Source organism: Roseovarius azorensis (genome assembly GCF_900109455.1).
Taxonomy (GTDB): domain Bacteria; phylum Pseudomonadota; class Alphaproteobacteria; order Rhodobacterales; family Rhodobacteraceae; genus Roseovarius; species Roseovarius azorensis.
Genome location: NZ_FOAG01000010.1, coordinates 1 through 54685, shown reverse-complemented (window position 1 = coordinate 54685; position 54685 = coordinate 1). Strand labels below are relative to the sequence as shown.

At 63.6% G+C, this 54685-nt stretch carries 60 protein-coding genes (1 of these 60 cut by a window edge); 44 read left to right on the top strand and 16 right to left on the bottom strand.

Annotated elements, in window-relative coordinates; translation table 11 throughout:
• The 12 genes from folK to recO all read left to right on the top strand — a co-directional run.
• A protein-coding gene (folK, locus tag BSG08_RS14440; RefSeq protein WP_093038395.1) for a 2-amino-4-hydroxy-6-hydroxymethyldihydropteridine diphosphokinase crosses the window boundary here: on the top strand, nucleotides 1-102 show its end. It extends 465 nt beyond the left edge of the window; the window shows 102 of its 567 coding nt (coding positions 466-567); the start codon falls outside the window, past its left edge; the stop codon is at nucleotides 100-102.
• A gap of 78 nt (nucleotides 103-180) precedes the next feature.
• Nucleotides 181-534 (top strand): DNA-directed RNA polymerase subunit omega, encoded by a 354-nt coding sequence (gene rpoZ, locus BSG08_RS14435; RefSeq protein ID WP_093038393.1) that lies wholly within the window; start codon nucleotides 181-183, stop codon nucleotides 532-534.
• Nucleotides 535-567: 33 nt separating this feature from the next.
• Entirely contained in the window at nucleotides 568-2709 is a 2142-nt protein-coding gene (locus BSG08_RS14430; protein ID WP_093038391.1) for a RelA/SpoT family protein, read from the top strand.
• Between the two features lie 11 nt (nucleotides 2710-2720).
• Entirely contained in the window at nucleotides 2721-3401 is a 681-nt protein-coding gene (locus BSG08_RS14425; protein ID WP_093038389.1) for a DUF2062 domain-containing protein, read from the top strand.
• A 39-nt stretch (nucleotides 3402-3440) separates the two neighbouring features.
• Complete coding sequence (locus BSG08_RS14420) at nucleotides 3441-4193, top strand: pyridoxine 5'-phosphate synthase (RefSeq protein WP_093038387.1); 753 nt, start codon at nucleotides 3441-3443, stop codon at nucleotides 4191-4193.
• Nucleotides 4186-4800: a LysE family translocator gene (locus BSG08_RS14415; RefSeq protein WP_175544797.1), complete on the top strand. Its 615-nt coding sequence runs from the start codon at nucleotides 4186-4188 to the stop codon at nucleotides 4798-4800. Before BSG08_RS14420 ends, BSG08_RS14415 begins: the two co-directional genes overlap by 8 nt.
• Nucleotides 4797-5210: a holo-ACP synthase gene (gene acpS / locus BSG08_RS14410; protein ID WP_093038383.1), complete on the top strand. Its 414-nt coding sequence runs from the start codon at nucleotides 4797-4799 to the stop codon at nucleotides 5208-5210. Before BSG08_RS14415 ends, acpS begins: the two co-directional genes overlap by 4 nt.
• A gap of 64 nt (nucleotides 5211-5274) precedes the next feature.
• Nucleotides 5275-6105 (top strand): signal peptidase I, encoded by an 831-nt coding sequence (lepB, locus tag BSG08_RS14405; protein WP_093038381.1) that lies wholly within the window; start codon nucleotides 5275-5277, stop codon nucleotides 6103-6105.
• Entirely contained in the window at nucleotides 6069-6788 is a 720-nt protein-coding gene (gene rnc / locus BSG08_RS14400; protein WP_425439297.1) for a ribonuclease III, read from the top strand. Before lepB ends, rnc begins: the two co-directional genes overlap by 37 nt.
• Nucleotides 6785-7690, top strand: a complete 906-nt coding sequence (gene era / locus BSG08_RS14395; protein ID WP_093038377.1) for a GTPase Era — start codon at nucleotides 6785-6787, stop codon at nucleotides 7688-7690. The genes rnc and era overlap by 4 nt, the downstream gene beginning before the upstream one ends.
• 60 nt (nucleotides 7691-7750) lie before the next feature.
• Complete coding sequence (locus BSG08_RS14390) at nucleotides 7751-8083, top strand: DUF1491 family protein (protein ID WP_093038374.1); 333 nt, start codon at nucleotides 7751-7753, stop codon at nucleotides 8081-8083.
• A 6-nt stretch (nucleotides 8084-8089) separates the two neighbouring features.
• The gene (recO, locus tag BSG08_RS14385; protein WP_093038372.1) at nucleotides 8090-8824 is read left to right on the top strand and encodes a DNA repair protein RecO; all 735 of its coding nucleotides are present in this window, start codon (nucleotides 8090-8092) and stop codon (nucleotides 8822-8824) included.
• A gap of 31 nt (nucleotides 8825-8855) precedes the next feature.
• Here recO and BSG08_RS14380 read toward each other — a convergent pair whose 3' ends face one another.
• From BSG08_RS14380 to BSG08_RS14360, 5 genes are all read right to left on the bottom strand, one after another.
• Entirely contained in the window at nucleotides 8856-10742 is a 1887-nt protein-coding gene (locus tag BSG08_RS14380; protein ID WP_093038370.1) for a bifunctional sugar phosphate isomerase/epimerase/4-hydroxyphenylpyruvate dioxygenase family protein, read from the bottom strand.
• Entirely contained in the window at nucleotides 10739-11590 is an 852-nt protein-coding gene (locus BSG08_RS14375) for a shikimate dehydrogenase family protein (protein WP_093038368.1), read from the bottom strand. Before BSG08_RS14375 ends, BSG08_RS14380 begins: the two co-directional genes overlap by 4 nt.
• Nucleotides 11587-13095, bottom strand: coding sequence for a tripartite tricarboxylate transporter permease (locus tag BSG08_RS14370; protein WP_093038366.1), 1509 nt, complete (start codon nucleotides 13093-13095; stop codon nucleotides 11587-11589). The genes BSG08_RS14375 and BSG08_RS14370 overlap by 4 nt, the downstream gene beginning before the upstream one ends.
• A 4-nt stretch (nucleotides 13096-13099) precedes the next feature.
• Nucleotides 13100-13669, bottom strand: coding sequence for a tripartite tricarboxylate transporter TctB family protein (locus BSG08_RS14365; RefSeq protein ID WP_093038364.1), 570 nt, complete (start codon nucleotides 13667-13669; stop codon nucleotides 13100-13102).
• Nucleotides 13670-13795: 126 nt separating this feature from the next.
• Nucleotides 13796-14800, bottom strand: coding sequence for a Bug family tripartite tricarboxylate transporter substrate binding protein (locus tag BSG08_RS14360; RefSeq protein ID WP_093038362.1), 1005 nt, complete (start codon nucleotides 14798-14800; stop codon nucleotides 13796-13798).
• Between the two features lie 163 nt (nucleotides 14801-14963).
• On the opposite strand from BSG08_RS14360, the gene BSG08_RS14355 reads away from it, so the two are divergent.
• On the top strand, nucleotides 14964-15659 hold the full coding sequence (locus BSG08_RS14355; protein ID WP_093038360.1) for a TetR/AcrR family transcriptional regulator: 696 nt from the start codon (nucleotides 14964-14966) through the stop codon (nucleotides 15657-15659).
• 106 nt (nucleotides 15660-15765) lie between these two features.
• Here BSG08_RS14355 and BSG08_RS14350 read toward each other — a convergent pair whose 3' ends face one another.
• A complete protein-coding gene (locus tag BSG08_RS14350; RefSeq protein ID WP_093038358.1) occupies nucleotides 15766-16164 on the bottom strand; it encodes an META domain-containing protein in 399 nt (132 codons plus the stop codon).
• A gap of 4 nt (nucleotides 16165-16168) precedes the next feature.
• Nucleotides 16169-16726: a TetR/AcrR family transcriptional regulator gene (locus BSG08_RS14345; RefSeq protein WP_093038356.1), complete on the bottom strand. Its 558-nt coding sequence runs from the start codon at nucleotides 16724-16726 to the stop codon at nucleotides 16169-16171.
• A gap of 151 nt (nucleotides 16727-16877) precedes the next feature.
• Here BSG08_RS14345 and phnC point away from each other — a divergent pair, with 151 nt between their 5' ends.
• From phnC to BSG08_RS14320, 5 genes are all read left to right on the top strand, one after another.
• On the top strand, nucleotides 16878-17702 hold the full coding sequence (gene phnC / locus BSG08_RS14340) for a phosphonate ABC transporter ATP-binding protein (protein WP_093038354.1): 825 nt from the start codon (nucleotides 16878-16880) through the stop codon (nucleotides 17700-17702).
• Nucleotides 17703-17755: 53 nt separating this feature from the next.
• Nucleotides 17756-18658 carry a phosphonate ABC transporter substrate-binding protein gene (gene phnD / locus BSG08_RS14335; RefSeq protein WP_093038353.1) on the top strand — a complete coding sequence of 301 codons (903 nt, stop codon included), beginning with the start codon at nucleotides 17756-17758 and terminating at the stop codon, nucleotides 18656-18658.
• Between the two features lie 69 nt (nucleotides 18659-18727).
• The gene (gene phnE / locus BSG08_RS14330; RefSeq protein WP_093038351.1) at nucleotides 18728-19591 is read left to right on the top strand and encodes a phosphonate ABC transporter, permease protein PhnE; all 864 of its coding nucleotides are present in this window, start codon (nucleotides 18728-18730) and stop codon (nucleotides 19589-19591) included.
• 3 nt (nucleotides 19592-19594) lie between these two features.
• Nucleotides 19595-20938 (top strand): phosphonate ABC transporter, permease protein PhnE, encoded by a 1344-nt coding sequence (gene phnE, locus BSG08_RS14325; protein ID WP_093038349.1) that lies wholly within the window; start codon nucleotides 19595-19597, stop codon nucleotides 20936-20938.
• A 99-nt stretch (nucleotides 20939-21037) separates the two neighbouring features.
• Entirely contained in the window at nucleotides 21038-21655 is a 618-nt protein-coding gene (locus BSG08_RS14320; RefSeq protein ID WP_093038347.1) for an LbetaH domain-containing protein, read from the top strand.
• 128 nt (nucleotides 21656-21783) lie between these two features.
• Here the strand turns inward: BSG08_RS14320 and phnF are convergent, their stop codons facing one another.
• A complete protein-coding gene (gene phnF / locus BSG08_RS14315; RefSeq protein WP_093038345.1) occupies nucleotides 21784-22503 on the bottom strand; it encodes a phosphonate metabolism transcriptional regulator PhnF in 720 nt (239 codons plus the stop codon).
• A 102-nt stretch (nucleotides 22504-22605) separates the two neighbouring features.
• Here phnF and phnG point away from each other — a divergent pair, with 102 nt between their 5' ends.
• The 7 genes from phnG to phnN are packed head-to-tail and all read left to right on the top strand — an operon-like array spanning nucleotide 22606 to nucleotide 27665.
• Nucleotides 22606-23049 carry a phosphonate C-P lyase system protein PhnG gene (gene phnG / locus BSG08_RS14310; RefSeq protein WP_093038342.1) on the top strand — a complete coding sequence of 148 codons (444 nt, stop codon included), beginning with the start codon at nucleotides 22606-22608 and terminating at the stop codon, nucleotides 23047-23049.
• Nucleotides 23049-23618, top strand: coding sequence for a phosphonate C-P lyase system protein PhnH (phnH, locus tag BSG08_RS14305; protein WP_093038339.1), 570 nt, complete (start codon nucleotides 23049-23051; stop codon nucleotides 23616-23618). The genes phnG and phnH overlap by 1 nt, the downstream gene beginning before the upstream one ends.
• Nucleotides 23618-24706 carry a carbon-phosphorus lyase complex subunit gene (locus tag BSG08_RS14300; RefSeq protein WP_093038337.1) on the top strand — a complete coding sequence of 363 codons (1089 nt, stop codon included), beginning with the start codon at nucleotides 23618-23620 and terminating at the stop codon, nucleotides 24704-24706. The genes phnH and BSG08_RS14300 overlap by 1 nt, the downstream gene beginning before the upstream one ends.
• 34 nt (nucleotides 24707-24740) lie before the next feature.
• On the top strand, nucleotides 24741-25610 hold the full coding sequence (locus BSG08_RS14295; protein ID WP_093038335.1) for an alpha-D-ribose 1-methylphosphonate 5-phosphate C-P-lyase PhnJ: 870 nt from the start codon (nucleotides 24741-24743) through the stop codon (nucleotides 25608-25610).
• Nucleotides 25607-26377: a phosphonate C-P lyase system protein PhnK gene (phnK, locus tag BSG08_RS14290; RefSeq protein ID WP_093038333.1), complete on the top strand. Its 771-nt coding sequence runs from the start codon at nucleotides 25607-25609 to the stop codon at nucleotides 26375-26377. The genes BSG08_RS14295 and phnK overlap by 4 nt, the downstream gene beginning before the upstream one ends.
• A gap of 59 nt (nucleotides 26378-26436) precedes the next feature.
• On the top strand, nucleotides 26437-27120 hold the full coding sequence (gene phnL, locus BSG08_RS14285; protein ID WP_093038522.1) for a phosphonate C-P lyase system protein PhnL: 684 nt from the start codon (nucleotides 26437-26439) through the stop codon (nucleotides 27118-27120).
• Nucleotides 27117-27665, top strand: coding sequence for a phosphonate metabolism protein/1,5-bisphosphokinase (PRPP-forming) PhnN (phnN, locus tag BSG08_RS14280; protein WP_093038331.1), 549 nt, complete (start codon nucleotides 27117-27119; stop codon nucleotides 27663-27665). The genes phnL and phnN overlap by 4 nt, the downstream gene beginning before the upstream one ends.
• On the opposite strand, the gene BSG08_RS14275 is transcribed toward phnN, so the two are convergent.
• A complete protein-coding gene (locus BSG08_RS14275; protein WP_093038329.1) occupies nucleotides 27647-28333 on the bottom strand; it encodes a DUF1045 domain-containing protein in 687 nt (228 codons plus the stop codon). The genes phnN and BSG08_RS14275 overlap by 19 nt on opposite strands.
• Before the next feature lie 50 nt (nucleotides 28334-28383).
• Here BSG08_RS14275 and BSG08_RS14270 point away from each other — a divergent pair, with 50 nt between their 5' ends.
• From BSG08_RS14270 to BSG08_RS14260, 3 genes are all read left to right on the top strand, one after another.
• Complete coding sequence (locus tag BSG08_RS14270) at nucleotides 28384-29526, top strand: alpha-D-ribose 1-methylphosphonate 5-triphosphate diphosphatase (RefSeq protein ID WP_093038327.1); 1143 nt, start codon at nucleotides 28384-28386, stop codon at nucleotides 29524-29526.
• Between the two features lie 72 nt (nucleotides 29527-29598).
• Complete coding sequence (locus tag BSG08_RS14265) at nucleotides 29599-30297, top strand: fumarylacetoacetate hydrolase family protein (protein ID WP_093038325.1); 699 nt, start codon at nucleotides 29599-29601, stop codon at nucleotides 30295-30297.
• Nucleotides 30298-30302: 5 nt separating this feature from the next.
• Nucleotides 30303-31265, top strand: coding sequence for an SLAC1 anion channel family protein (locus BSG08_RS14260; protein WP_093038323.1), 963 nt, complete (start codon nucleotides 30303-30305; stop codon nucleotides 31263-31265).
• 9 nt (nucleotides 31266-31274) lie between these two features.
• On the opposite strand, the gene BSG08_RS14255 is transcribed toward BSG08_RS14260, so the two are convergent.
• Together BSG08_RS14255 and BSG08_RS14250 are read right to left on the bottom strand one after the other, a co-directional pair.
• Nucleotides 31275-32399 (bottom strand): ATP-binding protein, encoded by a 1125-nt coding sequence (locus BSG08_RS14255; protein ID WP_093038321.1) that lies wholly within the window; start codon nucleotides 32397-32399, stop codon nucleotides 31275-31277.
• A 190-nt stretch (nucleotides 32400-32589) separates the two neighbouring features.
• Nucleotides 32590-34278, bottom strand: a complete 1689-nt coding sequence (locus BSG08_RS14250) for an acyl-CoA dehydrogenase family protein (protein ID WP_093038319.1) — start codon at nucleotides 34276-34278, stop codon at nucleotides 32590-32592.
• Nucleotides 34279-34422: 144 nt separating this feature from the next.
• Here BSG08_RS14250 and BSG08_RS14245 point away from each other — a divergent pair, with 144 nt between their 5' ends.
• Nucleotides 34423-35196, top strand: coding sequence for a sulfite exporter TauE/SafE family protein (locus BSG08_RS14245; protein ID WP_093038317.1), 774 nt, complete (start codon nucleotides 34423-34425; stop codon nucleotides 35194-35196).
• 84 nt (nucleotides 35197-35280) lie between these two features.
• Here the strand turns inward: BSG08_RS14245 and BSG08_RS14240 are convergent, their stop codons facing one another.
• Nucleotides 35281-36879: a phosphoenolpyruvate carboxykinase gene (locus tag BSG08_RS14240; RefSeq protein ID WP_093038315.1), complete on the bottom strand. Its 1599-nt coding sequence runs from the start codon at nucleotides 36877-36879 to the stop codon at nucleotides 35281-35283.
• A gap of 372 nt (nucleotides 36880-37251) precedes the next feature.
• On the opposite strand from BSG08_RS14240, the gene BSG08_RS14235 reads away from it, so the two are divergent.
• Genes BSG08_RS14235 through BSG08_RS14205 form a run of 7 tightly spaced genes read left to right on the top strand, consistent with a single transcriptional unit; the run spans nucleotide 37252 to nucleotide 42682 of the window.
• On the top strand, nucleotides 37252-37953 hold the full coding sequence (locus tag BSG08_RS14235; protein ID WP_093038520.1) for a response regulator transcription factor: 702 nt from the start codon (nucleotides 37252-37254) through the stop codon (nucleotides 37951-37953).
• Complete coding sequence (locus tag BSG08_RS14230) at nucleotides 37953-39665, top strand: sensor histidine kinase (protein WP_093038313.1); 1713 nt, start codon at nucleotides 37953-37955, stop codon at nucleotides 39663-39665. The genes BSG08_RS14235 and BSG08_RS14230 overlap by 1 nt, the downstream gene beginning before the upstream one ends.
• Nucleotides 39607-40107: an HPr kinase/phosphorylase gene (locus BSG08_RS14225; protein ID WP_245770714.1), complete on the top strand. Its 501-nt coding sequence runs from the start codon at nucleotides 39607-39609 to the stop codon at nucleotides 40105-40107. Before BSG08_RS14230 ends, BSG08_RS14225 begins: the two co-directional genes overlap by 59 nt.
• A gap of 12 nt (nucleotides 40108-40119) precedes the next feature.
• Nucleotides 40120-41067: an RNase adapter RapZ gene (gene rapZ, locus BSG08_RS14220; protein WP_093038311.1), complete on the top strand. Its 948-nt coding sequence runs from the start codon at nucleotides 40120-40122 to the stop codon at nucleotides 41065-41067.
• Nucleotides 41064-41456, top strand: a complete 393-nt coding sequence (locus tag BSG08_RS14215; RefSeq protein WP_093038309.1) for a PTS sugar transporter subunit IIA — start codon at nucleotides 41064-41066, stop codon at nucleotides 41454-41456. The genes rapZ and BSG08_RS14215 overlap by 4 nt, the downstream gene beginning before the upstream one ends.
• A gap of 12 nt (nucleotides 41457-41468) precedes the next feature.
• On the top strand, nucleotides 41469-41747 hold the full coding sequence (locus BSG08_RS14210) for an HPr family phosphocarrier protein (protein ID WP_093038307.1): 279 nt from the start codon (nucleotides 41469-41471) through the stop codon (nucleotides 41745-41747).
• 47 nt (nucleotides 41748-41794) lie between these two features.
• Complete coding sequence (locus BSG08_RS14205) at nucleotides 41795-42682, top strand: lysophospholipid acyltransferase family protein (RefSeq protein ID WP_093038515.1); 888 nt, start codon at nucleotides 41795-41797, stop codon at nucleotides 42680-42682.
• 73 nt (nucleotides 42683-42755) lie between these two features.
• On the opposite strand, the gene BSG08_RS14200 is transcribed toward BSG08_RS14205, so the two are convergent.
• Nucleotides 42756-45062 carry a DNA topoisomerase IV subunit A gene (locus tag BSG08_RS14200; RefSeq protein ID WP_093038305.1) on the bottom strand — a complete coding sequence of 769 codons (2307 nt, stop codon included), beginning with the start codon at nucleotides 45060-45062 and terminating at the stop codon, nucleotides 42756-42758.
• A 225-nt stretch (nucleotides 45063-45287) separates the two neighbouring features.
• On the opposite strand from BSG08_RS14200, the gene BSG08_RS14195 reads away from it, so the two are divergent.
• The 5 genes from BSG08_RS14195 (at nucleotide 45288) to BSG08_RS14175 (ending at nucleotide 48845) form a co-directional block, all read left to right on the top strand.
• Entirely contained in the window at nucleotides 45288-46118 is an 831-nt protein-coding gene (locus BSG08_RS14195) for an SDR family NAD(P)-dependent oxidoreductase (protein WP_093038303.1), read from the top strand.
• 89 nt (nucleotides 46119-46207) lie between these two features.
• Nucleotides 46208-46405 carry a twin transmembrane helix small protein gene (locus BSG08_RS14190; RefSeq protein ID WP_093038301.1) on the top strand — a complete coding sequence of 66 codons (198 nt, stop codon included), beginning with the start codon at nucleotides 46208-46210 and terminating at the stop codon, nucleotides 46403-46405.
• A gap of 13 nt (nucleotides 46406-46418) precedes the next feature.
• On the top strand, nucleotides 46419-46991 hold the full coding sequence (locus BSG08_RS14185; protein WP_093038299.1) for a cob(I)yrinic acid a,c-diamide adenosyltransferase: 573 nt from the start codon (nucleotides 46419-46421) through the stop codon (nucleotides 46989-46991).
• 169 nt (nucleotides 46992-47160) lie between these two features.
• Nucleotides 47161-47919, top strand: a complete 759-nt coding sequence (locus BSG08_RS14180) for an electron transfer flavoprotein subunit beta/FixA family protein (protein WP_093038297.1) — start codon at nucleotides 47161-47163, stop codon at nucleotides 47917-47919.
• Nucleotides 47919-48845 (top strand): electron transfer flavoprotein subunit alpha/FixB family protein, encoded by a 927-nt coding sequence (locus BSG08_RS14175; protein ID WP_093038513.1) that lies wholly within the window; start codon nucleotides 47919-47921, stop codon nucleotides 48843-48845. The genes BSG08_RS14180 and BSG08_RS14175 overlap by 1 nt, the downstream gene beginning before the upstream one ends.
• Before the next feature lie 51 nt (nucleotides 48846-48896).
• On the opposite strand, the gene BSG08_RS14170 is transcribed toward BSG08_RS14175, so the two are convergent.
• Nucleotides 48897-49730: a DUF6473 family protein gene (locus BSG08_RS14170; RefSeq protein WP_093038295.1), complete on the bottom strand. Its 834-nt coding sequence runs from the start codon at nucleotides 49728-49730 to the stop codon at nucleotides 48897-48899.
• 183 nt (nucleotides 49731-49913) lie between these two features.
• Here BSG08_RS14170 and BSG08_RS14165 point away from each other — a divergent pair, with 183 nt between their 5' ends.
• Nucleotides 49914-50789 (top strand): 3-hydroxybutyryl-CoA dehydrogenase, encoded by an 876-nt coding sequence (locus tag BSG08_RS14165; protein WP_093038293.1) that lies wholly within the window; start codon nucleotides 49914-49916, stop codon nucleotides 50787-50789.
• 66 nt (nucleotides 50790-50855) lie between these two features.
• Here BSG08_RS14165 and BSG08_RS14160 read toward each other — a convergent pair whose 3' ends face one another.
• Both BSG08_RS14160 and BSG08_RS14155 read right to left on the bottom strand, forming a co-directional pair.
• Nucleotides 50856-52250 carry a multicopper oxidase family protein gene (locus tag BSG08_RS14160; RefSeq protein WP_093038291.1) on the bottom strand — a complete coding sequence of 465 codons (1395 nt, stop codon included), beginning with the start codon at nucleotides 52248-52250 and terminating at the stop codon, nucleotides 50856-50858.
• Complete coding sequence (locus BSG08_RS14155) at nucleotides 52247-53647, bottom strand: cytochrome P450 (protein ID WP_093038288.1); 1401 nt, start codon at nucleotides 53645-53647, stop codon at nucleotides 52247-52249. Before BSG08_RS14155 ends, BSG08_RS14160 begins: the two co-directional genes overlap by 4 nt.
• Nucleotides 53648-53766: 119 nt before the next feature.
• Between BSG08_RS14155 and BSG08_RS14150 the strand changes: the two genes are divergently transcribed.
• Nucleotides 53767-54459 carry a hypothetical protein gene (locus BSG08_RS14150; RefSeq protein WP_093038286.1) on the top strand — a complete coding sequence of 231 codons (693 nt, stop codon included), beginning with the start codon at nucleotides 53767-53769 and terminating at the stop codon, nucleotides 54457-54459.
• Between the two features lie 132 nt (nucleotides 54460-54591).
• Nucleotides 54592-54685: GTP-binding protein (locus tag BSG08_RS14145; RefSeq protein WP_217649904.1), on the top strand; the 94-nt coding region annotated here is incomplete at its 3' end.

Genomic DNA, 54685 nt, shown 5'->3' with positions numbered 1-54685 from the left:
GATGTGGCGCCCGATTGGGTGCATCCGGTGCTGGGACGCTCTGTCGCCGAACTGCTGGCAGCTTTGCCGGAAGAGGAGCGGATGGCGGTGGCGCTCCTCTGATTCTCTGCTTGTAAATCCCGTGTTGACGGCCTAGATACAGGGCTTCTGAAAATCCGCCCCTTATTTGCCGGAGGTCGCATGGCCCGCGTTACCACAGAAGATTGCGTTGACAAGGTTCCAAACCGTTTCGAGCTTGTGATGCTCGCCGCACACCGGGCGCGCGAGATTGCCGCCGGGGCGCCGCTGACAGTGGATCGCGACAACGACAAGAACCCGGTTGTGGCGTTGCGCGAGATCGCCGAGGAAACACAGTCGGCGGACGAATTGCGCGAGCGGCTGATCGAATCAAACCAGACCCAGATCGAGGTGGACGAACCCGAAGAGGATTCGATGGCTCTGCTGATGGGCGGAGAGGCGGACAAGCCGGATCAGGACGATATGTCCGAAGAGCGGCTGCTGCGCGCCCTGATGGAAGCACAGGGGCAGGGCTGAGCCCGACCCGGAGACCGCAAGGCGCAGAGTGCGATGATCGCTGTTGACGACCTGATCACGCTGGTGCGCCACTATAACCCAAAGACCGACGAGGCATTGATACGCGCGGCCTATGATTTCGGACGCGCGATGCATGAGGGGCAGCTGCGTCATTCCGGCGAGCCCTATTTTACCCATCCCGTTGCCGTGGCCGCGATCCTGACCGAGCAGCGGCTGGATGATGCGACCATCGTGACCGCACTCCTGCATGACACGATCGAGGACACCAAGGCGTCCTATCATGTGGTCGAACAGAAATTCGGTCGTGAGATCGCGGATCTGGTGGATGGGGTCACAAAACTGACCAATCTGCAGCTTTCGAGTTCCGAGACCAAGCAGGCCGAGAATTTCCGCAAGCTCTTCATGGCGATGTCCAAGGACTTGCGCGTGATCCTCGTGAAACTCGCCGACCGGCTGCACAACATGCGCACGATCAAGGCGATGCGCCAGGAAAAGCAGGCGCAGAAGGCGCGCGAGACGATGGATATCTATGCGCCGCTTGCCGGGCGCATGGGCATGCAATGGATGCGCGAGGAACTGGAGGATCTGGCGTTCCGGGTGCTCAACCCGGAGGCGCGTGCCAGCATCATCCGCCGTTTCATCACGCTCCAACGCGAGACCGGCGATGTGATCGAGCGGATCACCGGCGACATGCGGCACGAGCTGGAAAAGGCCGGGATCGAGGCGGATGTCTTTGGTCGCGCCAAAAAGCCCTATTCGATCTGGCGCAAGATGCAGGAAAAGGAGATGGGGTTTTCGCGTCTCTCCGACATCTACGGTTTTCGTGTCATCACTCGGTCCGAGAATGACTGCTACGGGGCTTTGGGCGCGATCCATCAGCGCTGGCGTGCCGTACCGGGTCGGTTTAAGGATTACATCAGTCAGCCGAAATCGAACGGCTACCGCAGCATTCACACCACCGTCTCTGGCCGCGACGGCAAGCGCGTCGAGGTGCAGATTCGCACGCAGGCCATGCATGACGTGGCCGAAACCGGCGTCGCGGCGCATTGGTCCTATCGCGACGGTGTACGCAGCGAGAACCCGTTTGCCGTCGACCCGGCGCGCTGGATTTCCAGCGTGACCGAACAGTTCGACGCCGAGGAGGATCACACCGAGTTCATGGAAGCGGTGAAGCTGGAGATGTATGCCGATCAGGTGTTCTGCTTTACCCCAAAGGGCGATGTGATCAAGCTGCCGCGCGGAGCCACGCCGATCGATTTCGCCTATGCGATTCACACGCGGATCGGGCATGCCTGTGTCGGGGCGAAGGTGGACGGAATGCGCGTCCCGCTCTGGACGCGGGTCAAGAACGGACAGTCGGTCGAGGTGATCACCGCCGACGGGCAGACGCCGCAGGCCACCTGGCTCGACATCGCCACCACCGGCAAGGCGCGCGCCGCCATCCGGCGTGCGCTGCGCGAACTGGATCGCGACCGCTATATCAAGCTGGGCCGCGAACTGGCGCGCTCGGCCTTCGAGCATGTCGGCAAGAAGGCCACCGACAAGGCGCTGGAGTCCGCGGCGCGCACGCTGCGCCTGAAGAACGCGGATGAGGTGCGCGCAAGGCTGGGCAGCGCCGAGTTGACGGCGCATCAGGTGCTGAACGCGGTCTATCCCGATCTGGTGCCGGATGTGGGCAATGAGGTGGCGCGCGACCGGGCCGTGATCGGGCTGCGCGCCGACCAGAGCTTCGACCGCGCGCGCTGTTGTCAGCCCCTGCCGGGTGAGCGGATCGTGGGAATCACCTATCGCGGGCGCGGCGTGGTCATCCACGCCATCGACTGCGAGACGCTCTCGCAATACGATCAGCAACCCGAGCGCTGGATGGATCTGCATTGGCATACCGGCACGCACCCGGCGGTTTATGATGTGACGATGGATCTCACGATTGGCAATGATGCCGGGGTGCTGGGACGGATTTGCACCTTGATCGGCGAACAGAAGGCCAATATCTCGGACCTTACATTCGTTGACCGGAAACCGGATTTCTATCGCCTGCTTATTGATGTCGAACTGCGAGATGCCGAGCATTTGCATGGCGTTCTCTCGGCACTAGATGCTGAAAGCGATGTCGCCGCCGTTGAACGTTATCGCGATCCGTCCCGGTCGGGGGCGGGGCTGAGCCATGAACCCTAGGAGCCGCAGAGGTGGTTTTCAAACGCCGAGACAGACGCCCGCTGTGGAAAGTCGTCACTGACTTTTTCTGGCCCAAGGGCGGCTGGGGCCGGGCGTTTACTTATGTCAAACATCGTCTGCACCGGCTACCCGATCCGCCGCACCGGATCGCACGGGGGATTTTTGCAGGCGTGTTTACCACGTTCACGCCGTTCTACGGGCTGCATTTCGTGGTGGCTGGTACCATCGCCTGGCTGCTCAGAGGCAATATACCGGCGGCTCTGCTGGGCACGTTTTTCGGCAATCCGCTGACCTATGTGCCGATCGGTGTTATCTCGCTTCAGACCGGGCACGCACTACTCGGACGCCGGGCGCTGGCCGAAGATGAGATCAGCCGCTCGCTGGGGGGCAAGTTTCTCGATGCGGGCGAGGATCTAAAGGACAATTTCCTGACGATCTTTACCGAAGACAGGGCGGATTGGCACAATCTCCATGTATTCTACGACGAGGTGTTCCTGCCCTATCTGATCGGCGGTATCGTTCCGGGCATCGTCACCGGGTTGGCGGCCTATTACATCAGCCTGCCGGTGATCACCGCCTATCAGCACCGCCGCAAGGGTGTACTCAAGGCGAAATGGGCGGCGCTGAAGGAAAAGAAGGTGCTACGGGAAAAACAGGCGCGCGAGGCTGACGAGAGCCGGAAACCGGATTAGGTTGCCGATGAGTCGTCTTGAGAATGAGGGATGAGGTCCATGTCGGCAGAGCAGAAACTGCGCCTTGGCGTGAATATTGACCACGTGGCGACGGTGCGCAACGCGCGCGGCGGGGCCTATCCCGATCCGCTGCGCGCGGCGAAAATGGCCGAAGAGGCAGGTGCCGACGGGATCACCGCGCACCTGCGCGAGGACCGGCGCCACATCAGCGACGCCGACATCGAGGGGCTGATGCAGGTGCTCTCGGTGCCCTTGAACTTCGAGATGGCCGCGACCGAGGAAATGCAGAAGATCGCGCTGCGCCACAAGCCGCATGCCGTCTGCATCGTGCCGGAAAAGCGCGAGGAACGCACCACCGAGGGCGGTCTGGAAGTGGCGCGCGAGGAGAACCGGCTGGCGCATTACATCGCCCCCCTGCGCGAGGCGGGCTGCCGGGTGTCGATCTTTATCGCCGCCGACAAACGCCAGATCGACGCCGCGCATCGCATCGGGGCCGAGGTGATCGAGTTGCACACCGGGGCCTATTGCGACGCCCATGCCGAGGGGGATGTTGATGCGCGCGACCGCGAACTGGCGGCCCTGCGCGAGATGTCTGCCTATGCTCATTCGCTGGGGCTGGAGGTGCATGCCGGCCATGGGTTGAATTACGAGACGGTGCAGCCGATCGCGGCCTTTCCCGAGGTGCGCGAGTTGAACATCGGTCATTTCATCATCGGCGAGGCGATCTTTCGTGGGCTGACGCCGGCGATTACCGAAATGCGGCGGTTGATGGATGAGGCACGGGATGGCTGAACCACTTGGCATGCTCTCTGCCGCGCTGGCTTTCGCGGTGGTTGCCGCCTCGCCAGGGCCTGCCAATCTGGCGGCGGCGAGCGTCGCCATGGCCGCCGGGCGGACCAGGGGCCTGCGGTTCGCGCTTGGTCTGGGGCTCGGCCTGTTCTTCTGGGGCGTTCTGGCGGCGATGGGCCAGGGGGCTGTGCTGCGCTCGACCGGCTGGGCGTTGACGGCGCTCAAGATCGCGGGGGCGGCCTATCTGCTGTGGCTGGCGCTGCAATCGCTGCGCGCGGCACGGCGCTCGGGCAGTACGATGGTCGCCCGCGCCGCGCCGCGCCGATTGTTTCTGGCAGGGCTGATGCTGAATCTCTCCAACCCCAAGGCGGTGTTCGCCTGGATGGCGACACTGTCGCTGGGGCTTGGCGGTGGTAGTCAGAACTACGTGCCGCTGATGCTGCTCTGCGGTCTGATCGGGCTGGTCAACTACATCGGCTGGGTCACATTCTTTTCAACCGGCGTGATGATGCGCGCCTATCTGCGCGCGCGCCGCTGGATCGAGGCGGGCACCGGGTTTCTGCTGGGAGCGGCGGGAGTGTCGCTCCTGCGATCGTCGGCCAGCCAATGATCCTGGGCGTCGGTACCGATCTCGCGAATATCGAGCGGATCGCCGCAACGCTCGAGCGGTTCGGCGACCGCTTTCGCAATCGTGTTTTTACCGAAATAGAGCAGGCCAAGGCGGAACGTCGCCGCGACGTGGCGGGCACCTATGCCAAGCGATGGGCGGCCAAGGAAGCCTGTTCCAAGGCGCTGGGTACCGGGCTGCGCATGGGGATCGCCTGGAAGGATATGGCGGTCAGCAATCTGCCGACCGGTCAACCGGTTATGCATGTCACCGGCTGGGCCGCCGAACGCCTGGCCGAGATGACGCCGCCGGGTCATGACGCCATCATTCACGTCAGCCTGACCGACGATCACCCCTGGGCACAGGCATTTGTGGTGATCGAGGCCCGGCCCGTCACGTCAGGCCCCGCTTGACACCCCGCCACGCGCACCGCATGTAGCGCCGGACCAGTAATGTCTGCAAATTCCGGAGAGACCCATGGCAACTGACGCCAAAAAAGGAAATTCCATCGTCGAGACGATCAAGACGGTGTTCTGGGCGCTGGTGATCGCGGGCATTTTCCGCACGCTCTTCTTTCAGCCCTTCTGGATTCCTTCCGGTTCGATGAAGGACACGTTGCTGATCGGCGATTTCCTCTTTGTGAACAAGATGGCCTACGGCTATTCCTACGCCTCCTGTCCGTCGATCCGGCTGGGCGGGCTGAACATCGACGCCAAGGACATCTGCGGCTTTCTTGGCGGTGACAACACGCGCATCTTGGGTTCCGAGCCAGAGCGTGGCGATATCATCGTCTTTCGGCACCCCGCCGATGGCACGGATTTCATCAAGCGGCTGATCGGCCTGCCGGGGGACCGGATACAGATGAAGGACGGGGTGCTGCATATAAATGACGAGCCCGTGCAACTGACACCCGCAGGAAATTTCGTCGAGGAATTTACCCGGCAAGGGCCGATGGGCATCCGACCGCGCTGCGAGAACGGGGTTGTCGGCGAGGGGGCCGATTGCCTCAAGTCGCGCCACATCGAGACGCTGCCGGGCGGGCGGACGCACAGTATTCTCAACATCGGCGATCAGCGATCGGATCACACCGGCGTCTTCAGCGTGCCTGCGGGGCATTATTTCTTCATGGGGGACAACCGCGACAACTCCACCGACTCGCGGTTTCCGCAGGCCGTGGGCGGTGTCGGTTTCGTGCCCTACGAGAACCTGATCGGTCGGGCAAACCGGGTCATCTTTTCCTCTGCCGGGCGCTCGATGCTGGCCTTCTGGACATGGCGGGGGGATCGGTTCTTCGAGAGGCTGGAGTGAAGATAGCGGCAGATATCCGCGCGTTTCAGACGCGGCTGGGGCATGAGTTCGACAGGCCCGCCCTGCTGGTTCAGGCGCTGACGCATGCCTCGATGTCCTCGCCCAACCGGGACGACAATCAGCGGCTGGAATTTCTGGGCGACCGGGTGCTGGGGCTGGTGATGGCAGAGGCGCTTCTGGCGCAGGATGCGGCGGCCAGCGAGGGCCAGCTTGCGCCGCGCTTCAACGCGCTGGTCCGCAAGGAGGCCTGCGCCGACGTGGCGCGGCAGATCGACCTGGGCGCGGTGCTGAAACTGGGCCGCTCCGAGATGCTGTCGGGCGGGCGGCGCAAGGAGGCGCTTCTGGGCGATGCGATGGAGGCGGTGATCGCCGCCGTTTACCTGGATGCGGGATACGAGGCGGCGCGCGGCGTGGTGTTGCGGCTCTGGGGCGGGCGTATAGGTGCGGTCAAGCAGGATGCGCGCGACGCCAAAACAGCACTTCAGGAATGGGCGCAGGCGCGCGGACTGCCGCCGCCGGACTATGCCGAACTGCACCGCAGCGGCCCGGATCACGCACCGGTCTTTACCATCGCCGCACGACTGTCCTCCGGAGAGAGCGCCGAGGCGACAGCCGGATCGAAACGGCAGGCGGAACAGGCGGCGGCGCGGGCTTTGCTGGATGGACTGGAAAACGACACATGACCCAACGCGCCGGATTCATCGCCCTGATCGGAGAGCCCAACGCGGGCAAATCGACCTTGCTCAACCGCATGGTCGGAGCCAAGGTCAGCATCGTCACCCACAAGGTGCAAACTACCCGCGCGCGGATTCGCGGCGTGGCGATCGAGGGTGAGAGCCAACTGGTTTTTGTCGACACGCCCGGCCTCTTTCAGCCGCGCCGCAGGCTTGACCGGGCGATGGTGGCCGCCGCCTGGGGCGGGGCGTCGGATGCCGATATCGTGGTGCTGCTCATCGAAGCGCATCGCGGTGTGACCGAGGGGGTAGAACGTATCCTTGAGGGTCTTGCCGGGCTGGCCGAGGGGCGCAGAGTGGCCCTGGCGATCAACAAGATCGACCGGGTCGAGGCCCCGGCGCTGCTGGCGCTGACACAAGAGATGAACGACCGCCTCGCCTTTGAAAAAACCTTTCTGATCTCGGCGGAAAAGGGCTATGGCGTAGGGGATCTGCGCCTCTGGCTGGCGGGTGAGGTGCCCGAGGGGCCGTGGCTTTATCCCGAGGATCAGATTGCCGATCTGCCGATGCGGATGATCGCCGCCGAAATCACCCGTGAAAAGCTGACGTTGCGCTTGCACCAGGAACTGCCCTATCAGTTGACTGTCGAGACAGAAGCGTGGGAAGAGCGCAGGGACGGCTCGGCGCGGATCGACCAGGTGGTCTATGTCATGCGCGACGGGCACAAGGGGATCGTGCTGGGCAACAAGGGCGAGACGATCAAGGCCGTCTCCAAGGCCGCGCGCGAGGAGCTGGAAGAATTCCTGGGCCGCCGCATTCATCTGTTCCTGCAGGTCAAGGTGCGCGAGAACTGGATGGAAGAGGCGGCGCGCTATTCCGAGATGGGGCTGGATTTCAAGGACGGGAACTGAGGAGATGCCGGTCTGTCCAGTTGCAGGAACAGCCAGCCCCCGCCCAGCCGCACGCGCGCCATGACCCGGCTGACCGCGCGGTTCTGGGTCGATGCCTATCTGGCGCGGTTGCGGCTGGCGGATATCCCGGCCTTTGTGGTGGCGCATGGCGACGACACGGGTGGCGCGGTCATGATCAAGCTCAATACGCTCGACGGTCGGGCACGGCTCTGGCAGAGGTCCTTTGATCTGATGACGGGCGCGCGGGTCTGGGTGGTTCTGGCCGAGGGCAACGAGGCAGGGGTGGACGCCGCGATTGCCCGACAACGTGGCTTCGATCCCGATCTCTGGGTGATCGAGGTGGAGGATCGCGAGGGTCGCCACCTGCTCGACACGGACGGGCTGGAGGCGTGAGCGGTGATGGACTGGCGCGATCAGGGCATCCTTCTTAGCAGCCGCCGCCACGGGGAAAGCGCTGCGATCATAGAGGTTTTCACGCCCGAACACGGGCGTCACGCAGGCGTTGTGAGGGGCGGCGCGTCGCGCAAAATGGCCCCGGTGCTGCAACCGGGGGCGCAGGTGGACGTGACCTGGCGCGCACGGCTGGAGGATCACATCGGCACCTACACGGTCGAGCCGCTGCGATCGCGTGCGGCGGCCATGAGCAACCGGCTGGCGCTGTCGGGACTGATGGCGGTTTGCGCGCTCGTGCTTTTTGCGCTGCCCGAGCGCGAGGCGCATCGCACGCTCTACCGGCGGACTGAGACGCTGCTTGATCTGCTGGACCGGCCCGACATCTGGCCGCTGGCCTATCTTAAATGGGAACTGGCGCTGTTGGAGGAGATGGGGTTCGGTCTTGATCTGCGGACATGCGCGGTGCTGGGGGAAAAGGCGAACGATCTGAGCTATGTATCGCCGCGCACCGGACGCGCCGTGTCGCGGGCGGGGGCGGGGGAATATGCCGAACGGCTGTTGCTGCTGCCGCCCTGCCTGCTGGGGCAGGGGCCGGCACCGGATGCGGAAATCCTGCAGGGATTCGCGGTGACGGGCCATTTCCTGCGGCATCACCTGGCCCCGCATCTGGGGGACAGGCCGCTGCCCGATGCGCGGGCGCGGTTCATCGCACGGCTCGCGGCTGGTTTCCCGCCGGGCTGATCTGACCGGGTGCCACATGCGGACATGATCTTTATCGCCGGGGCATCCCCTTGGGCCGCATGAGGCGCTTCTGGGCGGCGATCCGGAAAGGTGCGTTGGGCGCGCCATACCCGCCGTAGCCACCTGTTCTCTGGACGATTTCAAAGAACATCCCGCCCGCGTAGGGCCGCGAATAGAGCTGATAGAATGCGCCATTGGCATCCTCGTCATAGAGGATGTTGCCCGCCCTCAGCCGCTCCAGCAGGGCGGGCGGCAGATCGAACCGGGCCGCAAGGTCGGCGTAATAGTTGTTCGACATCGGCATTGGCTCGAACCCGCAGGCCGCCAGTGCGCCCGAGGTGGCAAAGATATCGTCGCTGGCCAGCGCAATGTGCTGCACCGACGCGCCGAAGCTGTCGGCCAGGAAATTGCCCGCCATGGTGCGATGGGTCTCGGCCCCGTTGAGGGTGATCCGGAGCGCGCCGTCCGGCGCTTCGATCGCCTGACTGCGCACCAGCCCGTCGGGATCCACCACATCGACCATGGGGGATTTGCGCATCTCGAACAGCGTGGTGTAGAACAGCGACCAGCTGAGCATCTCGTCATAGCTCATCGTCTGCGCGAGATGGTCGATGCGTTTCAGCCCCGCCCCGTCATGCGGCGTGTCGGCGCCTTCGAATTCCACCGACCAGACCTTGCTCAGGCCGCTGGCCTCGTCGATGAAATGCACGACGCTGCCACTCAGGCCGCGGATCGCGGGGATGTCCAGCTCGCCGGGTCCGATGGGTTGCGAGAAGGGTTGCGCGCCAAGGCTGGTGGCGCGCGCGACGGTCGCCGCGGCATCGCCCACCGCAAGCCCGATATCGCACACGGTCGTGCCATGCATGGTGTAGGCGCTGCTGGCGTAACCGGTCGTTTCCCGGTTCACGACGATGCGGATATCGCCCTGACGCCAGAGCGAGAGCTGCTTTGCTATATGCCTGCCGGAACGCTTGAATCCCAGCGTTTGCAAAAGGTTTTCAAGCGCGTCCGCCTCGTCACCGCGCGTTGCGAATTCCACGAAGGCGACGTTTTCAACAACGGCCCGTTGCGGCATCGGCGGAAAATCGAGGACGGCGGCCGGTTCCTCGCGCCGCACGTCATCCATCAGCGCGACCAGAGAGCGATGCCCGTCCTTGGCGATGGTCTTTGGACGGCCGCCGCGGAACTGATCGTTGAAAATCTCCAGCGAGATCGGGCCGGAATATCCGGTCGCCACCACTGCGCGCATGAACTGCCTGACTGCCAGATCGCCCTCACCGGGCATGTTGCGGAAATGCCGGGACCAGTAGAGCAGGTCCATCTCGATCAGTGGCGCATCGGCCAGTTGCACAAAGAATATCCTGTCGCCAGGAATGCGCCGGATCGAATCCGGGTCGATCCGGCGCGCCAGAGTGTGAAAGCTGTCGAGGATCAGGCCGACATTTTCATGCTCGGCGCGGCGCACGATTTCCCAGGCGTCGCGATGATCGTTGACGTGCCGCCCCCAGGCCAGCGCCTCGAATCCAACGCGCAGGCCGCGCCGGGCGGCGCGCTCTGCCAGTTCGTGAAAATCCGCTGCTGCCCGGTCGATCCCGCCGAGCGCGTCCGGGTGACAGGACGAGCAGACCAGCAGCAGATCGGTTCCAAGCTCCTGCATCAGGTCGAACTTGCGCTCAGCCCGGTCGAATGCCTTGGCGCGCAGCGGGTCGGGCAGGCCCTCGAAGTCGCGAAACGGCTGGAATAGCGTGATCTCCAACCCCATCGAGCGGATCAGATCGCCAACCTCGCGCGGGTCGCCGTCATGGGCGATGAAATCCTGCTCGAAGATTTCGATACCGTCAAAGCCGGCAGCGGCAATCGCCTCCAGTTTCTCGGGCAGGTTTCCCGAAACCGAAACCGTCGCGATGGAGGTTTTCACAGCTCATCCCCCTCTATGGCGGTGCGCAGGGCGCTCCAGTCCAAGTCTATGCCGGTAAAGATGCGCCAGGCATCGACACCCTGACCAAAGAACAGCTCATAACCCGAGATGACATCAAGTCCGGCGGCTGTGGCGTCGCGCAGGAATTCGGTTTCGACCGGCGTATAGACCGCGTCAAAGGCCCATCTTGCCCCGGTCATGGTGGAAGCGGGCAGGGGGGTGCCGCCGATGCCAACCATCCCGAGGGGCGTGCAGTTGATGATACCGTCCGCGCCGATGACGGCCTGAAGCGCATCGGTCGCGGGCTCGATCCTTGTATCGCTGCCGACATTGCACAGCGCCTTCGCCAGTGCAGCGGCCTTGGTCGGGTCCAGATCGACACAGCGTATCGTCTCAGCACCGAGGCCGAGCAGACCAAAGGCGACCGCCTTGCCGACACCGCCGGTGCCAATCAGGCATACCGTGCCGGGCGGGGCCTGCCCCATCACGGCGCGGTAGGCGCTCATGAAACCGCTGTAATCGGTGTTGAACCCCTGCGGGCCTGACGGCTCGAACACGATGGTGTTCACCGCGCCGATCGCCCGGACAAGGGGATCGCTGATCTGAACCTTGCCTGCGACCAGTTCCTTGTAGGGGTAGGTCACGTTGATCCCGCGAAAGCCGCCGGCCCGCGCAAGTTCGAACGTTTCGTCGAAGCTCAGGCCAAGGTCGCGGGGAATGAGCCGGTCATAGGTGACGTTGAGACCGGCCAGTCGTCCCGCGGTGCGGTGAAGGCGAGGTGATTTCGACCGGCTGATATTGTCACCGATCAACCCGAGTCTGACGGATCCTGTCGGTGTCTCTGTCATGTGCTGGCCTTTCCGAACAAGCGGATTTTCGCGGCGCTCCAGAGCGGTGTCTGGCTGACGAAGATGAGGATGACCGCCGTGAAGAGCGTCAGCGAAAGAGGGCTGGTGATGATGCCTTCAAAAAAGCGGCCAAGATCCTCGCGCTCGGAGATGATCGCCCTGCGCCAGTTGTCGTCGAGAAGACGCGACAGGATGACACCGAGGATCACCGGACCCAGCGGATAGCCGTAATGGCGCATGAAGAACCCGAGGACACCGAAACCGAGCATCCAGTAGACGTCGGAGATCGCGTTGTTCACGGCATAGGCCCCGACGATTGACAGCAGAAAGATCAGGGGAATGATGATGGATCGGGGCATCTCGACAATCTTTGTGAATATCCTGATGCCGGTAAGGCCAAAGATCAGCATGAAGACATTAGCGGTCATCAGCGCGCCCACGATGAACCAGAACATGTCGGGCTGGTCTATCATCAGCATCGGGCCGGGATTCAGCCCGTGGATGAACAGCGCGCCGATCATGATTGCGGTGACGGCATCGCCTGGGATCCCTAGCGTCATCATCGGGATAAAGGCCCCGCCCACGGCTGCATTGTTGGCGGTCTCCGGGGCGACCAGACCCTCCATTGCGCCCTCTCCAAAGGGGCGCTCGGGATTCTTGGTGACGCGCTTGGCGTGATCATAGGCCATCAGCGCCGCAATATCTCCGCCGGTGCCGGGCAGGGCGCCGATGATCACGCCGATGGTTGAGGTCTGCAGGCTGAGCGGCAGATGCTTTCGCATGGTGGCGAAGGAGGGCACGATCTTCGAGATCTTCTGCCGCACCGCCACCTTGTCCACGTTCTGTAACTGCAGCAGCGCTTCGGACACACCGAACATGCCAATCATGACGGCGATGAAGGAAATTCCGCCCTGCATGATCTGCAGATCGAAGGTGAGGCGTTCCGTGAAGGTCAGCGGATCGCGCCCGACGGATCCGATGGCAATGCCGAACGCTCCGGCAAAGATGCCCTTGACCAGACTGCCGCTTGACAGGGAGCCGACCAGAAGGATCCCCAGGATCGCGAGCAGCATGTAGTCCCGTGGCTGGAATGTCAGCGCAAAGTCGGAGACGAAGGGCGCTGCAAGGGCGAGCACCAGAATGCCGATGAATCCACCAAAAAAGGACATGACAGTGGTCACGCCTATGGCCTGCCCGGCCTCACCCCTCTTGGCCATGGGATAGCCGTCCATCGCGGTGGCGATGGCCGATGGCGCGCCGGGGATATTGAGCAGTATCGCCGTGCGCGAGCCGCCATAGACGCCGCCCATGTAGATACCGACCATCAGCGAGATCGCCGGATAGACGTCCCATGAGAAGGTAAAGGAAATCAGGATTGAAACCGCCATGGTGACGGACAGTCCAGGAATGGCCCCGATATAGATGCCCGCAAAGGTTCCGATGCCGACCAGGAGCAGCAGTTGCGGTTGGGTGAAGATGGTGAAGATTGCCAGCAGCGTTTCCATCACGTCAGTTCCCGGACAGCAGGTTGCGGAAAATCTGGATGAACTCGGCCTCGGGCACGATCCCGGCCGGCAGGAGTACGGTAAAGACGACGCGGAAAACCAGCCAGATCACAATCAGCGACCCGAGCGCGACAAGCAGCGTGTAGCCCCATCCCCGGCGCGCCAGAACCTTGATCGCAACGATCAGAAAGAGCGCTGCGGTCGGCGCGAAGCCGACTGGTTTCAGCATGAGACCAAAGACAACGAGAAACCCGATGAAAATGATAATCAGCAGCGGCAGTATGTCGTTTGCCATGGTTTCATTTGCGACCTTGGGCATACGTGCCGTGCGCAACGTCACCATCCCCGCCGTTACAAGCATGATAAAGGTTGTTGCCATTGGCACCGAGCCGGGGGCGGACAGGGCGCCCAGTCCCGAGATGCCATAGGCGTTGTAGAGCAGCACCAGACTCGCGATGGTCAGAAAGATGGCAAAGCCCAATTCACCGGGGCGCCGCTGTGCCGGGTAGCCTCCGGGTGTTGCATCCGACGTGCCGTCGTGATGATCGCTGTCGCCTCTGAATTCCGGATTCATGATCCATTCCTCCCGTTGGACTTGGCCGGGCTCCTCCCCGGAACGCAAAGCGCCGCCCGACGTCAGGCGCGGGCGGCGCCAGTGTGGCAGGTCCTTTATGGCCCCACCATCCGACTGTGTCAGTTGTTATTCGCCCGGACGGGCGATGCCGAATTCTTCGGGGGAGGTCTTGGTCAGGCCCGCATCGTGCAGGAGCCATGCGGTGCCTTGCTGCCATTTCGTCAGGAAAGCGTCGGCCTCGTCGCCGGAGATGGACATCAGTGTGAATCCGCGGCTGTCCATCAGTTCGACGAAATCGGGATGCCGGGCCCCTGTCGCATAGGCGTCGCTCAGCTTGGCCACCACGTCATCCGGCGTGCCCTTGGGAACAAAGACGCCAAAGAACGGCCCCCAGGGCAGGTAGGTGCTGTAGGCTTCGTTGAATGAGGTCACCGCCGGCACGTCCGGTAGCTTGCTGTTGGGCGCGAGGTCAAAGACGGCCAGCGGTTTGATGTTGCCCGCGCGGATACCTTCGATGGCGGCACCAAGAACGGCGGGCATCACGTCGATCGCGCCACCTTGGAGAGCCGTCAGCGCGGGGCCGTCGCCATCGTAGGGAACGGCGATCAGGTCAAGTTCGCCCTCGACGGTGTTCATCATCGCGGTGACGACTGAAGGCACCCCGCCGGGTCCGGTGGATCCGATGCGCACTTCGCCCGGATTTTCGGCGATATAGGCCATCAGCCCTGCATAGTCGTCGTAGGGGGCATCCTTGTTCGCGACCAGTATCGGCGTGCCGCGGGCCAGGATGTTGATCGGGATGAACTCGCCGTAATCCTTGTCGCCGAGCCCCATGACCTTGTAGAGCATCGGGTTTTCCGCGCCCATCAGCAAGGTATAGCCGTCAGCGGTGGATCCGGCGACGTGGTTCAGCGCGATGGCGCCCACCGCACCCGTCATGTTCTGCATGACGACCGTGCCGCCCAGAACATCCTCGGCATGTGGTGTGACAGAGCGCATCACGGTATCGGTCGAACCGCCCGCACCCCACTGGATGATGCCCTGGATTTCCTTGCTGGGATAATCCTGCGCGGTGGCGATGGTTGCTGTCAGTCCAAGCGCAACCAGTGCGCCGATCAGTTTCGGATACATTCCTGTCCTCCCTAGGTGTTTTGCTGGCTGCCGATTCGCTCCTCTTCTCGGCGGTCACGATCACCTTTATGTACCCTGAGGTTAATTTGTCAATAAAAATGTTCCCAGAGGTTAATTTTGTGCTATCCAGCAGGGGAATCATCAGTCTGTTGAGGCAACTCCCATGGATGGCAGCGGCGATCGCGATTCCAAGAAGCGTAAAAGTTCATGGAGAAAGGATCCGGTCGCGGTCCGCGAGGATATTCTGGCAGTCGCGACGCAAGAGTTTGCCGCCCATGGCCTGTCGGGGGCGAACATCAACGAGATCGCCGAGAAGACATCGACGTCCAAGCGGATGATCTACTATTATTTCGGCGACAAGGAGGGGCTTTACTGCAAGGTTCTCGAGGGTGTCTATGCGTCCCTGCGCAACAGCGAGGACCGGCTGGACGTCGAAGGTCTGGAGCCCGTCGCGGCCCTCAGGCGTCTGGTCGAGGCCACGTTCGACGCGCATGCCAATGCGCCCCATTTCATCCGCCTTGTCATGATCGAGAACATCCATAATGCCGATTACCTGCGGAAATCCCGGATCGTCCCGAAGCTGAACCGCTCGATCATCGAGAAACTCGATGACGTCTGCACGCGCGGCAAGGCGGCGGGCAAGTTCCGGCAAGGCGTCGATCCCCTGCAACTGCACTGGCTGATCAGCTCTTTCAGTTTCTACAACGTGTCGAACCGCGCCACGTTCTCGGCTTCGTTCGGCGCATCGCTGTATACCAAAAAGACCCAGGCGATCCTCAAGGCGCGCGCCACGGATATGGTGCTGTCCACGGTAGTGATCGGCCATGTTCCGACGACATGGGATGCGCCTGCGGGCTGAACAGACCTGTGCCGCTGCGGGCATCACCCCCGGCGCATGGCCTCCATCTCGCTTGGATCAGGACAATGAAGCATTTGTCGAAACTGGCCGGAACTGCCCCCAACCCCTACTCCCCATTTCCACCGGCGCGGAACACCATCTCTCGTCCCTTGTCATTCGACAGGATCAGCACCTCGCCCGCTACCTCGACCAGGGTCATCTCGGCGAGCGCACGGAAATAGCGGGTTTCGGCGTCGAGGGCGGGGCAGGTGTGGCGGGTGGTGGTGACCTCTTCAGCGGCAAACCAGGGATAGGGCGCGGTCTGCGTGCCGGAGTAGAGGTTGCAGGGCGCCTCTCCGCTCAGCCTGCCCTCTTCGGGAAAGCGCAGCGTGGCGCGGACGGGATAGGGCACGCCGTCGATGCTCTGCAGGTGCCAGACTGCCGCATCGCCACCATAGGCGCGGACGGTCTCGTCCTTGCAGTAGCCCAGCAGGGACATAACCGCGAGGATCAGGGCAGCGCGCATCGCGTCACCGGAGCGCGAGAACGAGATCCACCAGAGACCCGATGGCGGCGGCGTTCCGGTCGGCGTCGCGGTCGCGCAGCGCCTGCATGCCGATCGCTGCCGCATAGAGGATGCGGGCCATTTCGATATTGCCAATCCCGCAGGCGGAAAGCAGCGCATGCAGCCGCTGAAGGCGTCGTTCATCCACCGCCTGCACTGCCGCCGCGGCGGCGGGATCGTCCTGCGCCCAGGCCCGAATGGCCGATTCGGCCCGCATCGCCGCTGCGTCGTTCTGGGCGCTGGCGGCGATGGTCTGCGCGGTGTCGCGCAGGCGAGAGGTGTCGGTCGCGGCCTCTGACGCTGTGGTGAGCGTGGCCTCTGCCTCGGCTGCCCACAAGTCCAGAATGGCCTGATGATAGGCGGGCACATCGTTGAAATGCCAGTAGAACGACCCCTTGGTGGTGCCGATCCGGCGCGCCAGCGGTTCAGCCCCGAGCGCGCCCGGTCCGATCTCGCACAGCGCCTCCAGTCCGGCGATAAGCCAGTCGGTCCGGGTCAGGCGGGGGCGGCGCAGGAGGGGCATGACATCAGCCTTACGCATCATGCTGCGCTGCCGCAAGAGGGTGGTTTGTCACGGCTGCACGCGATGCGGTGTCACAGAGATTTTACAGCCCTGTCGCAAAGTCGTTGGGAATCGTGCCTAGACGGGGTGCGAACCAACGGGGGCAATAGTCGTGCTGAGCATTGATGCGCTGACCAAGACATTTGGCCAGAACACCGCAGTGGACAAGGTGACGTTCTCTGTCGAGCGACCCGCGATGATCGGGATTATCGGCCGATCGGGAGCAGGCAAATCCACCCTCTTGCGGATGATCAACCGGCTGACCGATGCGAGTGCCGGGCGCATCTATTTCGAGGGCCGCGATGTGACCGCGCTCAGGGGAGCCGGGAAACGCGCCTGGCAGTCACAATGCGCGATGATCTTTCAGCAGTTCAACCTTGTGCCGCGCATGGATGTGGTGTCGAACGTGCTGCATGGCACGCTCAACCGCCGCTCGACGCTGGCCACGATGTTCAACCTTTATCCGCAGGCCGACATTCACCGCGCCATCGAGATCCTCGACCGACTGGGCATCGCCGATCATGCGCCGAAACGCGCCGAGGCGCTTTCGGGCGGGCAGCAGCAGCGGGTGGCGATTGCGCGCGCGCTGATGCAGGATCCAAGGATCATTCTGGCGGACGAGCCGATTGCCAGCCTTGACCCGATGAACGCGCAGATCGTTATGGACGCGCTGCGCCGCATCCATGAAGAGGACGGACGCACGGTGATCGCCAACTTGCACACGCTGGACACCGCGCGGCGCTATTGCGACCGGGTGATCGGGATGTTGCATGGCCGCGTGGTGTTCGACGGCACGCCGGAGCAACTGACTACCGGCGTGGCGCGCGACATTTACGGAGCCGACGCCTCGTTTTCCGAGGAAAGCACATCGACGTCCATCGAGACGCTCGGTCGCGGCCTCAAGCGCGCTCTGCGCGAGGCGGAGGCTGCGGTCTGACGACCCCGGCCCGCCGAGGGTGGCGGGCTTACACCTTGAACGGAGAGAAATCCATGAAGAATCTGCTTGCTGCCATCGTTGCAACCACTGCTCTGATCAGCCCCGCGCTGGCCGAGGACAAGATCACCGAATTCCGCATCGGCATTCTGGGCGGGGAAAATGCGCAGGATCGCATGACCTCGAACGAATGCTATCGCGCCGCTGCGGAAAACCTGCTCGGGGTGCCGGTCAAGCTGTTCACCCCCGCCGACTATGATGGCGTGATCCAGGGCCTTCTGGGTGGCACCATCGACATGGCGTGGTTGGGCGCATCGGCCTATGCCAAGGCCTATCTGACTGATCCCGAAGCGGTCGAGCCCATCATGGTCAAGACCAATATGGACAAATCCTATGGCTATTACTCGGTCGGTTTTGCCCGCAAGGACAGCGGCATCACCTCACTCGAGGACATGAAGGGCAAGGTCTTTGCCTTTGGCGATCCCAACTCGACCTCGGGCTATCTGATCCCCGCGATCGAGATTCCCGCCGAGACCGGCGCCAGTATGGAGTCGGGCGATTACTTCGGTGAGGTCAAGTTCACTGGCGGTCATGAGCAGACCATCGTCGCGGTCGCCAATGGCGATGTTGATGCCGGTGTGACCTGGGCCGATGGCATGGGCGCATGGGAAGACGGCTACAACTCGGGTGCGCTGCGCAAGGCGGTGGATGCGGGCTTGGTCGACATGAACCAGATGGTCGAGATCTGGAAGTCCAAGCCGATCCCCGAAGGCCCCATCGTGCTGCGCAAGGCGCTGCCCGAACGGGTCAAGCTGGACATCACCACCCTGACCGCCTCGCTGCCCTACATGGACGCCGATTGCGCCTACAACTTCATGGCAGGCGAGGCGCTGGGGTTCCAGCCGATCAGCCATGACGCCTATCTCTCGATCATCGAGGCGCGCAAGTCGCAGATGTAAGCCAGCGAGACTGACCGAGCGCCGGGCCCGCATCCGCGTGGGCCCGGTTTCGCATGACAGGAGGCGGGCATGAGCGATCTGACGGCAGAGCAGGCAGGCGTGGGCCGGGTGCAGGACGCCTATATGGCGATGACGCGGCGCAAGCGCACCTATGGGGCGGTGATGCTGATCGTCTTCGTGGCGCTGATGGTCTCGGGATTTCGCGTGGCCGACGGGCGCAACGCGGGCGGGTTCTGGAACGGAATCGGCAACATCTTTCAATTTCCCAGGGAGGTTCTAACCGAGGCGGTCGCCAAGGTGGCCAACCTGCCGGGGCTGATGTGGAAATTCCTGCCCTCGCTCATCGAAACGGTGAATATCGCGGCGGCCTCGACGCTGCTTGGGGCGCTGGGGGCGATCCTTCTGTCGCTTCTGGCGACGCGCGGACTGGCGAAATGGCCACGCCTGATCGGGCTTTTCCGGCGGCTGATGGATGTGCTGCGCGCGGTGCCCGAGATCGTGATCGCGCTTGTGCTGATCTTTATCCTCGGCGGCGGACCGGTCCCGGCGATGATCGCCATCGCCATTCACACGGCGGGGGCGCTGGGCAAGCTCTTTTCGGAAGTGAACGAGAACGCAAGCCTCAAACCGGTCGAGGGGTTGCAATCGGTGGGGGCCACATGGGGCCAGCGCATGTGGTTGGGCGTGATTCCACAGGTGGCGCCGAACTATCTCAGCTACGCCCTCTTGCGGTTTGAGATCAACATCCGCGCCTCGGCGATCCTGGGCTTCGTGGGATCGGGCGGCATCGGTTATGACCTCAAGAACGCCTTTAGCTGGGGACAGGGACGCTATGACGAGGTGGCGGCGATCTTTCTGCTGCTGTTCGGTACCATCGTGTTCTTTGACCAGATATCCAGCCACTACCGCAACAAGCTGATCGGCGAGGGATAGGCCATGAGCATGATGACCGATGTGACGCCCACCCGCCTTGACGCGATCCGCCTGTTCCGGCGTAAACGGCTGGTGACCTTTGGTTTTCCGGCGGTGATTCTTGCCTATTTCATTTATATATTCTTTGCCTTCGACATTCCGGGGCTGGCGGACCGTGCCCGTATGGACAACGCCAAAATTCTTGTCGCAGACAGCTACAGCTACAAGACCCATGTCACCCGCGACAACCGTGTGGGCAGTCTGACGATTGCGGTCGAGGGCGAGAACAAGGGCACATGGCCCGAGGGCACCAGCCCCGACTGGGTCGAGATCGAAAGCCCGGACCGCACTCGGATCGAACTGAAAAACGGCGAGGAGGTTCTGATCGACGGCAATACGATGCGCTATGACGTGCCGGGCTACGGGCTGATCGAGGCAGAGGCGGGCCGCCGGGGGATCGGCCTGCGCCTGCCCGAAGGCGAGGTGCCGGACTGGATCAGCGCCAGCGATACGCGGGTCGACATCACCACCGCTGCGGGTCGCGTGACGCTGACCCGGGCGCGCATCGAGGTGATGCGCTACCACTTCGGCTGGGAGTTGTTCTGGTTCACCCTCGACAGCCCGTTCTATGGCAAAAGCCCGGGTGATCTGATCGGGCTGGCGTTCTCGGACGAGCGGCTGGTCGCGGGCAAGAGCAATCTTGCGGCCATGGCGCATGACGTCTGGACCAACCGGATGTGGCAGCACAGGGACGTGATATGGGCGATTTTTGAAACCATCCTCATGGCTTTTCTCGGCACGATGGGCGCGGGTATCGTGGCGCTGCCGCTGGCTTTTGCCGCAGCGCGCAATTTCAGCCCGTTCATGGCGGTGCGCGCGGTGGTGCGGCGCGTCTTTGACTTTGTGCGCGGGGTCGATGCGCTGATCTGGACGATCATCCTCGCGCGCGCCTTTGGCCCCGGCCCCCTGACTGGCGCGTTGGCGATCCTGATCACCGATACCGGAACATTTGGCAAGCTATTCTACGAGGCGCTGGAAAACGTGGACAAGAGAGAGATCGAGGGCGTGCAATCGACCGGGGCGAGACCGCTGCAACGCTACCGCTTTGGCGTCATTCCGCAGATTACGCCGGTGCTGCTTAGCCAGCTGTTGTATTATCTCGAATCCAACACCCGCAGCGCCACGATCATCGGGGCAATCACCGGGGGCGGTATCGGTCTCTTGCTCACGCAGGCGATGATCACGCAAAAGGACTGGGAAGAGGTAAGCTATTACATCATTCTCATTCTCGTCATGGTGATGGTGATGGATACGGTTTCCGGCTGGTTGCGCCGCCGGCTCATCACCTCGGACGACGGCGGACACTGAAAGGGCGGAATCGGGTATTTGGACCAAGAAGAAGCACAGTCGGGTTTCTTCCTGACGAAATAGCCCTACCGGAAGCATTGAATTCTTTGGGAGCGCGGCATGCCGAGATTGCGGGCCGATGAGGCGGTGATCCATCCGGATTGCGAGATCAACGATTGCGAATTAGGGGTTTATACAGAAGTCGGGCGCGGCAGTCGCCTGGCGCATGTCGCGATGGGGGATTATTCTTATTGCGACCGCTATTGCGATCTTGCCAATGCCGAGTTCGGGAAATTCGCCAATATCGCCAGTTTCGTGCGGGTGGGGGCGACGGATCATCCGCTGGATCGCGCCAGCCTGCATCACTTTCTCTATCGTTCGGCCAGTTACTGGAAAGACGCAGAGGACGATGCGCACTGGTTCGATAAGCGGCGGGCGCGCGTGGCGCGGATCGGGCACGACACCTGGATCGGGCACAACGCGCAGGTCAAGCCCGAGGTGAGCGTGGGCCACGGCGCGGTCATCGCGGCGGGAGCGGTGGTGACGCGGGATGTGGCCCCCTACATGATCGTAGCGGGGGTGCCCGCACAGCCGCTGCGCGCGCGGCTGGCCCGTGACCTAGCCGAGCGAATGATGGCGCTGGCGTGGTGGGACTGGGATCACGCGAGGCTACGCGAGAGCCTTGAGGATTTCCGTGCGCTGAGTGCCGAGGCGTTCCTGGAGAAATACGGCGGCTGACACTCAAATGAAGGCGCCACGATGGACCGCCTTGCCGATGCTGAAATCGCCGGATGAAAAGGGCAGCTACAATACCATTCCATTGGTAGCCCAACGATGTGACAGGGCAGTGACAGCGCGGCGGAGGTTCAGAGATCGGCCAGGATCAGGGTTATCCGATCGCCTGCAAACCATGTGCGGCCGTATTCGATGGGTTGGCCGTCCAGGTCGACGTTGACGGCGATGGTGCGCAGGATGGGCGCGCCGGGGCTGAGATGCAGGTGCAGCGCCTGTGTGGGGCTGGCGAGTTTGGCATTGAGCCGGGTCGAAGCACGGGTGTAATCCGGCACGCCCTGCTCGGCCAGCGCCGCCGTGACCGATTTGAGGCGCGAGAGGGCCTCGGGCAGGTCGGGGAAGCGCGCCGCCGGAAAGGTGCTGCGAAAGATCGCCACGGGCATGCCGTCGGCGAGCGAAAGGCCGTCATAGACATGCACCTGCGCGCCGGGAAGCAAGGTCAGCGCCTCTGCTTCTGCCGCGTCGGCGGCGCGGGTTTCAAGGGCGAGGATTTCCTTGGCGGGCAGGCGTCCCGCAGCGCGCAGGTTCTGGTGAAAGCGGACGCGCTGGCCGATCGGATAGTCGGCCGGGCGGTGCGCGACAAAGGCCCCCGCGCCGCGCCGGGTAAAGATCACGCCACTGTCGGAGAGCGCCCTGAGCGCACGACGCACGGTGTGGCGGTTGACGCCGAAACGGGTGGCGAGCGCTGCCTCTGTGGGTAGTTTGTCGCCAGGTGCGTAGCGGCCCGCCGCGATATCTGCGCTCAGGCTGTCATGGATAGCGCGCCAGAGCGCATCGGGTTTCTCGCGGGTCATGTCACAGAAGTTTCACCGGTCGCGGGCTTGTTTGAAGGAGGGGTTTCGGGTATTGATTTGTCTAGTTGTATAGTAAGCTCGACAAATCTGCAAGGTGTCTGCATGAGCGATGAATTTGACCGCAAGGCGTGGATGGGCCTTTTGGCGCGCGCGCCGGCGGCTGATCTGGATCGGCTGTGGGCGCGTGCCGGATTTGCGCCCGAGCACAGCTATCTGCGCCCGCCCGAGGTGGGCGGCGTGATGGTGCGGGGTCGGGCCGGGGCGACGGGCGCACCGTTCAATCTGGGCGAGATGACGGTGACGCGCTGCGCGCTACGGCTGGCTGATGGGGCGGTGGGTCATGGCTATGTGCAGGGGCGCGGCAAGCAGCACGCGGTGCAGGCGGCGATGGTCGATGCGCTGATGCAGGGGCCGCAGGCGAAAGAGGTGCGCGCGGCGGTGCTGGAGCCTCTGGCAGAGGCAGAGGCGTCGCGGCGGGCGGCGCGGACGGCCAAGGCGGCAGCCACGAAGGTGGATTTCTTTACCATGGTGCGGGGAGAGGATTGATGGAGGCGCTGGCGCTTCAGGGGGGATTTTCCGACGCGTCCGTCGAGGCGGCGCTGGCGTTTCGCGCGGTAATGCGTGCCATGGCGCGCCCCGGCACGGTGGAGCATGTGGCGGGGGCTGTGCCGCCTGCGCCCCTGTCGGCGGCGGCGGGGGTGGTCATGCTGACGCTCTGCGATCCCGGAACGCCGGTGCATCTGGCCGGAGAGGCGGATTGCGCGGCGGTGCGGGACTGGATCACCTTTCACACTGGCGCGCCTCTGGTCGGGCGGGAGCGTGCCGCGTTCGCGGTGGGCACGTGGCCGGACCTGCTGCCGCTGGAGGGCTATCCGATGGGGCTGGCTGAGTATCCGGACCGTTCGGCCACGCTGATTGTCGAGTTGAACGTGCTGGAGGCGCGCGGCGCGCGGCTGACGGGGCCGGGGATCGCGCGTGAGGTGGCATTGTCGCTGCCGGAGACCGTAGCGTTTCAGGCCAATGCGGCGCGGTATCCGCTGGGGCTGGATTTCGTCCTTACCTGCGGGGATCGCCTGGCGGCGCTGCCGCGCACGACGCGCGTGGAGGCGAACTGATGTATGTGGCGGTGAAGGGCGGCGAACGGGCGATCGACAATGCCCATGCCTGGCTGGCGGAAGAGCGGCGGGGCGATCCTGCGGTTACGGAACTGAGCGTGGCGCAGATCCGCGAGCAGTTGAGCATCGCGGTCAACCGGGTGATGGCAGAGGGCTCGCTCTATGATCCCGATCTCGCGGCGCTGGCGATCAAGCAGGCGCGCGGCGATCTGATCGAGGCGATTTTCCTCATCCGCGCCTATCGGACGACGCTGCCGCGGTTTGGCGCATCCCTGCCGGTGGATACGGGCGCGATGCGCTGTGACCGCAGGATTTCGGCGACGTTCAAGGATGCGCCGGGCGGTCAGGTGTTGGGGCCGACCTTTGACTACACCCACCGCCTCTTGGATTTCAAGCTGGCGGCAGAGGGCGAGACGCCACACGCGCCGACAGCCACACCCACCCCCGGCCCCACGCCGCATATCATGGGCTATCTCGACTGCGAAGGGCTGATCCAGCAAGAGCCCGAGAGCGACAGTACGCCCCCCGACCTCACGCGCGAGCCGATGGAACTGCCCGCCGACCGGGCGCTGCGCCTGCAGGCGCTGACGCGCGGCGATGAGGGGTTCATCCTCAGCCTCGCCTATTCGACACAGCGCGGCTATGCCCGCAACCATGCATTTGTCGGCGAACTGCGCATCGGTGCCGTTGCGGTCGAAATGGGGATCCCTGAGCTGGGGTTTGCCATCGAAATCGGCGAGGTGGTGCTGACCGAATGCGAGACGGTCAATCAGTTCAAGGGCTCCAAGACAGAGCCGCCGCAATTCACGCGGGGCTATGGTCTGGTGTTCGGGCAGACCGAGCGCAAGGCGATTGCCATGGCGCTCGTGGATCGCGCGCTGCGCTGGAAAGAGTTGGGCGAGGAAGATCAGGGCGCGCCCGCGCAGGATGAGGAATTCGTCCTCATGCATGCCGACAACATTCAGGCGACGGGCTTTCTCGAGCATATCAAGCTGCCGCATTACGTCGATTTCCAATCCGAACTGGAATTGGTGCGAAAGCTGCGTCGGGAGGCCGAAGGTTTTGCAACGCAAGAGGCGGCGGAATGAGTTTTCTTGGAACGATCAAGCCGGGGCACGCACGATGAGTGATTACAACTTTGCCTATCTTGATGAGCAGACCAAGCGGATGATCCGCCGCGCCATTCTCAAGGCACTGGCGATCCCCGGCTATCAGGTGCCCTTTGCCAGCCGCGAGATGCCGATGCCCTATGGCTGGGGCACGGGGGGCGTGCAGGTCTCGGCGGCGTGCCTGACGCCGGGGGATACGTTCAAGGTGATCGACCAAGGCGCGGATGACACGACCAATGCGGTCTCGATCCGCAAATTCTTTGAGAAAACCGCCGGTGTCGCCACCACCGAGGAAACCGCCCGCGCCAGTATCATCCAGACCCGCCACCGCATCCCCGAGGAGCCGCTGACCGAGGATCAGATCCTTGTCTACCAGGTGCCGATCCCCGAACCCTTGCGGTTCCTGGAACCGTCCGAGGTGGAGACCCGCAAGATGCACAGCCTTGAGGAATATGGCCTCATGCATGTGAAACTCTACGAGGACATCAGCCAGCACGGCGCGATTGCCACTGCCTATGCCTATCCGGTCAAGGTCGAGGGGCGCTATGTTATGGACCCGTCGCCGATCCCGAAATTCGACAACCCGAAACTGCGCATGGCCGCGATCCAGCTCTTCGGCGCGGGGCGCGAGCAGCGGATTTATGCGCTGCCGCCCTATTGCGAGGTGGTCAGCCTCGATTTCGAGGATCACCCGTTCGAGGCCACCAGGGCCGATCACGATTGCGATCTCTGTGGGGCCTCTGACAGCTATCTTGACGAGGTGATCATGGATGATGCGGGCGGGCGGATGTTCGTCTGTTCGGACACGGATTATTGTCGGTCGCGGCGCGCGGCGGGGCATGTGGGGGCGCAGGGCGCACCCTACGAGGAGGGCAGGCCATGACAGCGCTGTTGCAGGTACGCGACCTCGCCAGGTTCTACGGTGCGCGGCGGGGGTGCGAGGGTGTCAGTTTCGACCTCTGGCCCGGCGAGGTGATGGGGATCGTCGGCGAGAGCGGGTCGGGGAAATCGACCTTGCTGAGTTGTCTTGCGGGGCAGATGGCGCCGGACCGGGGCGAGGTGATCTTTGACACACGGGGGGATGGCCCGCGTGATACGCTGAAGATGTCGGAACCCGAGCGGCGGATGCTGATGCGCACCGACTGGGCCTTTGTCCATCAGCATGCGCGCGACGGGCTGCGTATGGGGGTTTCGGCCGGGGGAAATGTGGGCGAGCGGCTGATGGCCGTGGGGGCGCGGCGTTACGGCGATATCCGCAATCGGGCGATCGACTGGCTGGGCCGGGTCGAGATTGCCGCCGACCGGGTGGATGACCGACCCGGTGCGTTTTCGGGCGGCATGCAGCAGCGCCTGCAGATCGCACGAAATCTGGTGACCGGGCCGCGGCTGGTGTTCATGGATGAACCGACCGGGGGCCTTGATGTGAGTGTGCAGGCGCGGCTGCTGGATCTGCTGCGGGGTCTGGTGCGGGAAATGGGGTTGAGCGCCATCATCGTCACGCATGATCTGGCGGTGGTGCGGTTGCTGGCCGACCGGCTGATGGTGATGAAGGATGGGCGCGTGGTCGAGGCGGGTCTGACCGATCAGGTGCTGGACGATCCGCAACATGGCTACACGCAGTTGCTGGTGTCGAGCGTGTTGCAGGTGTGAGCATTGGGGGCCAGCCCCCAAACCCCCGGGGTATTTGCACCAAGAAGAAGGAACGGATGATGATCGAGATTGAAGGTCTGGGCAAGAGTTTCACCCTGCACAATCAGGGCGGCGCGGTCATTCCGGTGATGGCGGGGGCGCATCTGCGGGTGGCGCGCGGCGAATGCGTGGCGCTGACGGGCACGTCCGGGGCAGGAAAATCCACGCTGATGCGGATGATCTACGGCAATTACCGGGCCTGCGGCGGGCGGATCATGGTGGGGGATGTGGATGTGGCCCGCGCCGCCCCGCGCGAGATCATAAGGCTGCGGCGGGAGGTGCTGGGTTATGTGAGCCAGTTTCTGCGGGTGGTGCCGCGCGTGCCGGTGCGCGAGGTGGTGGCAGAACCCCTACTGGCGCTTGGTGTGGGGCGCGAGGCGGCGCTGGCACGGGCCGAGGCGCTGCTGGCGCGACTCAATATCCCGGAGCGGCTGTGGACGCTGAGTCCGACGACATTCTCGGGTGGGGAGCAGCAGCGTGTGAATATCGCCCGCGGCTTTGCGCATGAGTTTCCGGCGCTCTTGCTGGATGAGCCGACGGCGAGTCTCGATGCGGCCAACCGCGAGGTGGTGCTATCGCTGATCGAGGAGGCCAAGGCGCGGGGTGCCGCCATCGTCGGGATCTTCCACGACGAGACAGCACGGGCGCGGGTCTGCGATTGCGAGGTGGATGTCACCCGGTTTTCGCCGGAGCGGGCGGCATGAACCGGGGATGGTTCATCGCCGTGGTTGGCCCCTCGGGCGTGGGCAAGGACACGCTGATGCGCGCCATGATCGAGGCGCGGCCCGGGCTGCGCCGCGTGCGGCGGGTGATCACCCGGCCCGCCGATCCTGCGGGCGAGGGGCATGAGCCGGTGAGCGAGGCGGAATTTGACATGCGTCTGAAGGATGGCGGTTTTGCGCTTCATTGGCGGGCTCACGGGTTGCGCTATGGCGTTCCGGTGGGGATCAGTCTGGATCTCGGACTTGGGCGGGATCTCTTGGTGAATCTGTCGCGCGGGGTTCTGCCCGAGGCGCAGGCACGATTTCAACCCTTTGCAGTGCTGCATCTGACGGCGGCGCAGGAGGTGCTGGCGGCTCGGCTGGCGATGCGGGGGCGTGAGGTGGGCGAGGATATCGCTGAGCGGCTGACGGGGGCTGCAGAAGCGCTGCCCGAAGGTGTAGGGCCGGTTGTGTCGCTCGATACCGATATGCCGGTGGCGCGACTGGCAAGGGCGGCGCTCAGGCAGCTTCAGGCGGTGAGGGTATGACGGTGGATGAGATGGAAATGGCCGGTCTCACCCTCGCCCATGAGCGAGAGGGCGTCGACGGCAAAGGGGCGCGGGATGAGCGGGTTCAGCGTCGCCCCGAGCGCATCGCGCAGCAGGGACAGTTCGGTCTTGGGGCGCTTGCCGGTGAGGGTGATGTGAAAGCGAAAAGCGTCCATCACGTAGGGATATCCCCATCGCAGCAGCAGCGCGTCCTGTTCGGGGGTGAGCCCGCCCGAGCGACGGCGAGCGATCTGTGCCTCGGTCAAAGGTGCGCGAAAGGCATCGAAGGCGCGCACGGTCCGGGCGGCGAGGGCGCTGACCGCGCCCTGATCGCCGGTCGGGATGAGCGCCAGAAAACGGCCCAGAGCGGCGACTTCGAGGCCGTCGAGCGTGACCGGGCCGTTCTGAGTACAAAAGCGGGCGAAGGCGTCGACGAGAGAGGCCCCGGTCTTGCCATCCGCCAGACGAAAAGGGGGGGCCATGGTGGCGTGCAGCCCGTATTTGCGGGGGGCGGCGGTGATCTCCTGCACCGGCGCGGGCAGGCCAGGCAGGTCGAGGTGATACACGGGCTGTCCGGTCGCCGGATCCCATCCCAGCCATGCCGCGCCGAAATCGGACAGGGGCCCCGGAGGGGGCGTGAAATAAATAGCGTAACGGGTGAATATCATGGGGCGTTTCATGGATTTGCCGTGATCTTTCAGGAAAGCATGACACTGACATGACAGAAGACTGTATTCTCGCCAATGCCCTGCTGATCCTGCCCTCAGAGGTGCGGGTCGGGTCGGTTGTCCTGCGCGGGGGAAGGATTGCCCGGATCGACAGCGGAACGGGCGTGCCACGAGGGGCGGTGGACTGTGGCGGCGATTTCATCGCGCCGGGTCTGATCGAGTTGCATACCGACAATCTGGAGCGCCATATTCAGCCGCGCCCCAAGGTAGACTGGCCGCATAATGCCGCTATCCTTGCGCATGATGCGGAACTGGCCAGCGTGGGAATCACCACGGTGTTTGACGCGATGCGGGTGGGATCCGTGCCCACTGGCGTGGGGCGCTACAAGAAATATGCGCGCGGGCTGGCCGATGAACTCTTGAGCCTGCGCGCCGAGGACGCGCTCAAGATCAGCCATTTCCTGCATCTGCGGGCCGAGGTGTGTTCGGAAACGCTGGAAGAGGAAATGGAGGAATTCGGCCCCGAGGACCGGGTGGGCATCGTCAGCCTGATGGATCACACGCCGGGGCAGCGGCAGTTTCGCGATGTGACCAAGCTGGAGGAGTACATGAAGGGCAAGCACGGTCTGACGGATGCGCAATTCGCGGAGCATGTGGCGCAACTGAGGGCGCTGCGGGATGCGCATGGCGACCGCCACGAGGCGTCGGCGGTGGCGCATGCGGGCCGCTATGGCGCGGTGCTGGCCAGCCATGACGACACGACCGAGGAACAGGTGGCGGTGTCGGAGGGTTATGGCATCAGGCTGGCCGAGTTTCCCACCACGGTCGAGGCGGCGCGCGCCTGTACCGCGCGGGGGATCGCGGTCATCATGGGCGCGCCCAACCTGATCCGGGGTGCGTCGCATTCCGGCAACGTGGCGGCCGGGGACCTGGCCGATCTGGGTCATCTGGATATCCTGTCGTCGGACTACGTGCCCTCGGCGCTGTTGCTGGCGGCGGTGCAACTGGGCGAGCGCTGGGACGACATGGCGCGCGGGATGGCCACGGTCTCGGCCAATCCGGCGCGGGCCGTGGGGTTGGCGGATCGCGGCGCGCTGGCCGAGGGCGCGCGTGGTGATCTTATCCGGTTTGCCCTGCGCGGGGGGGCACCGGCGCTGCGGGGTGTCTGGTCGCAGGGGCGTCGCGTGGCCTGAGCCGGGCTTTGACAAGGGGGAAGGCGGGGCGCATAACGGGCGCGAATTCAATCGCTTGCACCGGAGATCCCCATGACAGAAACGTTATTCAATCTGCCCGCCGCACCGTTGCTGCCTGTCGAGGGAGTGGCGGACGGATATCCGGTGGGCCGGGTGTTCTGCGTCGGGCGCAATTATGCTGCCCATGCCGCCGAGATGGGCAACGAGGTGGACCGTGAGGCGCCGTTCTATTTCACCAAGTCGGCGCATCACATCTGTCTGGGCGGGGCGACGATCCCCTATCCCCTTGGCACGCAGGACTGTCATCACGAGATGGAGTTCGTCGTTGCGCTGGGCGCGCCCGCGTTCCGGGTGAGAGAGGCGGAGGCGATGGCGGCGGTCTATGGCTATGCCTGCGGCATTGATCTGACGCGCCGCGATCTGCAGGCTACGGCCAAGGACAAGCGGCGGCCCTGGGATCTGGGCAAGGATTTCGAACACTCGGCGGTGATCGGGGCCATTACCCCGAAGGCGGAGTTTGGCGAGATCGGGCATCAGGCGATTCGGCTCAGGGTCGATGGGCGGGTAGCGCAGGAGGCGACATTGGCCGAGATGGTCTGGTCGGTGCCCGAGATCATCGCGCATCTGTCGCGTTTCTACCATCTGGCACCGGGCGATCTGATCTATACCGGCACCCCTGCGGGCGTGGGTCCGGTCGTGCCGGGCAATGTGCTGCTGGGAGAGATCGACGGGCTGGCATCGTTGCATCTGAACATCGGCGCGGCGGAGTAGGGGCGTTGCGCGGGACAGACCAGAGGCGGCTGCAATATGTGCCCGTCACGCTATTTACCGTGGTGATGGGGCTCTGCGGGTTCACGCTGGCGCTGCGTGCGGGTGAGGTGTCGCTAGGGTTGACGCATGTGATGTCATGGGCGGCGCATTGGTTGACCATGGCTGTCTTTGCCGCCGTGGCGCTGGGCTATCTGGCCAAGGCGGTGCGATATCCCGGGGCGGTGGCGGCGGAATGGCGGCATCCGGTCAAGCTGGCGTTCTTTCCCGCGATCTCCATCGCACTGGTGCTTATGTCCATCGTGATGCTGGTGCCCGCACCGTGGGTTGCGCACGTAATGTGGCTGATTGCGGTGCCGATGCAGTTGATCCTGACGCTGGCGGTGGTCAGCGGCTGGATCAGTGCGCGGTCGTTCCAGCACGGGCATCTGTCGCCGGCGTGGTTCATCCCGGCGGTCGGCAATGTGATCGTGGCGATTGCAGGTGTGCCACTGGGATATCTCGAGATCAGCTGGTTTTTCGCCAGCGTGGGGCTGATTTTCTGGATCGTGATGCTGGCGCTGGTGATGAACCGGCTGATTTTCCACGATCCTCTGCCCGAGCGGTTGCAACCGTCGCTGGTCATCCTGATCGCGCCGCCAGCGGTCGGTTTTCTGGCTTGGGTGGAACTGGTGGGCGGGGTGGATGAATTCGCCCGGGTTCTGCTGAACGGGGCCTATCTGTTTACGCTCATCGTGGCGGTGCAGTTGCCACGCCTGATGCGGGTGCCGTTTTCGCTGAGCTTCTGGGCGCTCAGCTTTCCGGTGGCGGCGGTGACGATCGCCAGCTTCGCCTATGCCGAGGCGGTGGGATCGGTCGGACACCGGCTGATCGGGATCGTCCTGCTTGCGGCGCTTTGCGTGATCATCGCGGGTCTGTTGTGGCGAACGGCGCGCGCGCTGCGGGCGGATGCGGTGTTTCAGCCGGATTGAGGGTGCGCGTCAGAAGTCGTCCGCGCCACGATCGAGAATCCATGCCTCGAACACCGGATCGGCAATGCGCCATTCGCCCTCCCACTGATCGGCGATGCCGCGACGCACAAGGGTGCGCAGATAGCTCTGCCGGGTCTGCGGGATCGGGGCGTCCACGCCGGTGAGTGCGGCATAGCGCGCCGCGCCGCCCGCGCCAAAGGGATCGGGCAGGCGCTCTGCGATGATCCGTGCCATGGCGCGATGCGGGGTCTGGAGCGCCAGCCATTGACGGTCAAGTTCAAGATCGGCGGCGAGATCCTGCGCGGTCTGTCGGGCGGCATCGGCTTCGGAGATGTCGGGCGAGAGGCCAAGCGCGGTCAACCAGCGCTGAAAGAACATCGGGTTGCCCTGGAAATGCCGAAAGAAGTCGAGCGCCGTGTCGCGGTCGAGCTTGCGGCGATAGACGCGGTGAAAGACCTTGAGCTGATGATCTACGAATTCCGGGCCCATGGGCGGCAGGTGTAGCGGTGCTGCAAAGCGGTAGAGCGGTGCGTTACGGGCGGAGAATACCTTGTTCAGCCCGATCTGGGACGAGCCGGTAAAGACCGTGCGCAGCCCCTCGCGCCGTCGGTCCAGAGAGGTGCGCAACCCCGCCATGATCTCTGTCCCCTGCGGATGGTGGGCCAGTTCCTGCACCTCATCGAGCAGCAGCAGCGCTGGCCGCCTGGAATCGGCCAGCCGGTCGAGATGCCGGTCGAGCAGCAGGAGTTCGTCGGCAGGGGGCGTGTCATTGTTCCGGCCCAGTTCGATCTCCAGCCCGGCCAGGTCACTGAGTGCGCCAAGGCGGATCCTGACCGGTGGGGTCTGCGCCCATTTCAGCAGGCGCTCGGAATAGCTCTGGGGGCGCAGGGCCATGTCGCAGGCATGAAGCAAAAGTGCCAGCGGGGCCGTGCTGATCTGCCAGAAGCTGGCGTAGAGGACGCGGTGACCATAGGTTTCTGCGGCCATAAAGCCCAGATCGCGTTGCAGGAATTCGGTCTTGCCGGTGCGGCGCGGACCAAAGAGGCGCAGCGCCGGGGACGGCCCCTGCGTGAGAGTGACAAAGACGCTGTGGGTGAACTCACGGCGCGGAAAATGCCAGTCGGACGGGGCCATGAGCCAAGATTAGCCATTGATGGCTAATTAGTCAACTATTGCTAAATCCGGCTGGAAGGATGGCCTCTGACCCCGCCTGCGCCTGCCATGACATGTCATCCGAGCGGCGCACGATCGCTGCCGCCTCCTGCCACCGGGCGCGGTGATGACATCCCGCCAGCCATCGCAGGTTTTCGGAATGGCGCGCGGGCTATCCCAGAAGTCGCCGGGCGATCACCTGCGCCTGAATCTCCGCAGCCCCCTCAAAGATATTCAGGATCCGCGCATCGCACAAAATCCGACTGATCGCGTATTCCAGAGCAAACCCGTTACCGCCGTGGATCTGCAACCCGTTGTCGGCGGCGGCCCAGGCGACGCGCGCGCCCAAGAGCTTGGCCATGCCCGCCTCAAGATCGCAGCGCCGACCGTGGTCCTTTTCCCATGCGCTGAAATAGGTCAGTTGCCGGGCGATCATGATTTCCACCGCCATCATGGCGAGTTTGCCCGAAACGCGGGGAAAGTCGATGAGCGATCTGCCGAACTGCTTGCGGTCGATGGCATATTTCATCGCCACGTCGAGGGCCGATTGCGCCACGCCCACGGCGCGGGCGGCGGTCTGGATGCGGGCGGACTCGAAAGTTTCCATCAGTTGTTTGAAGCCTTTGCCCTCTTCACCCCCTAGCAGGTTCTCGCCTTTCACATGGAAGTTATCAAAGCCCAGCTCGTATTCCTTCATCCCACGATAGCCCAGTACCTCGATCTCGCCGCCAGTCATGCCGGGGGTGGGAAACGGGTTTTCGTCGGTGCCGGGGGTTTTCTCGGCCAGAAACATCGACAGGCCCCGGTGATCGGTGGTGTCGGGCACCGTGCGCGCAAGCAGCGTCATCACATGGGTGCGCGCGGCATGGGTGATCCATGTCTTGTTGCCGGTGACTTTCCAGTCGCCATTTTCATCCCGCACGGCACGGGTGCGCAGGCTACCCAGATCCGAGCCGGTGTTGGGTTCGGTGAAAACAGCCGTAGGCAGGATCTCGGCGCTGGCGAGTTTCGGCAGCCACTGGGCTTTCTGCGCATCGGTGCCGCCGCAGAGGATCAGTTCGGCGGCAATCTCTGACCGGGTACCGAGCGAGCCGACACCGATATAGCCGCGGCTGAGTTCCTCGGACACGACGACCATTGACGCCTTGCTGAGGCCAAAGCCGCCGAATTCCTCGGGGATGGTCAGGCCAAAGACACCCATTCCGGCCAGTTCCTCGATGATCTCCATCGGGATCAACTCGTCCCTGAGGTGCCAGCCATGGGCGTGCGGTTCCACCTTTTCGACCGAGAAGCGGCGGAATTGTGCGCGGATCATTTCCAGTTCTTCATCCAGTCCGGTGCGACCCACGGTGATCTCTGCCGTACGTTCCTGCATCAATTCCACCAGCCGGGCGCGCGTGGCCTGCGTATTGCCTGCCTGCATCAGCAGGCTGGTGGCTGGGTCCATCAGGAGATGCGCGTCATCGGGTGTGAGGCCAAGATCCTGAATCCGGACCACTTCGCCCTGGTTCATCTGGATGCCGCCGGCGATCTGGCTGAGATACTCGCCGAATGCGATCTGGTGAAGCAGCTGCTCGACTTCGCCGAACTGGCCGTTGCCATTCAGCCGCGTGGCCCAGTTCTGCATCTGGCGCAGCGCTTCGGTATAGGTGGCAAGCCAGGCCAGACCATGTGTCGCGGTCTGTTCGGCATCCATCGCAGCGCCCGATATCCGACCGTCGATGGTGACCTTTTCGCGGACAGAGGCGGTGGCCTGTTCCAGCAGCCCCTCGACCGGGGCAATCGCCGCGCCGGTCAGTGCCAGAAGATCCCCCAGAATGATCGGTTCGGCCATTGCAATATCCTGTCCGTCATGTGCCATGAATCATATCCTCTATCCATCCTTGCGCCTTTTATCTACCATGCAGGTGCAGCGCAACTATTATGCGATTTGTCGCATGTTTTTGTTTTAAAATTACGTATTGATTTTCGCGCCGCAACATCAAACGGATGCTAAGAAGGCCATATGGATGCGTTTTTCGATATCGGCCTGGTCTGGGGCTGGGGGTTTGTCTTTGCCGTGGCGGTCTCCGCCGGGCTGGTCAAGGGCGTCGTCGGCTTTGCCATGCCCACCGTGATGATCGCCGGGCTGAGCGCGGTGATGCCACCTGATCTGGCGCTCGCGGGATTGATCCTGCCGACACTGGCCACAAATCTGTGGCAGGCGCTGCGTCAGGGGCGCCGGGCGGCGTGGGAGTCGGTGCGCCGGTTTCGTCTCTTCATGCTGGTGGGGGGCGTGGTGATGGTGATTGCCGCGCAACTGGTGCCGGTGCTGCCGCCCGCTGCGATGCTGCTCTTCATCGGGCCGCTGATCACGCTCTATGCGGGGGCCGCCCTGCTGGGCCGGGGGCTGCGACTGTCACCCGATCCGGGGCCGCGGGCCGAGGCGGGGGTGGGCGCGCTGGCCGGACTCTTTGGCGGGATATCGGGCATGTGGGGACCGCCCACGGTGGCGATGCTGACCGCGCGCGGAACCGAAAAGACCGAACAGATGCGGGTGCAGGGAGTGATCTACGGGCTGGGCGCGCTGCTGTTGCTGGTGTCGCATGTCGGCTCTGGCGTGCTGCGGACCGAAACCGTGCCCTTGTCGCTGGCGATGGTGCCGCCTGCGCTCTTTGGTATCTGGCTAGGGTTTCGGCTGCAGGATCGTTTCGATCAGGCGGCGTTCCGGCGAATCACGCTCTGGGTGCTGTTGATCGCGGGGCTGAACCTGATCCGGCGGGGGGTGATGGTGATGTGATCTACGGGAATGGTCCGGGGCAGGCATCGGGGATGCCGTCCGCGCGGCGGTTCAGGCCCCGGATCAGCTCCGGAGCCACAGCAGTCAGCCGATGGCCGCTGCCTTCACGTCTTCGTCGATATAGGGGACGTATTGCGCGAAATTGTCGGCGAACATCTGCACCAGCCTGGCGGCCTGCGCATCATAGGCCGCAGGATCATCCCAGGTGCGGCGCGGGTCGAGCAGAACCTCGGCCACGCCCGGCACGGCAATGGGCACGTCAAAGCCGAAATTATCGTCCTTGCGGAACTCGACCTCGTTCAGAGAGCCGTCAAGCGCCGCGGTCAGCAGCGCGCGGGTGGCCTTGATCGGCATGCGCGAGCCGGTGCCATAGGCGCCGCCGGTCCAGCCGGTATTCACCAGCCAGCAGGTCGCGCCATGCTTGGCGATCTTGGCCTTGAGCAGGTTGCCATAGGCCTCGGGGCGGCGCGGCATGAAGGGCGCGCCGAAACAAGTGGAAAAGGTCGGTTCGGGCTCGGTTACGCCGCGCTCGGTGCCAGCCACCTTTGACGTAAAGCCAGACAGGAAGTGATACATCGCCTGCGCTGGCGTCAGCCGCGCGATGGGTGGCAGTACGCCGAAGGCGTCGCAGGTCAGCATGATGATGTTCTTGGGATGCCCGCCAAGCGCCGTCTCGGAGGCGTTCGAGATGTAATGCAGCGGATAGGCGCAGCGCATGTTGGCGGTCAGTGAATCATCCTCGAAATCCAGTTCCAGCGTTTCGGGATCGAACACCATGTTTTCGATCACCGTGCCGAACTTGTGGGTCGTAGCGTATATCTCGGGTTCCGCGTCGGGATTGAGGTTGATCGTCTTGGCATAGCAGCCACCCTCGAAATTGAAGGTGCCGCGATCCGACCAGCCATGTTCGTCATCGCCGATGAGCGTGCGCGCCGGATCAGCCGAGAGCGTCGTCTTGCCGGTGCCGGAGAGACCAAAGAACACGGCGGTATCGACCGGATTGCCCTGCGCATGGTTGGCCGAGCAGTGCATTGGCATGATGCCCTTTTCGGGCAGCAGGTAGTTGAGCAGGGTAAAGATGGATTTCTTGTTCTCGCCGGCATACTCGGTGCCGCCTACGAGAATGAGCTTGCGGTCGAAATTCATCGCGATCACGGTTTCGGTGCGGCAGTCGTGCCGCGCTGGATCGGCCTTGAAACCCGGACAGTTGATCAGGGTGAAATCGGCGATGAATCCATCCAGCGCATCGCGCACCGGGCGGCGCAGCATGGTGCGGTTGAACAGGCTGTGCCAGGCCAGTTCCGAGACCATCCGCACATTGATTGCATGCGCCGGATCGGCGCCACCGACCAGATCCTGCACATAGAAATCACCGTCCTGCATGTAATCCAGCATGTCGGCATAAAGCGCGTCAAAGCCCTCGGGCGACATCGCGGCGTTGTTCTCCCACCAGATCGTGTCGGCAACGCTGTTGGTTCTGACGATATGCTTGTCCTTGGGTGAACGACCGGTGAACTTGCCGGTGCTCACAAGAAACGTGCCGCCCTGACCCAAGGTGCCTTCGCCATGCTTCAGCGCCGCCTCGATCAGGGCTGGTTCGATGAGGTTGTAATAGACATTGCCCAGTCCGGTGATGCCTTGATCCTCCAGCCGGAATTGCGGGTTGACCCGTCCGAATGTCATTGTGCCTAGCTCCTGTTCGCCAAGTCCGCGTCACAGCGGTATCCGTCATGGGCGCCAATACACGACGCCGGTCGGGCAGGCCTGCCCGGCTGAGCGCGTCTTAACATGACGCTTCTGTGAAATAACAGAACGGTTTTACCGAGTTAGCGCAATCAGATGCAAGTTAGCGCAACCAGAGCGATGTTAGCGAAAACGTGGTTCGCCATCGGGCAGGAAAGTGAGTCAATTTAGCCATTCTCAAGGATTATTTGCACCAATCACGGGGGATGTGCTGGCTGATTCGCAGTTTTGGATTGATCGGCGCCCCGAAAGAAGAGCATAGTGGCGGAAAAATGATAAAAACATAATATGAGCAGTATAAGGATGAACGCAATGTCCAGAATCGCCCTTGTGGACGATGACAGAAATATTCTGACGTCCGTATCCATGACGCTCGAAGCCGAGGGTTTCGAGGTGGAAACTTATAACGATGGTCAGCAGGCGTTTGATGCCTTCAGCAAGAGACTGCCCGACATGGCGGTGCTGGATATCAAGATGCCACGCATGGATGGCATGGACCTGCTGCAGCGACTGCGGCAGAAATCGCAGATGCCGGTGATTTTCCTGACCTCCAAGGATGACGAGATCGATGAGGTTCTGGGTCTGCGCATGGGCGCGGACGATTATGTGAAGAAACCGTTTTCCCAACGGCTTCTGGTCGAGCGGATCCGCGCGCTTTTGCGGCGTCAGGATGCGTTCAATGGCGATGTCGTGGCCGATACCGAGGAAACCAAGGTGATCGAGCGCGGTCAGCTGCGGATGGACCCGTTGCGCCACTCGGTCAGCTGGAAGGGTCTGGATGTCAGTCTGACGGTCACCGAGTTCCTGCTGTTACAGGCGCTTGCGCAGCGCCCGGGTTTCGTCAAGAGCCGCGATCAGCTGATGGATGTGGCCTATGACGATCAGGTCTATGTGGATGATCGCACGATCGACAGCCACATCAAGCGGCTGCGCAAGAAGCTGCGGATGGTCGACCCGGAATTCTCGGCTATCGAAACGCTGTACGGTATCGGGTATAGGTATAACGAAGAATAATGGCCCTTGCCGAGGGGATAGAGGTGCGCGATTTGCCGCCGCGAAAGGATAGCGATCTTGTCCTCGGGGATGATTTTGTGGCTCCCGACCGCGTGGAAGGGGAAGAGCTGAGCGCGCGCCGGGCAAGACGCGGCTGGTTCTCGATGCGGGATTCGTCGCTGACCCGCAAGATCATCACATTCAACCTGATCGCGCTCAATGTGCTGGTCGTCGGCATTCTCTATCTCAGTTCATCGCTCGACAATCTGGCACAGCAGCGAACCAATGCGCTTGTGGCGCAGGCGGCGCTCATCGCTGACGCGGTCGAGGCGCAACTGCCCGACGGCGCGCCGGTCAGTCTGATGACCGGCGACGGTGTCGATCTGGGCGCGCTTATGGATCGCCTGAGCATCGAGACCGGGACCCGGGTGTTCGTGTTCGATCGGACCGGCACGCTCGCCCTGGAAAAGGAAGGCGACATGCCCCCCTATGCCGCGGCAGAAGGGGCCGGGGCAACCCCGATGACCGATTTTCTGACGGCCCTCTGGGAGCGGCTTTCGGCCCCGTTTTCCGGCGCGGGCAGGGCCGAGCGTCAGCGGTCTGTCGAGGACATGGCGCGGGACATGGTCGCCCTCGCGGTGCAGGGTGGGCTGCAGGTGCAAACCGCCGATACCACCGGCGGCACGGTGCTTTCGGTGGCGGTGCCGGTTCTTCAGGGCGATCGTATGATTGCGGTGGTCGCTCTTGCCAACACGGCGGGCGAGATCGACAGGATGGCGCGTTTCGAGCGCGAACGTGTCCTGCAGATGTTCCTGATCGCGACCCTGGTTTCCGTGGGGCTGAGCTTTATTCTCGCCTCGACGATTTCCAATCCGCTGGCCGAACTGGCCGAGGCGGCGGAGATCGGTCGTGACCGAAATCGCGGCAATGGCGCCAAGGGGCGCATCCGCATTCCCGACCTGACCGCGCGCCCGGACGAGATCGGCAGGCTGAGCGGCGCGTTGCGCGGCATGGTGGCGGCGCTCTATCACCGGATCGACAGCAACGAACAGTTCGCAGCCGATGTGGCGCATGAGATCAAGAATCCGCTGGCCAGCCTGCGCTCTGCCGTGGGCACGATGCGCATTGCCAAGCGCGAGGATCAGCGCGAGCGCCTGCTGGAGGTGATCGAACATGACGTGCGCCGTCTCGACCGGCTGGTGAGCGACATTTCCAATGCCTCCCGGCTGGACAGCGAACTGGTCCGCGAAGAGCAGGAGGCGTTCGATCTGCTCGGCACTCTGCGCGGCTTGGGCCAGTATCTGGGCGAGGAGGCCGAAAAGAAGGGCGTCGAATTCATCACCGACTTCCCGGCCCAGCCGATTGTCATAACCGGGCTGGAGGCGCGGCTGGCGCAGGTTTTCGTCAATCTCATCGCCAATGCGATCAGTTTCTGCGAAGAGGGCGACGCGATCCGGGTCTGGGCGCGCCGACGCGCCAACCGGGTGCTGGTGGTGGTCGAGGATACCGGCCCCGGCATTCCTGATCAGGCGCTGGAAAAGGTCTTTCAGCGGTTCTATTCCGAACGGCCAGAGGGCGATTTCGGCAACAATTCCGGTCTCGGCCTGGCCATTTCAAAACAGATCGTCGAGGCGCATGACGGGGTGATCTGGGCAGAGAACATTCGCCCGACCCATGCCGACGCCACCTCTGATCCGCTGGGCGCGCGATTTGTCGTGGGCCTGCCGGTCTGAGCCGGTGCCGGGCGAGGCGGGCACTGCGGAAATGGTGACCCACGCCAGTTGTGTGGCGTATGGCGGGCGCGCGGTGCTGATCCGGGGCGCGCCGGGGCGCGGCAAATCGGGGCTTGCGCTCGACCTTCTGGCGATGGGCGCGGGGCTGGTGGCCGACGACCGCACGCGCCTCTGGCGACGGGAGGATCAGGTCATGGCGGATGCGCCGGAGACGATCCGCGGGCGGATCGAGGCACGTGGCGTCGGTATCCTGACCCTGCCCGGTGTAGGGCCGCAGCCCCTGGCGCTGATCGTGGATATGGACCGGGACGTGGCAGAGCGTTTGCCGCCACTTGATCACGAGGAGGTGATGGGCGTCACCCTGCCGATCCTCGGACGAGCGGCACATCGCCATTTTCCTGCGGCGATATTGCTATATCTGATGCATGGAGAGCTGTCCTGATGGAGTTGAGGGATGTCTGCGTCTGATCCGGATGACACGCGGCCTGGTGGTGCGGCCGACCGCCTTGTGCTGGTCACCGGCCCGTCCGGGGCCGGGCGCAGCACGGCCATCCGCGTGCTTGAGGACATGGGATACGAGGCGATCGACAACCTGCCGCTGTCGCTGTTACCGCGTCTGCTGGAGGGGCGCGCGCCCGACAAGCCGCTGGCGCTTGGTATTGATGTGCGCAACCGGGATTTCTCGACCAATGCGCTGATCGAGGTGATCGACCGGCGGGACTGGCCGCTGGGTCTGCCGTTGCAGGTGCTCTATCTCGATTGCCGCCCGGATGTTCTGGTGCGGCGGTTTTCCGAGACGCGGCGACGGCATCCGCTGGCTCCGGCCGAAAGCCCCGAACTGGGCATCGCACGGGAATTCGACCTGCTGGGTCCGGTGCGGGCGCGCGCCGATCTGCTGATCGACACCTCGGAATTGTCGCCGCATGACCTGCGCGCCGAACTGGAACACTGGTTCGCCGCGCGCGGTTCGGCGAGGCTGGCGGTATCGGTGCATTCGTTTTCCTACAAGAGAGGGCTGCCGCGGGGTCTCGATATGGTGCTTGACTGCCGGTTTCTGAAAAACCCCTATTGGGAGGCGGCGCTGCGCGGTCAGGACGGGCGCACCGAGGGCGTGGCGGCCTATGTGCGCAGCGATCCCCGGTTCGAGGGATTTCGCGCGCGCGTGACCGATCTTGTCGAGGTGCTGCTTCCGGCCTATGAGGCGGAGGGCAAGGCCTATCTTGCCATCGGGTTCGGTTGCACCGGCGGGCAGCATCGCAGCGTGTGCATGGCGGAAACCCTCGCGGCAAGCCTTGCAGAGAAGGGCTGGCAAGTGTCAATAAGGCATCGGGAGCTGGAGCGGCACGGACTGTCTGACGGGCCGGGGCCGGGTCGGAGATCTGAGGAGTTGAGACGGTCTTGATCGGAATCGTGATCGTGGCGCATGGCGGGCTGGCCCGAGAATATCTCAGGGCGGTCGAGCATGTCGTCGGTGCCCAGCCCGGGATCATGGCGATCAGCATCGAGGGTGATCATGACCGGGCGCTCAAGCAGGACGAAATCTGTGCCGCCGCTGATGCCGTTGACACCGGCGACGGCGTGGTTCTGGTGACCGACATTTTTGGCGGTTCGCCGTCGAACCTGTCGCTCAGGGCCTGTCGCCCGGATGACCGGCGTATTCTCTATGGGGCCAATCTGCCGATGCTGATCAAGCTGGCTAAGAGCCGTCACCAGACCGTGCCGGACGCGGTGCGCGCCGCACTTGAGGCCGGACGCAAATATATCGACAGCCACAATGTATCGGCCGAGTGAGAGGGTAGCGCGATGACGGACAAGGTGACGCGGCGACTGGACATCGTCAATGAAAAGGGGCTCCATGCCCGCGCCGCCGCCAAGCTGGTCGAAGTGGTCGAAGGCTTTGACGCGCGTGTCGAGGTTTCGCTTGGCGGGCAATCGGCCTCGGGCGACAGTATCATGGGGCTTTTGATGTTGGCAGCAGCCAAGGGAACCACTATTGACGTGCAGATTGCGGGTCCTGATGCCGTGCCGCTGGCAGATGCGGTGGCGGCGCTTGTGGCTAACCGCTTTGGCGAGGATATGTGAGCGCGCGGACACCTGCGGCGGTGGCAGTGCGGGACAGGGACGGGGCAGTGAGCATCGAGGCGCAACCAAAGACCGGTAGTGAAGCCGGAGAAACGGTCGTATTCACGAAATATGATCGTCGCAGCCTGACCTATGCCAACAGTTTTGACAGCCGTCTGACCTCCTTCGTCATTCGCACGATGGAATGGATGACGGGCAAGATCACAATCGTCCGGATGATCCGCAAGTTCGAAAAGCGCGGCGCGCCGACGGGTCAGGCGTTCTGGCGCGCGGCGCTCGACACGATGGGTATTCCGCTGCTGACGCCCGACGATGAGGTGCAAAACATCCCCCTCGATGGCCCGGTGGTGGTGGTCGCCAACCATCCTCATGGTCTGGTGGACGGAATGATTCTGGCGGATCTCATCGGGCGGCGGCGCGGTGACTACAAAATCCTGACGCGCGCCCTGCTCACCGGGATCGACGAGGTGGCGGCCTCTTACATGATCTCCGTGCCATTTCCGCATGAACCGGACGCGCAGCGTAAATCGGTCGAGATGCGCGCCAAGGCGATGGCTCATCTGAAAGAGGGCGGGGTGATCAGCGTGTTCCCCTCGGGTGTGGTGGCGTCCAGCGACACGCTGTTTGGCCCGGCGGTCGAACGGGAATGGAACGTGTTTACCGCCCAGATGATCCGCCGCTCGGGGGCAAAGGTGGTGCCGATCTTCTTTCCCGGCTCCAATTCACGCTGGTATCAGATCGCCAACCGCATCTCGGCCACGTTGCGGCAGGGGCTGTTGTTGCATGAGGTGGTGCATAGCTGCAACCGGCCACAAAGGCCGATCGTCGGCGAACCCATCAGCGACGAGCGGATGAAAATGTTAGAGAGCGATCCGCGCGGGTTCATGGAGTGGCTGCGGGCGCATACGCTGTCATTGGGACAAGGGCATAAGTAGTGCGGTTGGGCGGCGTTGGCCAATGTTCTCCTCAGCCCATCCGCGCGCGATACGCACCCCTGCGTCATCCGCCTCAGGTAAACCGGTTGTCGCGCGGAAAACCGCGTGGCGCCATGCGGCCCGATCCGGCGCGTTTGCCCAGCCATTCCTCGAGATCGGTTTCTGTGCGGGTGCGCCCCGCCGGATCCTGCCAGCTCAGCCCGTCGGCAAGCGCAAAGGTGGTGGCATCCGACAGCCCGCCATCCCTGTATTTCTGTAGCCGCACACCCTTGCCTCGGACCAGTTCCGGGAGTTCGTCGAGGGCAAAGACCAACACCTTGCGGTTCTCGCCCACGCAGGCGACGTGATCGCCGGTGACGGGTTTGCACACCTGCGCGCGCGCGGGCTCGCGCAGGTTGAGCACCTGCTTGCCGCTGCGGGTCTGGGCCACGACCTCATCTTCGGGCACGATGAATCCATCGCCCGCGGATGAGGCCACGAGCAGCTTGCGGCCCGGTTTGTGAATGAGCAGATCGACGATGCCCGCCTCGTTGGGCAGATCGACCATCAGGCGCAGTGGCTCGCCCATGCCGCGCCCGCCCGGCAGGTTGGCGGCGCTCAGCGTGTAGAACCGCCCGTTCGAGCCAAAGACCAGAATGCGGTCGGTGGTCTCGGCATGGAACATGAAGCGCGGTGCGTCACCGTCCTTGAACTTCAACTCGCGGCCAAGGTCGAGATGTCCGGTCATGGCGCGGATCCAGCCCATCTGGGAGCAGACCACCGTGATCGGTTCGCGGTCGATCATCGCCTCAAGGGGCACTTCCTCGATGCTGCCGGCCTTAGCGAATTGCGTGCGGCGCGCGCCGATTGCATGGGTCTTGCCGAAGGTCTTTCTTACCTCGCGCAGTTGATCGGCGACGGCGGCCCATTGCAGGGAAACATCCTCAAGCAGATCCTCAAGGCCCGCGCGTTCCTCCATCAGCGCATCGCGTTCACGCTTCAGTTCGATCTCTTCCAGACGGCGCAGCGAGCGCAGGCGCATGTTCAGGATCGCCTCGGCCTGCACATCCGTCAGCCCGTCCTCGCCGCCGGGGGGGGGAGGCATGTAATCGGCCTCGGATGTGGCGCGGGCGAATGTGCGCCCCCAGTCCTCGCGCATCAGCGCCGCTTTCGGATCGTCGTCATAGCGGATGATGTCGATCACCCGGTCGAGATTGAGAAAGGCCACGATCAGCCCCTCAAGCACCTCAAGCCGATGGTCGATCCTTTCCATCCGGTGCGCCGAGCGGCGCAGCAGCACCTCCTGCCGGAAATCCAGAAAGGCGCGCAGCACCTCTTTCAACGAACAGACGCGCGGCGTCACCCCGTCGATCAGCACGTTCATGTTGAGCGAGAACCGCAGTTCTAGTTCGGAATTGCGATACATCATGCCCATCAGCATCTCGGGATCGACATTCTTGGACCGCGGCTCGAGGATCAGACGAATATCCTCTGCGCTTTCGTCACGCACATCGGCGAGAATCGGCACCTTGCGGGTCTGGATCAGTTCGGCGATGCGCTCGATCAGCTTGGATTTCTGCACCTGATAGGGGATCTCGGTGATCACGATCTGCCACTGACCGCGTCCCAGATCCTCGACATCCCATTTGCAGCGCAGCCGGAACGCGCCGCGCCCGGTGCGATAGGCCTGCGCGATGCTCTCGGGCGGTTCGACGATGACGCCACCGGTGGGGAAATCGGGACCGGGTATGAAATTCAGCAGCGTTTCGTCGCGTGCGTCGGGGGACTTGATGAGATGCAGGCAGGCGTCGATCAACTCGGCAATGTTATGTGGCGGGATATTGGTGGCCATGCCCACGGCGATGCCCGAGGAGCCGTTGGCCAGAAGATTCGGGAAAGAGGCAGGCAGCACCACAGGCTCGCGCAGGGTGCCGTCGTAATTGTCGCGGAAATCGACCGCATCCTCTGCCAGCCCATCGAGCAGCGCCTCGGCAAAGGCGGTCATCCGCGCCTCTGTATAGCGCGAGGCGGCGGGGTTATCGCCGTCGATATTGCCGAAATTGCCCTGTCCGTCGACCAGCGGATAGCGCACCGCGAAATCCTGCGCGAGCCGCGCCATGGCGTCATAGATCGCTGCGTCGCCATGCGGATGATAGTTGCCCATCACATCGCCCGAGATCTTGGCGGATTTGCGGAACCCGCCGGTGCTGGACAGCCGCAACTCGCGCATTGCATAGAGGATGCGGCGATGCACCGGCTTCAGCCCGTCGCGCGCATCCGGCAGCGCGCGGTGCATGATGGTCGAAAGCGCATAGGTCAGATAGCGCTCGCCGATCGCGCGGCGCAGCGGCTCTGACACCGCCTCTGGCAGCATGTTGGGGTCGTCCAGCAAATCACTCATAGATGCGGTGATAGCGCCCGCAGGATTCCGCGTAAAGCTCATAGAGGCCGCGAGCGGCCAAAGTTTCGCGATTCTGCCGCAGTTTCAGAGGACGATCCGGGCATGCCGGGTGGGTTATCGCCAGTCGACCAACCCTGTTCAGACGCGGCAAAACATGCCGGGGCAATTGTACCGCGCGTCTCCGAGCAGGCTTGCATCGCTCGTGGTCCCGGGCCACAAGGCGGCATGAGCGAGAGAACCATCCTGATCACCGGCTGTTCCTCCGGCATCGGCCATGACGCCGCGCATGGCCTGCGGGCGCGCGGCTGGCGCGTCTTTGCCGCCTGCCGCAAAGAGGCGGACTGCGCGCGGTTGCGCACCGAGGGGTTCGCAAGCCCCCGGATTGACTATGAGGACGAGACGAGCATTGCCGCAGGTCTGACCGAGGTGCTGGAGACAACCGGCGGACGGCTCGATGCGCTTTTCAACAATGGTGCCTTTGCCTGTCCGGGACTGGTCGAGGATCTGCCACGCGGCGCGCTGCGCGAGATTTTCGAGGCCAATGTCTTTGGCTGGCACGATCTCACACGACAGGTGATCCCGGCGATGCGCGCGCAGGGCGGCGGGCGGATCGTGCAATGTTCGTCGGTTCTGGGTCTGGTGGCGATCGGTTGGCGCGGCGCCTATGTCAGCACGAAATTCGCGATTGAGGGGCTGACCGACACGCTGCGGATCGAGATGCGCGGCACGGGTATTCATGTCAGCCTGATCGAGCCGGGGCCGGTGACGACCAGAATTCGCGAAAACGCGCGCGCGCCCTTTGAGCGCTGGATCGACTGGGAAAACGCACATCGTGCGCCGGAGTATCGCGACAAGCTGCGCCCGCGGCTCTATGGCGAATATAGCAAGGATACGTTCGAATTGCCGCCCGGGGCGGTGACCAGAAAGCTCATACATGCGCTGGAGGCACCGCGCCCCCGCGCGCGTTATTATGTCACGGCGCCCACCTATATGATGGGCACGCTACGGCGCATTCTGCCGTCCCGCGCACTGGATTGGGTGATTTCCAAGGGATAGGGCTATTGACTGCGGCACATTTTCCCTTTCGCTTTGTGCCCCACCCCGCCTAGATGTGCCCCACGAGACCGACTCGGAAAGGACGCCTGATGCTGCAAGATCCGCTATTTCTCCTCGTGGCCTTGGGCTGTCTGGCCGTGGCGTTGATTCTGATCCGGGGCATTTCCACCTTTGGCAAGGAGGGGGTGGAGAATGCAAAGAGGTCGAACAAGTACATGCGCTGGCGGCTGATCGCGCAATTCATTGCTATACTGCTCATTTTGATTTTCGTCTATTTCCGCAGTTAGGGAGGATAGACCCATGGTGGTCCTGAACAAGATTTATACACGCACCGGCGATGCGGGCGAAACCGCACTTGGCAACGGCGCTCGCGTGGCCAAGCATTCGGTGCGCGTCACCGCCTATGGCACGGTGGACGAGGCCAACGCGACCGTCGGGCTGGCGCGACTGCATGCGACGGACGAAACCGACGCTGCGCTGGCGCGTATTCAAAACGATCTCTTTGATCTTGGGGCCGATCTGTGCCGTCCCGATATGGAGCAGGATGCCAAGGCCGAATACCCGCCGCTGCGCATGGCTGACAGTCAGGTCGCGCGGCTGGAGGCCGAGATTGACGCGATGAACGGACATCTCCAGCCCCTGCGCAGCTTTGTCCTGCCCGGTGGCTCGCCGCTGGCGGCGCATCTGCACCTCTGCCGTACAGTCTCGCGGCGCGCTGAGCGGCTGTGCGTCGAACTGGCGACGCTGGAACATGTGAACGCGGCGGCGGTGAAATATCTCAACCGGCTGAGCGACTGGTTTTTCGTCGCCTCTCGCATGGCCAATGAAAACGGCAAGGCGGATGTCTTGTGGATTCCGGGCGCGAACCGCTGAAACACTCTGGCAATATTCTTGCGCCCTAAATCCCGAAACGCGACGTCGCCGGACGCAAACGTGACGATTTTGCCCTGTTTTATGCGCGCCTGACCCGGTATCAACGCGCGAGAAAGATTTAGCCGAAGAGTCGGACCGGCTCTTCACCACTTTAAGGGAGACCATGCCAATGAAGGTGCTTGTGCCTGTCAAACGCGTGATCGACTACAACGTGAAGGTTCGCGTGAAGGCGGACGGCAGCGGTGTCGATCTTGCGAATGTAAAGATGTCGATGAATCCGTTCGACGAGATCGCCGTCGAAGAGGCGATTCGTCTGAAAGAGGCGGGCAAGGCCGAAGAGGTGATCGCGGTTTCCATCGGCGTGAAACAGGCGCAGGAGACGCTGCGCACGGCGCTGGCGATGGGCGCGGACCGCGCGATCCTGGTGGTGGCCGCTGAGGATGTGCATACCGATATCGAGCCGCTGGCGGTCGCGAAAATCCTTGCGAAAATCGTTGAGGAAGAACAACCCGGCCTCGTGCTTTGCGGCAAGCAGGCGATCGACAATGACATGAACGCCACCGGGCAGATGCTCTCGGCGCTGCTGGGCTGGTCCCAGGCGACCTTCGCCTCGAAACTTGAGGTCGAGGGCGATCATGCGCTGGTCACCCGCGAGGTGGATGGCGGTCTGCAGACGATCAAGGTCAAGACACCTACCATCGTCACCGTCGATCTGCGCCTGAACGAGCCGCGCTATGCGTCGTTGCCCAACATCATGAAGGCCAAGAAAAAGCCGCTGGATGAAAAAACTGCCGCCGATTACGGCGTCGATGTCACGCCGCGGCTGGACATCACCGTCACCTCAGAGCCCGCGGCGCGGGCGGCGGGCGTGATCGTGGGCTCGGTCGACGAACTGGTTGCGAAACTCAAGGAAGCGGGGGCCGTATGATGTCTGTTCTTCTTCTTGCCGAAGTCACCGATGGCGAACTGTCGCTGGATGCCACCGCCAAGGCGGTGACGGCAGCGGCCAAACTGGGCGATGTGACAGCGCTCTGCTGCGGGGCTTCGGCCGCAGCGGCGGGCGAAGCGGCGGCCAGGATCGCCGGTGTGAAAAAGGTGCTGGTGGCCGAGGATGCCTCATTGGGGCACCGTCTGGCGGAATCCACCGCCGCGCTGATCGTGTCGCTGGCTGACGATTACAGCCATATAGTGGCTCCGGCCACGACCGACGCCAAGAACGTGCTGCCGCGCGTCGCGGCGCTTTTGGATGTCATGGTGATCTCGGACGCCTCGGGCGTGGTGGATGCCGACACGTATGAGCGCCCGATCTATGCGGGCAACGCGATCCAGACGGTGAAATCGCGCGATGCGAAAAAGGTCATCAGCTTTCGCACCTCGACCTTCGAGCCGGCGGGCGAACAGGCGGCGGCCCCGGTCGAGACAATTTCGGCGGTGGCCAATCCCGGCCTCTCCGAATGGGTCGAGGACAAGGTCGCGGCCTCGGATCGGCCCGAACTGACCTCTGCCGGGATCGTCGTCTCGGGCGGGCGCGGCGTGGGCAGCCAGGAGGATTTCGCGCTGATCGAGAAACTGGCGGACAAGCTGGGCGCCGCCGTTGGCGCGTCGCGCGCGGCGGTCGATTCGGGTTATGCGCCGAACGACTGGCAGGTCGGCCAGACCGGCAAGGTGGTGGCCCCCAACCTCTATGTCGCGGTCGGCATCTCGGGGGCGATCCAGCATCTGGCGGGGATGAAGGATTCCAAGATCATCGTCGCCATCAACAAGGACGAAGAGGCGCCCATCTTTCAGGTCGCCGATTACGGCCTCGTGGCGGACCTCTTTACCGCCGTGCCGGAGCTGACCGAAAAGCTGTGAGAGCGTCCTAGACGTGGAATAACGGCCCGCGCCCCGGAGGCGCGGGTCCTTTCATTCCGCGATCAGAGGGGCGAGCGCCGGGGTCAGGGCGCGGGCCACCTCGCTATGGGCGAGCGGACCCGGCAGCGCGGCGGCGGCGATTTCTTCCAGCGGTGCAAAGCGCATGCCGTGCGTGCCCAGAGCCTTTGCGCCGGGGCTTGCCACCACCTCCACCACATACGCAGCGCGGCTGCCGACGGCCTGCAGCATGGCACGACTGACATAGGCGGGATCGTCGCACAGGTCTGCCGATCCCTCTCCGTTCCCCGGCGGATGACCCGCAAACCAGAGCAGCACCACGGGCCGTCCGATCCGGTCAAGAAGGTGCTGCATGCGCGCCACCCAAACCTCCTGAAGTTCCACGCGCAGTATGGCAAATCGCGCGGGGTCGATGTCCGAAAGCCGCAGCATCAGGTGACGGGTAAAGTGGAACTCGGTGAAATCGACCTCGGGAAACAGGCGGTAAAGGCGCGGGCTGGCCTGCACGAAGCGGTCATTGCGGCGCGGATGGACGCGGTAATAGGGATTGGACAGGTTCATCGCCGAGGGGATTTGCAGCACCACCGCGCGCGCGCGGTGTGCCAGCGCCAGCAGACCCTCATCCATGAGGAACACGTCGACCCCGGCATTGGCCCAGCCAAGGTTGACACAAGGCAGAGCCAGCCCCCGGCTCAGCAGGTCGGGAAACGGGCGCTCGATGAATTTGCCATAGGTTTCCGTACCCCCCAGACAGGCGACATAGCCACCATCCAGCCTGCGCCGGGGTCCGCGAAACAGCAGTTTCGATGCGCCGTAGTTTACGTGCTGATAGTCAAGGGGCTGTTGCCCCATCCGTTCAAATGCCATTGATCCCACCATTATTTGCTCACCCGAGGCAAGGATTCGCGAAAAATCCTTGAGGAATTGCTAATGTTAAAATTCGGCTAATATTTTTGCGGTCTTCACACCTGCCTTTGGCTACTTGCGGCCCTTGCAGGTGGCCCCCGCCGGGGCCTATGCTGGTGCAGCAAAAGCACGGGGACCGGACAGATGGATATCGCGAAAATCGGCGTGGTCGGCGCAGGCCAGATGGGTAACGGCATTGCGCATGTGATGGCGCTCGCCGGTTATGAGGTCCTGCTCAACGACATCAGCGCCGAGACGCTGCAACGCGCCATGGAGACAATCCGCAGGAACATGGACCGGCAGGTCAGCCGCGACAAGATCACCCGGGCCGAGATGGAGGCGGCGCTGGCGCGGATCACCACGACGCAGACCCTGACCGATCTGGGCAAGACCGATCTGGTGATAGAGGCCGCGACCGAACGCGAGGCGGTGAAACAGGCGATTTTCGACGAATTGTTGCCGCATCTGCTGCCACATACGATCCTGACCTCTAACACGTCCTCGATCTCGATCACGCGCCTGGCCAGCCGCACCGACCGGCCGGAGAAATTCATGGGGTTCCATTTCATGAACCCGGTGCCGGTGATGCAGCTGGTGGAACTCATCCGCGGCATTGCAACCGACAAGGTCACCTATGACGCCTGCCTTGCCGTGGTCGAGAAACTGGGCAAGACCGCCGCCAGCGCCGAGGATTTCCCGGCCTTCATCGTCAACCGCATCCTCATGCCGATGATCAACGAGGCCGTCTACACGCTCTATGAAGGGGTCGGAAATGTCAGGTCTATCGACCAGTCTATGAAACTGGGGGCCAATCACCCGATGGGGCCGCTGGAACTGGCGGATTTCATCGGGCTGGACACCTGCCTTGCGATCATGAACGTGCTGCATGACGGGCTGGCGGACACGAAATACCGACCCTGTCCGCTGCTCACGAAATACGTCGAGGCGGGGTGGCTGGGCCGCAAGACGGGGCGGGGCTTTTACGACTATCGCGGCGAAGAGCCGGTGCCGACGCGGTAGTGCGCTCGTACCGTGGCGCGGCGAATGCCAGGGCACCCGACGGATGTTCCGGGGATTGTCTGCGGCTCACGCCACCCGCAGCACCGCCATCATGCCCGCCGCCTGATGTTCCAGGATGTGGCAGTGAATCATCCAGTCACCAGGATTGTCAGCGACAAACCCGATCTCGACCTGCTCGCGCGGCGCCATCAGCACGGTGTCGCGCCATTCGCGATGCGGCGTGGCGATGCCGTTGCGGCTGAGCACACGAAACGAATGGCCGTGCAGGTGGATCGGATGGTGAAAGCCGGTAGCATTGGTCATCCGCAGCACATGGCTCGCGTCACGCCTGAGGGTGAGGATGGGGTCATGCACATGCCCTTCGGCCGCGACGCCGTTGACGAACCAGAAGCCGTTACCACGATGATCCATCTGCAGGCCCATGCCCTGCATCACCATGCCGCCCATGGCCCCGCCGGTAAACGTGATCTCGTGCCTGATCGCCCCTGACAGATCCGGTTCCGGCAGGGGGTTGGGGGCAAGGGCGATGGGCCAGTCGGGCGGGCCGTCGCGCAGCGGCGCGCCCTCGGCCACCAGATCGACCAGCCGGTAGGCGGCTTGGGGGTAGAAGCCGTCCGTCACGGAAATACGCGCGTCCGGCGCGCCGGGCATATCGAGGATCAGGTCGGCGCGCATCGCCGGGCCAAGCGTGACCAGTCCTGCCTCGGGGCTGTGCGGCGTGACGGGCTGACCGTCGAGGGCGATGATGCGCGGATCAAGGTCGCCGAAGTCGAGTTCGAAGATGCGCGCATTGGCGGCGTTGATCAGCCGCAGGCGGATGCGCTCGCCGGGGCGCAGGGCGAATTCATCGGGCACGCGCCCGTTGATCGTGACGGTATTGCCGATCCGTCCGGCATGGCTCTGGTCGTGGTTCGCTCCGAAATCTGCGGAAATTGCGGCCTCCTGCGTCAGGCGCCAGTCATCGAGCACCCAGATAACGTCGCGGTCCACGCGCGGCGGCGCGGCCTCTTCAACGATGAGCGCGCCGTAGAGGCCGCGCCCCACCTGTTCGGCGCTCTGCATGTGCGGGTGATACCAGAAGGTGCCCGCGTCGGGTAGGTCGAACTCGTAGGCAAAGGTCTCTCCCGGCCTGATTGGCGGCTGGGTCAGGTGCGGCACGCCGTCCATCGCGTTGGGCAGGCGCAGCCCGTGCCAGTGTACGGTCGTGTCGGTCGCAAGCCCGTTCTGCACCGCAACGCTCAGCCGTGCGCCCTGTGGCGCGCGCAGCACTGGACCAGGCACGGCGCCATCATAGCACCAGACCGGCGTCTCGCCCCAGGGCTCCGGGACCAGCCGCGCCCGGCCCGGCGCCGCGCGCAGGCCGTATGCGACCTGTCCCGTCGCAAGGGCGGGAACGAGAGGCAGGGCTGCCGCTGCGGCGGTTGTGCTGAGAAAGGCGCGGCGACTGAAATTCTGACTCATGCGGGAGACTCCTCCTGTTCTCGGGGTGTCATCGGTTCTGCCATCAGCCAGACGCCGCCCTCGGGGCGAAGTGTCAGGATCATCACCGGATCGGGATCGCGTCCCGGGACAGGGGTGAACCGGAACCGCGACAGCAACGTGGCAAGGATGATGACCGCCTCCTGCAACGCGAAGCTCGCGCCGATGCAGATGCGCGGCCCGTCGCCGAAGGGCAGATAGGCATAGCGCTCGATACTCTTGCGGTCGGCGAACCGCTCGGGACGAAAGGCATCGGGGTCGTCCCAAAGGACGTGATTGCGGTGCAGCGCGTAGATCGGGATGATCACCGTGTCGCCAGGCCGGATTTCGCGCCCACAGAGCGTGTCCGCCTTTTGCGCGGTGCGCGAGATCATGCCGGCAGGCGGATAGAGGCGCAGCGCCTCGTCGATGATCTGCCGGACAAAGGGCAGCCGCGCCACGTCCTCGCCGGTCGCGGCGCGGCCCTGCAGCACCGCCTGCGCCTCGGCACGGGCGCGGTCCTGCACATTTTGGTCAAAGGCGCAGAGATAAAGCGACCAGCCAAGCGTGAGCGCCGTGGTCTCATGGCCTGCGACGATGAAGGTCAGCAGGTTGTCGCGCAACTCGGCGGTGTTCATCCGACGTCTGGTTTCGGGATCCTCGCCCTCGAGCAGGAGGTCGAGCAGATCGGGCACGCCCTCGGGGCCGCGCGCGCGCCGCGCCTCGACCGCCGCGTCGGCCACGCGCTTCATCTCGTTAACCGCCCCGCCGGACATGAGCCGCCCCGGACGTGGCACCCAGTCGGGAAAGCCGAGGATGTCGAACAACGATATCTTGCCCGCTTCGGAAATATAAGCGTCGATGCCGCGATGCACGGCGTCCGCGTCAAACATGCCATCGCCCGAGAAAGTCACGTCGGCGATGACATCGAACGTGGTGCGCACCATGTCGGCGGCCATGTCCACGGCGCGCGGGCCGGCGTAGGCCACCCGCGCGCAGGATCGTTCGGCGGCGGCAGACATGACCGGTCCAAGATTCATCACGTTGCGATGCGAGAACACCGGCGCCGCAGTGCGCCGCTGCCAGCGCCAATGCGCTCCTTCGGCAACGAACAGGGAATCGCCGATCGCCGGGCGCAGGAGGTTCTTGGTAACGATGGATTTCGGATAATTGTCCAGATTTTCCAGCAGCATGCGACGAATCGCGCCGGGGTCCATCACCATGTGCCAGCGTTTGCCGGTGCGGCCCGAGACCATCGGCTGACGGGTGGCGATGGCGGGGATGATCGACAGCACATTGCGTCGCGCCGCACGCAGGCTGGCCAGCACGCCCATCGGTTCGGTCACGAGTGTCACATGGACCGGAACTGCGGGCCTCGAGAGGGTGGCGGTCTGGGACATGAGGCACCTTTGCGCTGACAGCCATGATATAGGTCCGCGTCCGCACCATGGCAAACGATTGCACCGCCCGACCGGCTGCGCTATCCCTGCACGACTTATTGCAATCCGGGATTTGCCGAATGATCCGTCTTTTTGCGCTTTTCGCCCTTGGGCTTGTCGCGGCCTGCACCGATCCGAACGATCTCGACGAGACGCCGGCCTATCTGGGAAACTTCCATCTCGGGCACAACGTGGTCGTGGCTCCGAACCTGATCAAGGGTCCGGCCTCGCGCGAGGCTACGCGCGAGGAATGGGTCGACGCGGTGACCAGGGCGATGACGGACCGCTTCGGGCGTTATGATGGAACCAGGCTTTATCATCTGGGGGTCAGCGTCGAGGGTTATGTCCTGGCGCTTCCCGGCGTGCCGGTGGTTGCCTCGCCAAAATCGGCGCTGATCCTGAACGTGACCGCCTGGGATGATGCAGCAGGCAGGAAGCTGAACGACAAGCCGCATATGGTCACGGTCGTCGAGAGCTTTTCCACCAGTACCCTGCTCGGGTCAGGCCTGACCCAGAGCAGGGAAAAGCAGATGGAGAACCTCAGCCGCAACGCTGCCAAGCTCATCCAGAACTGGCTGGTGCAGCAGAACAACGAATTCGGCTGGTTCGAGGATGACGGCAGGCCCGCCAAGGAGAAGATCAGCGTGCTGACCGGCGCGCCGACCACGCAGGCAGAGGTGGATTTTCCGGAAGCGGAGTTGGCACCGGAGGATGCGGCGGCTGAGGTTGACACGGCTCCGGCGCCTCCGGCGGAGGCACCGCCGACGGAGTGATCCCGACCGCTTCCGCCGCGACCGCCGCAATCCGCCATGAAAGGCTTGATTTTCCCTGCTGAACCCAATAAATGCCGCGCGGAGTAACAATCGGGCCGTGGTGGCCCCCCAACTGACAAGGCGCCTCGAGACATGGCAAAGGCAAAATTTGACCGCACGAAACCGCATGTTAACATCGGCACGATTGGTCACGTTGACCACGGCAAGACGACGCTGACGGCGGCGA

Bases quoted from the DNA above. Each gene is read 5' to 3' on its own strand.
- rnc (WP_425439297.1), top strand. From the start codon at position 6,069: ATGGCGGGGGGATCGGTTCTTCGAGAGGCTGGAGTGAAGATAGCGGCA.
- BSG08_RS14250 (WP_093038319.1), bottom strand. From the start codon at position 34,278: ATGGCACATGACGGACAGGATATTGCAATGGCCGAACCGATCATTCTG.
- BSG08_RS14170 (WP_093038295.1), bottom strand. From the start codon at position 49,730: ATGGCATTTGAACGGATGGGGCAACAGCCCCTTGACTATCAGCACGTA.
- BSG08_RS14185 (WP_093038299.1), top strand. From the start codon at position 46,419: ATGGTGGTCCTGAACAAGATTTATACACGCACCGGCGATGCGGGCGAA.
- BSG08_RS14350 (WP_093038358.1), bottom strand. From the start codon at position 16,164: ATGCGCGCTGCCCTGATCCTCGCGGTTATGTCCCTGCTGGGCTACTGC.
- BSG08_RS14230 (WP_093038313.1), top strand. From the start codon at position 37,953: ATGGCCCTTGCCGAGGGGATAGAGGTGCGCGATTTGCCGCCGCGAAAG.
- BSG08_RS14295 (WP_093038335.1), top strand. From the start codon at position 24,741: ATGAGTGATTACAACTTTGCCTATCTTGATGAGCAGACCAAGCGGATG.
- BSG08_RS14240 (WP_093038315.1), bottom strand. From the start codon at position 36,879: ATGACATTCGGACGGGTCAACCCGCAATTCCGGCTGGAGGATCAAGGC.
- BSG08_RS14270 (WP_093038327.1), top strand. From the start codon at position 28,384: ATGACAGAAGACTGTATTCTCGCCAATGCCCTGCTGATCCTGCCCTCA.
- lepB (WP_093038381.1), top strand. From the start codon at position 5,275: ATGGCAACTGACGCCAAAAAAGGAAATTCCATCGTCGAGACGATCAAG.
- BSG08_RS14355 (WP_093038360.1), top strand. From the start codon at position 14,964: ATGGATGGCAGCGGCGATCGCGATTCCAAGAAGCGTAAAAGTTCATGG.
- BSG08_RS14345 (WP_093038356.1), bottom strand. From the start codon at position 16,726: ATGCCCCTCCTGCGCCGCCCCCGCCTGACCCGGACCGACTGGCTTATC.
- phnE (WP_093038349.1), top strand. From the start codon at position 19,595: ATGAGCATGATGACCGATGTGACGCCCACCCGCCTTGACGCGATCCGC.
- BSG08_RS14245 (WP_093038317.1), top strand. From the start codon at position 34,423: ATGGATGCGTTTTTCGATATCGGCCTGGTCTGGGGCTGGGGGTTTGTC.
- BSG08_RS14370 (WP_093038366.1), bottom strand. From the start codon at position 13,095: ATGGAAACGCTGCTGGCAATCTTCACCATCTTCACCCAACCGCAACTG.
- phnE (WP_093038351.1), top strand. From the start codon at position 18,728: ATGAGCGATCTGACGGCAGAGCAGGCAGGCGTGGGCCGGGTGCAGGAC.
- BSG08_RS14180 (WP_093038297.1), top strand. From the start codon at position 47,161: ATGAAGGTGCTTGTGCCTGTCAAACGCGTGATCGACTACAACGTGAAG.
- phnG (WP_093038342.1), top strand. From the start codon at position 22,606: ATGAGCGATGAATTTGACCGCAAGGCGTGGATGGGCCTTTTGGCGCGC.
- BSG08_RS14255 (WP_093038321.1), bottom strand. From the start codon at position 32,399: ATGGCCCCGTCCGACTGGCATTTTCCGCGCCGTGAGTTCACCCACAGC.
- BSG08_RS14235 (WP_093038520.1), top strand. From the start codon at position 37,252: ATGTCCAGAATCGCCCTTGTGGACGATGACAGAAATATTCTGACGTCC.
- BSG08_RS14420 (WP_093038387.1), top strand. From the start codon at position 3,441: ATGTCGGCAGAGCAGAAACTGCGCCTTGGCGTGAATATTGACCACGTG.
- rapZ (WP_093038311.1), top strand. From the start codon at position 40,120: ATGTCTGCGTCTGATCCGGATGACACGCGGCCTGGTGGTGCGGCCGAC.
- BSG08_RS14415 (WP_175544797.1), top strand. From the start codon at position 4,186: ATGGCTGAACCACTTGGCATGCTCTCTGCCGCGCTGGCTTTCGCGGTG.
- acpS (WP_093038383.1), top strand. From the start codon at position 4,797: ATGATCCTGGGCGTCGGTACCGATCTCGCGAATATCGAGCGGATCGCC.
- BSG08_RS14320 (WP_093038347.1), top strand. From the start codon at position 21,038: ATGCCGAGATTGCGGGCCGATGAGGCGGTGATCCATCCGGATTGCGAG.
- phnD (WP_093038353.1), top strand. From the start codon at position 17,756: ATGAAGAATCTGCTTGCTGCCATCGTTGCAACCACTGCTCTGATCAGC.
- BSG08_RS14155 (WP_093038288.1), bottom strand. From the start codon at position 53,647: ATGTCCCAGACCGCCACCCTCTCGAGGCCCGCAGTTCCGGTCCATGTG.
- phnF (WP_093038345.1), bottom strand. From the start codon at position 22,503: ATGACCCGCGAGAAACCCGATGCGCTCTGGCGCGCTATCCATGACAGC.
- BSG08_RS14275 (WP_093038329.1), bottom strand. From the start codon at position 28,333: ATGATATTCACCCGTTACGCTATTTATTTCACGCCCCCTCCGGGGCCC.
- phnL (WP_093038522.1), top strand. From the start codon at position 26,437: ATGATCGAGATTGAAGGTCTGGGCAAGAGTTTCACCCTGCACAATCAG.
- recO (WP_093038372.1), top strand. From the start codon at position 8,090: ATGGACTGGCGCGATCAGGGCATCCTTCTTAGCAGCCGCCGCCACGGG.
- BSG08_RS14165 (WP_093038293.1), top strand. From the start codon at position 49,914: ATGGATATCGCGAAAATCGGCGTGGTCGGCGCAGGCCAGATGGGTAAC.
- phnK (WP_093038333.1), top strand. From the start codon at position 25,607: ATGACAGCGCTGTTGCAGGTACGCGACCTCGCCAGGTTCTACGGTGCG.
- era (WP_093038377.1), top strand. From the start codon at position 6,785: ATGACCCAACGCGCCGGATTCATCGCCCTGATCGGAGAGCCCAACGCG.
- BSG08_RS14210 (WP_093038307.1), top strand. From the start codon at position 41,469: ATGACGGACAAGGTGACGCGGCGACTGGACATCGTCAATGAAAAGGGG.
- BSG08_RS14300 (WP_093038337.1), top strand. From the start codon at position 23,618: ATGTATGTGGCGGTGAAGGGCGGCGAACGGGCGATCGACAATGCCCAT.
- BSG08_RS14200 (WP_093038305.1), bottom strand. From the start codon at position 45,062: ATGAGTGATTTGCTGGACGACCCCAACATGCTGCCAGAGGCGGTGTCA.
- BSG08_RS14160 (WP_093038291.1), bottom strand. From the start codon at position 52,250: ATGAGTCAGAATTTCAGTCGCCGCGCCTTTCTCAGCACAACCGCCGCA.
- BSG08_RS14365 (WP_093038364.1), bottom strand. From the start codon at position 13,669: ATGAATCCGGAATTCAGAGGCGACAGCGATCATCACGACGGCACGTCG.
- BSG08_RS14375 (WP_093038368.1), bottom strand. From the start codon at position 11,590: ATGACAGAGACACCGACAGGATCCGTCAGACTCGGGTTGATCGGTGAC.
- BSG08_RS14190 (WP_093038301.1), top strand. From the start codon at position 46,208: ATGCTGCAAGATCCGCTATTTCTCCTCGTGGCCTTGGGCTGTCTGGCC.
- rpoZ (WP_093038393.1), top strand. From the start codon at position 181: ATGGCCCGCGTTACCACAGAAGATTGCGTTGACAAGGTTCCAAACCGT.
- phnN (WP_093038331.1), top strand. From the start codon at position 27,117: ATGAACCGGGGATGGTTCATCGCCGTGGTTGGCCCCTCGGGCGTGGGC.
- BSG08_RS14360 (WP_093038362.1), bottom strand. From the start codon at position 14,800: ATGTATCCGAAACTGATCGGCGCACTGGTTGCGCTTGGACTGACAGCA.
- BSG08_RS14390 (WP_093038374.1), top strand. From the start codon at position 7,751: ATGACCCGGCTGACCGCGCGGTTCTGGGTCGATGCCTATCTGGCGCGG.
- BSG08_RS14430 (WP_093038391.1), top strand. From the start codon at position 568: ATGATCGCTGTTGACGACCTGATCACGCTGGTGCGCCACTATAACCCA.
- BSG08_RS14225 (WP_245770714.1), top strand. From the start codon at position 39,607: ATGCCGACGCCACCTCTGATCCGCTGGGCGCGCGATTTGTCGTGGGCC.
- BSG08_RS14265 (WP_093038325.1), top strand. From the start codon at position 29,599: ATGACAGAAACGTTATTCAATCTGCCCGCCGCACCGTTGCTGCCTGTC.
- BSG08_RS14175 (WP_093038513.1), top strand. From the start codon at position 47,919: ATGTCTGTTCTTCTTCTTGCCGAAGTCACCGATGGCGAACTGTCGCTG.
- phnH (WP_093038339.1), top strand. From the start codon at position 23,049: ATGGAGGCGCTGGCGCTTCAGGGGGGATTTTCCGACGCGTCCGTCGAG.
- BSG08_RS14195 (WP_093038303.1), top strand. From the start codon at position 45,288: ATGAGCGAGAGAACCATCCTGATCACCGGCTGTTCCTCCGGCATCGGC.
- BSG08_RS14150 (WP_093038286.1), top strand. From the start codon at position 53,767: ATGATCCGTCTTTTTGCGCTTTTCGCCCTTGGGCTTGTCGCGGCCTGC.